At 41.2% G+C, this 57,671-nt stretch carries 38 protein-coding genes and 1 tRNA gene (1 of these 39 running past the window's edge); 8 read left to right on the top strand and 31 right to left on the bottom strand.

Features of this window, described 5'->3' with window-relative positions; genetic code table 11:
- The 5 genes from I2I13_RS17585 to I2I13_RS17565 form a co-directional block, all read right to left on the bottom strand.
- A protein-coding gene (locus I2I13_RS17585; protein WP_148366704.1) for a cell wall metabolism sensor histidine kinase WalK crosses the window boundary here: on the bottom strand, positions 1–274 show its 5' portion. It extends 998 nt beyond the left edge of the window; the window shows 274 of its 1,272 coding nt (coding positions 1–274); it begins with the start codon at positions 272–274; its stop codon lies beyond the left edge, outside the window.
- Between the two features lie 21 nt (positions 275–295).
- Entirely contained in the window at positions 296–973 is a 678-nt protein-coding gene (locus I2I13_RS17580; protein WP_148366705.1) for a response regulator transcription factor, read from the bottom strand.
- A 140-nt stretch (positions 974–1,113) separates the two neighbouring features.
- Positions 1,114–2,607, bottom strand: a complete 1,494-nt coding sequence (gene proS, locus I2I13_RS17575) for a proline--tRNA ligase (RefSeq protein ID WP_195650126.1) — start codon at positions 2,605–2,607, stop codon at positions 1,114–1,116.
- 170 nt (positions 2,608–2,777) lie between these two features.
- On the bottom strand, positions 2,778–3,206 hold the full coding sequence (locus tag I2I13_RS17570; protein ID WP_195650125.1) for a DUF2867 domain-containing protein: 429 nt from the start codon (positions 3,204–3,206) through the stop codon (positions 2,778–2,780).
- Between the two features lie 140 nt (positions 3,207–3,346).
- Positions 3,347–3,419, bottom strand: a tRNA-Gly gene (locus I2I13_RS17565).
- 778 nt (positions 3,420–4,197) lie between these two features.
- Between I2I13_RS17565 and I2I13_RS17560 the strand changes: the two genes are divergently transcribed.
- The 5 genes from I2I13_RS17560 to I2I13_RS17540 all read left to right on the top strand — a co-directional run bounded on the left by I2I13_RS17560 (position 4,198) and on the right by I2I13_RS17540 (position 13,200).
- Positions 4,198–5,610, top strand: coding sequence for a TolC family protein (locus I2I13_RS17560; RefSeq protein WP_195650124.1), 1,413 nt, complete (start codon positions 4,198–4,200; stop codon positions 5,608–5,610).
- Between the two features lie 6 nt (positions 5,611–5,616).
- Positions 5,617–6,603 (top strand): HlyD family secretion protein, encoded by a 987-nt coding sequence (locus I2I13_RS17555; protein WP_148366708.1) that lies wholly within the window; start codon positions 5,617–5,619, stop codon positions 6,601–6,603.
- A 22-nt stretch (positions 6,604–6,625) separates the two neighbouring features.
- Entirely contained in the window at positions 6,626–7,810 is a 1,185-nt protein-coding gene (locus I2I13_RS17550) for an ABC transporter permease (protein WP_148366709.1), read from the top strand.
- Complete coding sequence (locus I2I13_RS17545) at positions 7,794–8,978, top strand: ABC transporter permease (RefSeq protein ID WP_148366710.1); 1,185 nt, start codon at positions 7,794–7,796, stop codon at positions 8,976–8,978. Before I2I13_RS17550 ends, I2I13_RS17545 begins: the two co-directional genes overlap by 17 nt.
- A 229-nt stretch (positions 8,979–9,207) precedes the next feature.
- Positions 9,208–13,200 carry a two-component regulator propeller domain-containing protein gene (locus I2I13_RS17540; protein WP_195650123.1) on the top strand — a complete coding sequence of 1,331 codons (3,993 nt, stop codon included), beginning with the start codon at positions 9,208–9,210 and terminating at the stop codon, positions 13,198–13,200.
- A gap of 131 nt (positions 13,201–13,331) precedes the next feature.
- On the opposite strand, the gene I2I13_RS17535 is transcribed toward I2I13_RS17540, so the two are convergent.
- From I2I13_RS17535 to I2I13_RS17470, 14 genes are all read right to left on the bottom strand, one after another.
- A complete protein-coding gene (locus I2I13_RS17535) occupies positions 13,332–13,844 on the bottom strand; it encodes an ECF transporter S component (RefSeq protein WP_195650122.1) in 513 nt (170 codons plus the stop codon).
- A gap of 13 nt (positions 13,845–13,857) precedes the next feature.
- Positions 13,858–15,747 (bottom strand): TonB-dependent receptor, encoded by a 1,890-nt coding sequence (locus I2I13_RS17530; protein WP_167511857.1) that lies wholly within the window; start codon positions 15,745–15,747, stop codon positions 13,858–13,860.
- A 30-nt stretch (positions 15,748–15,777) separates the two neighbouring features.
- The gene (locus tag I2I13_RS17525) at positions 15,778–16,197 is read right to left on the bottom strand and encodes a DUF1893 domain-containing protein (RefSeq protein WP_148366713.1); all 420 of its coding nucleotides are present in this window, start codon (positions 16,195–16,197) and stop codon (positions 15,778–15,780) included.
- An 8-nt stretch (positions 16,198–16,205) separates the two neighbouring features.
- Positions 16,206–17,609 carry an aldo/keto reductase gene (locus I2I13_RS17520; protein WP_195650121.1) on the bottom strand — a complete coding sequence of 468 codons (1,404 nt, stop codon included), beginning with the start codon at positions 17,607–17,609 and terminating at the stop codon, positions 16,206–16,208.
- A gap of 19 nt (positions 17,610–17,628) precedes the next feature.
- Positions 17,629–19,137 carry a 4Fe-4S binding protein gene (locus I2I13_RS17515; RefSeq protein WP_195650120.1) on the bottom strand — a complete coding sequence of 503 codons (1,509 nt, stop codon included), beginning with the start codon at positions 19,135–19,137 and terminating at the stop codon, positions 17,629–17,631.
- A 259-nt stretch (positions 19,138–19,396) separates the two neighbouring features.
- On the bottom strand, positions 19,397–19,822 hold the full coding sequence (locus I2I13_RS17510; RefSeq protein ID WP_099147469.1) for a hypothetical protein: 426 nt from the start codon (positions 19,820–19,822) through the stop codon (positions 19,397–19,399).
- Positions 19,822–20,556, bottom strand: a complete 735-nt coding sequence (locus tag I2I13_RS17505; protein ID WP_148366715.1) for a hypothetical protein — start codon at positions 20,554–20,556, stop codon at positions 19,822–19,824. The genes I2I13_RS17510 and I2I13_RS17505 overlap by 1 nt, the downstream gene beginning before the upstream one ends.
- A gap of 120 nt (positions 20,557–20,676) precedes the next feature.
- A complete protein-coding gene (locus I2I13_RS17500) occupies positions 20,677–21,777 on the bottom strand; it encodes an MBL fold metallo-hydrolase (RefSeq protein WP_195650119.1) in 1,101 nt (366 codons plus the stop codon).
- Between the two features lie 147 nt (positions 21,778–21,924).
- Positions 21,925–24,546, bottom strand: a complete 2,622-nt coding sequence (locus I2I13_RS17495; RefSeq protein ID WP_195650118.1) for a carboxypeptidase-like regulatory domain-containing protein — start codon at positions 24,544–24,546, stop codon at positions 21,925–21,927.
- Positions 24,547–24,670: 124 nt separating this feature from the next.
- Positions 24,671–25,645, bottom strand: a complete 975-nt coding sequence (locus I2I13_RS17490) for a FecR family protein (RefSeq protein WP_074559033.1) — start codon at positions 25,643–25,645, stop codon at positions 24,671–24,673.
- Between the two features lie 97 nt (positions 25,646–25,742).
- Positions 25,743–26,294 (bottom strand): RNA polymerase sigma-70 factor, encoded by a 552-nt coding sequence (locus I2I13_RS17485; protein ID WP_074559032.1) that lies wholly within the window; start codon positions 26,292–26,294, stop codon positions 25,743–25,745.
- Positions 26,295–26,394: 100 nt separating this feature from the next.
- Positions 26,395–26,640 (bottom strand): DUF3098 domain-containing protein, encoded by a 246-nt coding sequence (locus tag I2I13_RS17480; protein ID WP_074559031.1) that lies wholly within the window; start codon positions 26,638–26,640, stop codon positions 26,395–26,397.
- An 11-nt stretch (positions 26,641–26,651) separates the two neighbouring features.
- Positions 26,652–29,789, bottom strand: a complete 3,138-nt coding sequence (locus I2I13_RS17475; protein ID WP_195650117.1) for a DUF2723 domain-containing protein — start codon at positions 29,787–29,789, stop codon at positions 26,652–26,654.
- 519 nt (positions 29,790–30,308) lie between these two features.
- Positions 30,309–31,412: a tetratricopeptide repeat protein gene (locus I2I13_RS17470; protein ID WP_195650116.1), complete on the bottom strand. Its 1,104-nt coding sequence runs from the start codon at positions 31,410–31,412 to the stop codon at positions 30,309–30,311.
- Positions 31,413–31,667: 255 nt separating this feature from the next.
- Between I2I13_RS17470 and I2I13_RS17465 the strand changes: the two genes are divergently transcribed.
- Both I2I13_RS17465 and I2I13_RS17460 read left to right on the top strand, forming a co-directional pair.
- On the top strand, positions 31,668–32,288 hold the full coding sequence (locus tag I2I13_RS17465) for an HAD family phosphatase (protein ID WP_195650115.1): 621 nt from the start codon (positions 31,668–31,670) through the stop codon (positions 32,286–32,288).
- Positions 32,289–32,350: 62 nt separating this feature from the next.
- Positions 32,351–33,160 (top strand): SDR family oxidoreductase, encoded by an 810-nt coding sequence (locus I2I13_RS17460; RefSeq protein ID WP_195650114.1) that lies wholly within the window; start codon positions 32,351–32,353, stop codon positions 33,158–33,160.
- Between the two features lie 83 nt (positions 33,161–33,243).
- Here the strand turns inward: I2I13_RS17460 and I2I13_RS17455 are convergent, their stop codons facing one another.
- The 3 genes from I2I13_RS17455 to I2I13_RS17445 are packed head-to-tail and all read right to left on the bottom strand — an operon-like array spanning position 33,244 to position 35,238.
- The gene (locus I2I13_RS17455; protein WP_148366723.1) at positions 33,244–33,972 is read right to left on the bottom strand and encodes a DUF6064 family protein; all 729 of its coding nucleotides are present in this window, start codon (positions 33,970–33,972) and stop codon (positions 33,244–33,246) included.
- An 11-nt stretch (positions 33,973–33,983) separates the two neighbouring features.
- Positions 33,984–34,469: a threonine/serine exporter family protein gene (locus I2I13_RS17450; protein ID WP_004318282.1), complete on the bottom strand. Its 486-nt coding sequence runs from the start codon at positions 34,467–34,469 to the stop codon at positions 33,984–33,986.
- A 1-nt stretch (position 34,470) separates the two neighbouring features.
- Entirely contained in the window at positions 34,471–35,238 is a 768-nt protein-coding gene (locus I2I13_RS17445) for a threonine/serine exporter family protein (protein ID WP_195650113.1), read from the bottom strand.
- A 77-nt stretch (positions 35,239–35,315) separates the two neighbouring features.
- On the opposite strand from I2I13_RS17445, the gene I2I13_RS17440 reads away from it, so the two are divergent.
- Positions 35,316–36,572 (top strand): MFS transporter, encoded by a 1,257-nt coding sequence (locus I2I13_RS17440; protein ID WP_195650112.1) that lies wholly within the window; start codon positions 35,316–35,318, stop codon positions 36,570–36,572.
- A gap of 106 nt (positions 36,573–36,678) precedes the next feature.
- On the opposite strand, the gene I2I13_RS17435 is transcribed toward I2I13_RS17440, so the two are convergent.
- From I2I13_RS17435 to I2I13_RS17395, 9 genes are all read right to left on the bottom strand, one after another.
- Positions 36,679–36,930 carry a hypothetical protein gene (locus I2I13_RS17435; protein ID WP_148366726.1) on the bottom strand — a complete coding sequence of 84 codons (252 nt, stop codon included), beginning with the start codon at positions 36,928–36,930 and terminating at the stop codon, positions 36,679–36,681.
- Positions 36,931–37,012: 82 nt separating this feature from the next.
- Entirely contained in the window at positions 37,013–37,564 is a 552-nt protein-coding gene (locus tag I2I13_RS17430) for an RNA polymerase sigma factor (RefSeq protein ID WP_195650111.1), read from the bottom strand.
- A 176-nt stretch (positions 37,565–37,740) separates the two neighbouring features.
- Positions 37,741–40,857: a DUF6298 domain-containing protein gene (locus I2I13_RS17425; protein ID WP_195650137.1), complete on the bottom strand. Its 3,117-nt coding sequence runs from the start codon at positions 40,855–40,857 to the stop codon at positions 37,741–37,743.
- A gap of 30 nt (positions 40,858–40,887) precedes the next feature.
- Positions 40,888–42,570 carry a polysaccharide lyase gene (locus I2I13_RS17420; protein WP_195650110.1) on the bottom strand — a complete coding sequence of 561 codons (1,683 nt, stop codon included), beginning with the start codon at positions 42,568–42,570 and terminating at the stop codon, positions 40,888–40,890.
- A 57-nt stretch (positions 42,571–42,627) separates the two neighbouring features.
- A complete protein-coding gene (locus I2I13_RS17415; protein ID WP_347033233.1) occupies positions 42,628–47,058 on the bottom strand; it encodes a two-component regulator propeller domain-containing protein in 4,431 nt (1,476 codons plus the stop codon).
- A 169-nt stretch (positions 47,059–47,227) separates the two neighbouring features.
- Positions 47,228–49,882 (bottom strand): glycoside hydrolase family 2 protein, encoded by a 2,655-nt coding sequence (locus tag I2I13_RS17410; RefSeq protein ID WP_195650109.1) that lies wholly within the window; start codon positions 49,880–49,882, stop codon positions 47,228–47,230.
- Between the two features lie 180 nt (positions 49,883–50,062).
- The gene (locus I2I13_RS17405; RefSeq protein WP_370540852.1) at positions 50,063–52,423 is read right to left on the bottom strand and encodes a DUF5703 domain-containing protein; all 2,361 of its coding nucleotides are present in this window, start codon (positions 52,421–52,423) and stop codon (positions 50,063–50,065) included.
- A gap of 22 nt (positions 52,424–52,445) precedes the next feature.
- Positions 52,446–53,882 (bottom strand): sialate O-acetylesterase, encoded by a 1,437-nt coding sequence (locus I2I13_RS17400; RefSeq protein ID WP_195650108.1) that lies wholly within the window; start codon positions 53,880–53,882, stop codon positions 52,446–52,448.
- 133 nt (positions 53,883–54,015) lie between these two features.
- The gene (locus I2I13_RS17395; RefSeq protein ID WP_195650107.1) at positions 54,016–57,327 is read right to left on the bottom strand and encodes a glycosyl hydrolase; all 3,312 of its coding nucleotides are present in this window, start codon (positions 57,325–57,327) and stop codon (positions 54,016–54,018) included.
- Positions 57,328–57,671: the final 344 nt, after the last annotated feature.

Below are 57,671 nucleotides of genomic sequence, written 5' to 3'. Positions count from 1 at the left end.
TAGAGTCTTTATACTGAATATCGTCCTGACTTTCCGCATATTCTTTGCTCACTTCCATCATATAATATTGATTGTTGGAACCGTTAGTTTTAGACGGTAGCTCCTCTCCTGCCAATGCCCGGATAATGATGGTTTCCGAATAATCTTCCAAAGCGTCATCCACTTCATCGTTGACTTCATCGATCATCGTAACGTAAAAAAAGATAGCCCAAACCGTCAGTATAAGGGTCAGAGCAAGTGTAATACGAAGAATGATGTAATATATTAATTTCATGGACAATAATCTCTTTCTTTTTTATTCTACCACCATTTTATATCCAAATCCATAGACCGCTTTAATTTCAATCGTTGCACCCGAATCTTTGAGCTTTTTGCGAAGATTCTTGATCTGTGCATATATGAAATCAAAATTATCAACCTGATCGATATGATCTCCCCATACAGATTCGGCTAAGGTATTTTTATTGATTAATCTTCCGGGGCGGTTGATGAAATATAATAGGATATCATACTCTTTTCTATTTAGTTCCACTTCCAGATCATTCACAAAGACACGATACTTATCCGGTTCTATCCGTACATTGCCCTGGCGGATATCAATCTCTCCATCGTGCTGATGACGGCGGATCACGCTTTTAATACGTGCATTTAATTCAACCAGATGAAAGGGTTTCGGCAAATAATCATCTGCTCCGAGTTCTAATCCCAAGACTTTGTCTTCCAGGGAGTCTTTGGCGGAAATAATAATCACATTTTCCCGTTTATGGAGTGCTTTCAATCGTTCGAGAAGATCAAGTCCGCTTCCGTCCGGCAGCATGATGTCCAATAAGATACAATCATAGTTGTAATCTTCAATTTTGCGTAGAGCAGAATTGAAGTCACCGGCTGTTTCTACCACGTAACGTTCTTTTTCAAGTGAACATTGAATCAGTTCTCTCAAAGAGGGTTCGTCTTCTACAATCAATATCTTCATAATTTTGTTCTCCTTTCTTTTTTTACATACTGCAAAGAAAAGGGATATTTCTGAAATAAAACTGAAATGGAAGGAAAAAAGAAAAGGATGAAAACGATTCAATCGCTTTCATCCTTTTTATAATGATATACAATTTCTATTTAATAAGAACGTGCAAATATGACGCGGCAAGCAGATGGTTTACCTGTAACCATACATTTACCCGGTTCTTTGTCGCCCGGAACAAATGAATCGAACGGAATACAACGAATAGTTGCTTTGGTTTCTTCCTTAATCTTTTCTTCTGTTTCAGTGGTTCCGTCCCAATGAGCCAGAATAAATCCGCCTTCTTCGATTTTTTCTTTAAATTCGTCGTAGGTATCTACTGTTGTTATCTTGGAATTACGGTAATCCAATGCTTTTTTGTAGATATTAGCCTGCATTTCTTCAAGCAGGTTCTGAACGTATGTTTCAATGCCTTCACAGGTAACTGTTTCTTTTTCCAGTGTATCACGGCGCATCACTTCCATCGTGTTGTTTTCAAGATCGCGACCACCCATAACCAAACGGACAGGTACACCCTTCAATTCATAATCAGCGAATTTGAAGCCCGGGCGTTTGTTATCCGCATTATCATATTTCACAGAGATACCCAGTGCTTTCAACTTAGCTACAATGCCTTCTACTTTAGCATTAATTTGTTTCAGTTGTTCGTCATTCTTATAGATAGGAACGATTACTACCTGAATCGGAGCCAAATGTGGAGGTAATACCAATCCGTTGTCATCCGAGTGAGTCATAATCAATGCACCCATCAAACGAGTAGAAACACCCCATGAAGTAGCCCAAACATACTCCATCTTGTTTTCCTTGTTAACGAACTGAACATCGAATGCCTTTGCAAAGTTTTGTCCCAGGAAGTGGGAAGTACCACTTTGCAATGCTTTTCCGTCCTGCATCATGGCTTCTATTGTGTAAGTGTCAAGTGCACCTGCGAAACGTTCATTGGCTGATTTCACTCCCTTTACAACAGGAACAGCCATATATTTTTCTGCAAATTCACCATATACATTCAACATTCTGATTGCTTCTTCCTCTGCTTCTTCACGGGTAGCATGAGCGGTATGTCCCTCTTGCCACAGGAATTCGGCAGTACGCAGGAAAAGACGGGTACGCATTTCCCAACGGAAAACGTTCGCCCATTGGTTACAGAGAATAGGCAGGTCACGGTATGACTGAATCCAGTTCTTATAAGTATTCCAGATGATTGTTTCTGATGTTGGACGGATAATTAATTCCTCTTCCAATTTAGCTGCAGGATCTACTACAACTCCTGAACCGTCTTCTGCATTCTTCAAGCGATAATGTGTTACTACGGCACACTCTTTCGCAAACCCTTCTACGTGTTCTGCTTCGCGGCTTAAGAATGATTTCGGGATTAATAGCGGGAAGTATGCATTTACGTGTCCTGTTTCCTTGAACATGTCGTCCAATTGACGTTGCATTTTCTCCCAGATAGCGTATCCGTAAGGCTTGATCACCATACATCCGCGCACAGCAGACTGTTCTGCCAAATCAGCTTTTACCACCAAATCGTTATACCACTGTGAGTAGTTTTCACTACGTTTGGTAAGGTCTTTCAGTTCTTTTGCCATTATATTTTTCTATTTAAAGTTTTCTTAAGTGTTAAAACAGGGTGCAAAAATACGAAAAATGCATGAACTGCCCTATTCTTCATGCATTAATTTTCTAAAGTCATGTGCTTCCATATTACATATCTCATTTTTCATATTCGTTATATGGTTGCATCCCCGACTATGTTTGTTCAGCATAGTGCCTTTTTGAGAACTAAAGGCACTATAACCCGATGAAAAGGTTTTATACAAAAGAAATAAGCTTTTCCTACCCAATTATGGTATTTTACTAATGTGGTAACCTCAATCATTTGTTTTCCTGTTTCCAATGGTGTAATGAGAATATCGACATAAAACAATAAATGTTTATCGTCTTTTCTCATAATTGCTTCTTGCTTGTCTTCCTCTATAATAAGTTCTTCACTTTCAATAGCTTTAGTTTCTATACCGAAAGGTTTGACTAAACAGACCCTTATTGCATACAACATTCGGAGCCAAGCGGGGTTATGAGCAAAGACTTTTAAAATAATATCTTTAGGAGACAGATGGTTTTCTGTAACTTCTATGGAAAAACTGTCACTGTAATCTACGGGGAGATATTTCTCTATTTTCTTAGCCATATTGGTTATTCAATTAGGGTTATTTTACAATATGTTCAGTTTAGGTTTACTCCGATAATAGGTAAAACCATGGAAAAAGGAGGCTTGAAAAATAAAAAAATCAGGCAGTTTATTTAAGATAACCACCTGATTTTCAAAAGAGCGGTAAACGAGGCTCGAACTCGCGACCCCCAGCTTGGGAAGCTAGTGCTCTACCAACTGAGCTATTACCGCATGCTTACTGCATTTCTCGACTCAAAAGCCTTATGAAATGGTGATGCAAAGGTAAACATAATTTTTATATCTCAAATAAAATCGCAGAAATTTTAATGCAAGAAAAAAGTGAAATCAAAGTCTCTTCAACTCTTTTGTGTTGATGAAAAAACAACCGGATATGAAAAAACGCATATTAGTGACCCGCATAATTAAAAATATACAGACTGACGATAGTCCCTATAGGAAAAACTCCAGGATTTCTGGTTAATAAGATTCAGACACAAACTAATTTAGTGGATAATCTATCAATAGGTTCTAACTAGAGAACAAATATTGAATATGTGAGACTAAAGTTGCTTATATTGTTTCAAATGGATAGTTTCAGTCTCTAGTAAAATAAATAAGATTTAGAAACCAACGGGTGCTTTATGAGCTGTTTGGGAGCTTGCTTTTAAAGGGAGAACACGCTTCTCACTGACCAACGACTGGTTCCATTTAAAGGAACGGAGCTTTTCATTTAAAGAAACGACTCCAATATGCATTTATATTTTGTATATTCAAGTAGTTTATATCCATTAATAACACGTATATTGTATATACTTGCATTATTTTATGCATCATTTTTTTCTATCTGATCGAAATGACACAAGCGTGATTCAAAGAGAAGATGAAAAATAGAACATCTTATAAAAAAGCGTTGAAAACTCCTTTTGTTGTATCGCTATATTCTTTCTAATGAACAAACCTCTCTTTTCATCTGTTAGAATATCTCAAATTCAGATATAACCTAACCAGTATGAAAAAAAATAAGCGACTTTTTATACTATTGACTTTGTATTTTTCCATCGGTCAGATAGATGCACAGACACCATTGAGTTTCGAAGAATCACTGCATCTGTTGAATCAAGGAAATCAGAGTCTGAAAATAGCAGATAAGAGTATTGAGATTGCAAAGGCAGAACGTGATAAGCTGAATGCTTTCTGGTATCCCAGTCTTCAGTCTACAGGTGCGTTTGTACACATGTCGGAGAAGATCGAAGTCAAACAGCCTTTGTCGCAGTTTACCGATCCGGCTAAGGACTTTATACATTCCATTATTCCGGATGACCAGATTATTTCATCTATATTGGATCAAATTGGGGCAAATACCCTTATATTTCCTTTGACTCCAAGAAATCTGACAACTGTCGATTTATCAGCCGAGTGGGTACTTTTTTCCGGCGGTAAGCGTTTTCGTGCCACCAACATCGGAAGAACGATGGTCGACTTGGCACGGGAAAGTCGGGCACAGGTATCGGCCAATCAGCAAAGTTTATTGGTTGAAAGTTATTATGGGCTTCGATTGGCACAACAAATTGTGACTGTCCGTGAAGAAACTTACAACGGATTGAAGAAACATTATGAAAATGCCTTGAAATTAGAGGCGGCAGGAATGATTGACAAGGCAGGCAGGCTTTTTGCCCAGGTAAATATGGATGAAGCCAAACGTGCCTTGGAAGCTGCGCGAAAAGAAGAAACAGTAGTGCAAAGTGCCTTAAAAGTCTTGCTGAATAAAAAGGATACAGATGCCAACATCACTCCTACCTCTCCCCTTTTTATGAATGATTCATTGCCACCTAAAATGCTATTCGATCTTTCTGTAAACAGCGGGAACTATACACTCAACCAATTACAGTTGCAGCAGCATATTGCCAAACAAGAAGTGCGGATTGCTCAGAGCGGCTATTTGCCGAATATAGCCCTTTTCGGAAAGCAGACCTTGTATTCGCATGGTATTCAGAGTAATTTATTACCGCGTACCATGGTAGGTATTGGTTTTACATGGAACCTCTTTGACGGGCTGGATCGTGAAAAAAGAGTGCGGCAATCGAAATTAACGGAACAAACTCTGGCTTTAGGACAGATGAAAGCCCGTGATGATCTGGCTGTTGGGGTAGATAAACTTTACACGCAGTTGGAAAAGGCACAGGATAATGTAAAAGCTTTAAATGCAACGATTGCTTTAAGTGAAGAATTGGTACGCATCCGAAAGAAATCATTTACAGAAGGAATGGCAACTTCTACCGAAGTTATTGATGCTGAAACCATGCTTGCCAGTGTAAAAGTGGCTCGTCTGGCAGCATATTATGAATATGATGTGGCACTTATGAATCTACTCTCGCTTTGTGGCACACCGGAACAATTTGCAAACTATCAACCTAAACCGTAACAAACAATGAAACCAACTAGTAGAACCCTATCATGGGCTTTTGTCATCATTCTTCTGGCTGTCGGTATTTTCACCGGCCTGGGAGTTATAATCATGCATAAACAGCCGCTGGTCTTGCAAGGACAAGCTGAAGCAACTGAAATTCGTATCAGTGGGAAACTTCCCGGCCGTATCGACACTTTCTTCGTTCAGGAGGGAGACTGGGTACATCAGGGAGATACTCTTGTTGTCATTAATAGCCCTGAAGTACATGCCAAGTATCAACAAGTGAATGCCTTGGAACAGGTAGCAGTGCAACAGAACAAGAAAATAGATGCCGGAACCCGTCGTCAGATTGTTGCTACTGCACTTCAATTATGGAACAAAACGAAGAGCGATCTTACTCTCGCCCAGACAACCTACAACCGTATTCTTACTTTATATAAGGACAGTGTCGTTACTTCTCAAAGAAAAGATGAAGTAGAAGCTATGTATAAAGCGGCTGTAGCAGCTGAACGCGCTGCCTATGAACAGTATCAGATGGCTGTAGATGGTGCACAAAAGGAAGATAAAGCGTCTGCTGCCAGCATGGTCGATGCTGCCCGAAGCACAGTGGATGAAGTCTCGGCTCTGCTGGTAGACGCCCGGTTGACCGCTCCGGAAAACGGACAGATAGCAACGATCTTCCCTAAACGTGGAGAGTTGGTTGCACCGGGAACTCCCATTATGAATTTGGTGGTGATGGATGATATACATGTTGTTCTTAACGTGCGGGAAGATCTGATGCCGCAATTTAAAATGGACGGAACATTCGTTGCGGACGTGCCTGCTATCGGTAAAGAAAATATTGAATTTAAAATCTATTATATTAGTCCGTTAGGCAGTTTTGCTACCTGGAAATCAACCAAGCAAACCGGAAGCTATGACTTACGTACCTTTGAGATTCATGCCCGTCCAACCCAAAAGGTGGATGACTTGCGTCCCGGTATGTCCGTGTTATTGACTTTAGATTAATAGACATCAAATAAACCAGAGAATGGATGAATCACAAACATATTCCCCTTTTCGTTCCGTACTGCTCAGAGAGTGGCGGCGAATGACTTCGCGGCGCCTTTATTTTGGTGTCTGCATTGTCTTGCCATTGTTCACCCTTTTCTTTATGGCTACGATCTTTGGCAACGGACAGATGGAAAACATTCCTATCGGTATTGTTGATCAGGACAATACTGCTACTTCCCGGACGATAGTCAGGAACATTTCTGCCGTACCAACTTTTAAAGTGACAAAGCATTTTGTAAATGAAGCAGCTGCCCGTGAATCTGTGCAAAAAAAAGAGATTTATGGATATCTTTCCATACCTCCCCAATTTGAACAGAATGCGATTACCGGAAAGAATGCAACACTCTCCTACTATTATCATTATGCATTAATGTCGGTAGGTGGTGAGTTGATGGCGGCATTCGAAACTTCCTTAGCTCCGGTGGCTCTTTCTCCTGTGGTGATGCAAGCGATGGCACTCGGAGTAGAGCAGGATCAGATTACCACCTTTTTATTACCTGTACAGGCTAATAACCATCCGATATATAATCCTAGTCTGGATTATTCGGTATATTTAAGTCAGCCCTTTTTCTTTGTTCTGTTTCAGGTTTTGATTCTGTTGATTACCGTGTATGCGGTTGGCATTGAAATCAAGTTCCGCACAGCAGATGATTGGCTGGCGACTGCCAAAGGCAATATAGTGACAGCTGTTTTAGGTAAATTATTACCTTATACCATTATATATATACTGATAGGATGGCTGGCTAATTACGTCATGTTCGGCATTTTGCATATTCCTTTTCAGGGGAGTTGGTGGCTAATGAATATCATGACTGTGCTTTTCATCATTGCAACACAGGCTTTAGGACTGTTTTTATTCTCGCTGTTTCCGGCAATATCGTTGGTTATAAGTGTAGTTTCTATGGTAGGTTCTCTGGGGGCTACTTTGTCCGGAGTGACCTTTCCGGTTCCCAATATGTATCCGTTGGTGAGGGATGCTTCCCATTTGTTCCCTGTCCGTCATTTTACGGAAATGATGCAAACCATGCTCTATGGAGGCGGTGGGTTTATCCATCTTTGGCCGTCGGCTGTGATACTCTGTATCTTCCCGTTGCTGGCCCTGTCGCTGCTTCCTCATTTAAAACGAGCTATAGAAAGTCATAAGTATGAAAACATTAAGTAAGTTACAACAGTTGTCATTCATCATTCGTCGTGAATTTCTAGCTATCAGTACCAGTTATGCGGTTTTGCTGGTGTTGATGGGAGGAATCTTCGTTTACGGGTTGCTCTACAATTATATGTATGCACCGAATATTGTAACCGATGTACCTGTTGCCGTAGTCGACAATTCGCACAGTGAATTGAGCCGTAATTTTATCCGTTGGCTGGATGCTACTCCCCAGGCAGAGATCTCCAGTCAGGCTATGGATTATCACGAAGCAAAAGAATGGATGAAAGAAGGCAAAGTACAGGGAATACTCTATCTGCCTCATGACTTTGAAGAGCGGGTGTTCCGGGGAGATGAAGCCGTATTTTCCCTTTATGCAACTACTGATGCCTTCCTGTATTTCGAAGCTTTGCAGGGTGCTTCTTCACGTGTCATGCTGGCTATTAATGATAAATACCGGCCAGATGAAGCGGTGTTTCTTCCGCCACAAGGATTGCTTGCCGTAGCTATGGCGAAACCGATCAATGTGGAAGGCACTGCACTCTATAATTATACCGAAGGATATGGTTCCTATCTTATTCCGGCAGTCATGATGATTATAATTTTCCAGACCTTGCTGATGGTTATTGGTATGGTGACCGGAGAAGAATACAGTAGTAAAGGAATCCGCGCATATACTCCTTTTGGGTATGGCTGGGGAGTTGCCATTCGTATAGTAGCAGGAAAAACGTCTGTGTACTGTGCTCTTTATGCCATCTTTGCCTTTTTTCTATTAGGCTTGCTCCCTCATTTTTTCAGCATACCTAATATTGGAAACGGATTATACATTGTGTTATTATTGATTCCATATTTGATGGCAACTTCTTTCCTGGGATTGGCTGCTTCCAGGTATTTTACGGATTCTGAAGCTCCCCTACTTATGATCGCCTTCTTCTCCGTAGGATTAATCTTTCTTTCCGGGGTTTCCTATCCAATGGAACTAATGCCCTGGTATTGGAAGGTGGCCCATTTCATTTTTCCAGCTGCACCAGGTACGCTTGCTTTTGTGAAACTGAATTCTATGGGAGCCAGTATGGCTGATATCAAACTGGAATATATAACTCTCTGGATACAGGCACTTATTTATTTTACAATAAGTATATGGGTCTATAAGAAGAAACTGGAATCACATTTGATTGGTTAAATTAACAAAAACAAAACATGCGCTAATTATAACATATAGCAAAAGAACACTTTCAGATAAATCAACTTCGCAAGGTGAATAATCAACTTTGGAAATAAAAATGTTTCTAAATAGATGTTTTCTAGTAGAATCTCTCTTATTTCTTTGTATTTGTCATTGCTTTTGTCTAGTTTCGTTAACTGTTATGTTTATATGATCGTTAGAAGTAGTTTAAAAAACAATTGTTTATATGAAATACATTGTATATATTCTTCTCTTTTTTCCTGTTTGGGTTACAGCACAGACATACAAATATATAGGAATAGAAGATGGCTTGAGCAATCGCCGGATATTCAATATTCAGAAAGATGCTCAGGGTTATATGTGGTTCCTTACAAATGAAGGGATGGACCGATACAACGGTAAAGATATAAAACACTATAAATTAAATAAGGAAGGTAATACTTTAGATGCTCCCATACGTCTGGGATGGTTGTATACAGAACCGCATATAGGTATCTGGGTGATTGGCAAGCAAGGGAGAATCTTTCAATATGACGCTAATAAAGATGATTTCCGAATGGTATATAGATTACCGGATACTTCTGAAACAATTAGCTGTGGTTATTTGGACCGGAATAATAATATTTGGTTATGTCGCAAGGATACTATATTGCTTTATAATATCAAAGATGCTCGCATATTCCAATTTTCCAATATATTCCATACTAGTATTACGGCAATAGAACAAGTAGATGAACATCATTTCTTTATAGCAACGGAAACAGGTGTACGGTATGTTAAATTGGAGAATGATATTTTAGAGATTATACCTGTTGAAACATTAGACTATTTCCATGCTCAGGTGAGCGAACTGTATTTTCACCAGCAATTAAAAAGACTGTTTATCGGTTCATTTGAAAGAGGAGTTTTTGTATATGATACGAATACGCAGGAAATTATACGGCCGGACGCTGACCTCAGTGACGTAAATATTGCTTGTATCAGTCCTTTGAATGAAATGGAACTGTTGATTGCAACCGAAGGGATGGGAGTATATAAAGTTGATGTGAACACTTGTAAACTGGAACATTACATTGTAGCCAACTATCAGAGTTATAATGAAATGAACGGAAATAACATTAATGATGTCTTTGTAGATGAAGAAAAGCGAATATGGCTCGCCAATTATCCCACCGGAATCACAATAATGGATAATCGCTATGAAAATTATCATTGGATGAAGCATTCCATAGGGAATGATCAGTCGCTAGTCAATGATCAGGTACATGCAGTCATTGAAGATGAGGATGGCGATTTATGGTTCGGAACCAGCAATGGCATTAGTCTTTATCATTCAAAAACAGGTAAATGGCATTCGTTCCTAAGTTCTTTTGACCAACAGATCAAAGATAAAAACCATATCTTTATTACTTTATGTGAAGTATCTCCCGGTATCATATGGGCAGGGGGATTCACTTCCGGCATTTATAAAATAAACAAGAATACATTGTCGGTTGAATACTTCTCTCCTTACCTGCTTTCCCACGTCAATATGCGCCCGGATAAGTATATTCGTGATATAGTTAAGGATTCGAGAGGATATATCTGGTCGGGAGGGTACTATAATCTAAAATGTTTTAATCTGGCAACCAATAGTGTCCGTTTATATCCGGGGTTGAATTCTATCACATCTATTGTTGAAAAAGACAAAGACAATATGTGGATCGGAACCGTTGGAGGATTGTATTTATTAAATCGAAATACCGGTGAATATCAGTTTATTGAAATGGAAATAGGAGCTGCTTATATCAATACGCTTTATCAGGCGGATGATGGATTGCTATATATCGGAACAAATGGTGTAGGAGTATTTGTGTACAATCATCAAAATAAAACATTCGAGCACTATTTTTCTGATAATTCCGCATTGGTTTCAAACAGGATATTTACAATACTGCCGGAAATGAACGGGCGTATAATGATGAGTACAGAGAATGGAATCACCAGTTTTCATACTAAAGAGAAGATATTTAATAATTGGACCAGAGGAGAAGGATTATTACCTGCCTATTTTAATGCATCTGCAGGAACAGTGCGTCAGAATAAAGGCTTTGTATTTGGAAGTACAGATGGAGTTATTGAACTTCCGGAGAATGTGACGTTTCCCAAATATGAATTCACGAGATTGATATTCAGTGACTTTTATCTTTCTTATCAACCTATTTACCCAGGTGACAAAGGTGCTCCCTTACAGAAAAATATTGATGAAACAGATGTACTGGAACTCGGATATGATGAGAATACTTTTTCGTTCGAGGTTTCTACAATCAATTATGATTCTCCCGAGAATGCATTATATTCTTGGAAGCTGGAAGGATTTTATGAGAAATGGACACTACCGGGAGCTAATAATTTGATTCGTTTCACCAATTTACCTCCGGGCAAATACACCCTTCATGTGCGTGCTGTATCCAAAGAAGAACATGATATTGTTTTTCAGGAACGTAGTATGAAAATTATCATCACACGACCTTTCTGGTCGAGTTGGTGGGCCATTTTATGTTATATCTTGTTTGTAATCGGAGGGTTTTATTTCATTCTACGTGTGATAAATCTAAGAAAACAAAAGAAGGTATCGGATGAAAAAACGCAATTCTTCATTAATACAGCTCATGATATACGTACTCCATTAACTTTGATAAAAGCACCTTTGGAGGAATTGCTGGAAGAAGAGAATCTTACCGACAACGGGATAACCCGTACGAACATTGCATTGAGGAATGTGGAAGTTCTTCTACGACTGGTCAGCAATCTGATTAATTTTGAACGAACGGATGTATATTCCTCTAAAATGAGTGTTTCCGAGTATGAGCTGAATACTTATATGAATGAAATATATGATACATTCTCTTCTTATGCAGCCATTAAGCGCATTGAGTATACATACGAGAGTACTTTCAGCTATATGAATGTATCGTTTGATAAGGAGAAGATGGATTCTATTTTGAAGAATATAATATCGAACTCGCTAAAATATACTCCGGAAAGTGGAAAGGTCAGTATTTCCGTATCTGATACGAATGATTCATGGAAAGTGATCATCAAGGATACAGGTATAGGTATTCCTACCAGTGAACAAAGTAAGTTGTTCAAGCTACATTTTCGCGCCAGCAATGCCATTAACTCCAAAGTGACAGGTAGTGGCATAGGATTAATGCTGGTAGGAAAACTGGTCAGCCTTCATGGTGGTAAGATTAGTGTGGAGAGTGTTGAACATCAAGGAACGACAATCAAAATTGTCTTTCCGAAAAGCAATAAAAACTTTCAAAATACCGGGGAGGAAACACACGCTAAGTTTGAAGCGTTGGCTCCTGTACTCCCCACTCCGAATGTACCTGCAAAGACAACTGTCGTTGTGGATAATCCTAATTCACGACGAATTCTGGTTGTAGAAGACAATGATGAGTTACGCTCTTATCTGGTCAGTTCATTATCTTCCATCTATAATGTGCAAGCTTGCGCCAATGGAAAGGAAGCATTGATTATTATAAAAGAATTTTGGCCGGAACTGGTACTTTCTGATATTATGATGCCGGAGATGAGAGGAGATGAATTGTGTGTCGCTATTAAAAGCGATATTGAGACTTCACATATTCCTGTATTGTTGCTCACAGCTTTAGGAGATGAAAACAATGTTCTTGACGGTCTGTCCATTGGTGCGGACGAATACCTCATCAAACCTTTCAGTGTGAAAATTTTGCGGGCGAATATTGCCAACTTACTGGCAAACCGGGAACTGTTGCGTATGAGATATGTCAATCTGGATATAGAAATGAAATCAATGGTTCCTTCAGCAAACGGTACTAACAGTCTTGATTGGAAGTTTATATCAAATGTAAAGAAAATCGTGGACGAGAATATAAATAACCCTGAATTTACTGTTGATGTGCTCTGTGAATCAAGTGGGATGAGCCGTACCAGTTTTTATTGTAAGTTGAAAGCTTTGACGGGACAGTCTCCGACAGAATTTATCCGGATGATGCGTTTGAAACGTGCTACCGAATTACTGAAAGAGGGTGTATATGCTATTAATGAGATTTCAGACATGGTTGGATTCTCTGAAACTAAGTATTTCCGGGAAGTATTCAAAAAACACTATAAGATGAGTCCGAGCAAATATGCTAAAGAAGGAGGTAATTCCACTACTGCTGATCCGGAAGATGACGATGAAGAAGATTGATAAATAAAAAGCAAATAGATACGTTGTATTTAAAAAAGTTCTCCTCTGTTATAGACACACATAACAGAGGAGAACTTTCTTTTTCAAAGCTTATAACTCTTTTCTGGGAAAAGCGGTTATTGATAAGGAAGTTATTTGCGAATCAAATATCTAATGAATAAATAACCTCCGAATACTTGCAGGCACATTCCGGGTATTGCAATACGGAAATCCTGAATGGCATTGTAGAAATTACCTATATACATCCACTCTCCCAATGTTCCTACAACTTGATAAGTAAGTACCACGCCAACCAATACCGGAATAGAAATACGTCCGAAACGTTGTGCGGCCCAGCCGGCAGCAATGGCAAGCAACACGGACTTTAATAAAATAGCAGGTAGTACCGCCGGTATCGGCATGCCAAAAAGTAAGGAATTGATAATGGGGGAAAGAACAGCAGTCAGTAGACCGACTTTCCACCCGTACTTATAAGCTCCGATCAGTGTGAAGAAATAGATAGGCAGCCAGGTTATTCCTCCTTGCGGTATGAGATGAAAAAATTGGGGAAAAAGGATGTTTCCAACGATGAATAACGAGGCTGTCAGATAAGTTCTCACATTGCCGTAATTCAGCGAATAGAGTTTTACAGTAGTTGATTCCATATCATTTTATTATTTAAAAGTTCAAATTAATACCACCCATAAACGTAGCTTTGGGCATGGGATAACCTGCATTTATTTCATAACGCTGTGCCAGCAGGTTTTCTCCCTTTATGAATAGGTTAGCGAAACGGCAGATACGATAATTTCCACGAAGATTCCATAAAACAAAATGGTCTTGTTGCTCGCTACCCTTTACAACAGAAGTATAAAGTCCTTTCACATATTGTACTCCTGTCGATACACTCCAACGCCCGGAAGTATAATCCACCCCTGCATACAATTTATGTTCGGGGGCAGCAAGAACGGGATTCTCCATGTGCAACCAGCTATAATTGGCGTTCACATTCCAGTGTGAATTGATATGGTAGCCCATATTCGTTTCAATTCCCCAGTTCTCTATCTCTCCGGAATTGATATTCAATGGAGGCACGAGTCCGTTTGACATAATCAGATTGTCGCCATTAATATAGTAAAGGCTGACTCCGTAGGACAATGCCCCTTCCAGCAGACGTTGTGAGTAGGAAAGTTCATAGTTGATTAGTTTTTCCGGTTTCAATTCTGGGTTGGCAGGAGGAAACATATACATCTCACGAATGGTCGGATTACGGTATCCTTTGCTGACCATTGCTTTAAGTTCTGCATTCTTGGGTAAATGAAAAGCCAGTCCGCCTTGTGGAATCCATTCTGTACCTACGTGTGAATGGTGGTCTACACGAATACCTGCGTCCAGTGAGAACCAATTGCTGATATCCTGACGGAAATCAATGTATCCGGCAAACTCATCCATTTGCTTGTCTACTCCCGGAGTATGTTCACCCGTAGCCAGTACTTTGTTCCATGATTCACCTCCGAAGTGCTGATAATCAAATCCTACGGTTAAACGATTACCGGTAAAGAAAGTAGCACTCTGATACCATGAAACACCCAGCATTTTGTCTTTAGAATTGAAATGTGATTTTTGCGGTTCTTTTCCTATCTGATAGCCATCGTTGATTTTATGCCGTCCCCAGTTATAGAAAAAGCTCAAACCTCCTGAAGTCTTTTCATAACGATTTTCCAAAGCAAATGATGTCATTCCACGGGTGATACGGGAATCGTTGTCGATCAATGGTACTTGGATAGTTCCCGGATTGGAAGCATTAAAATGAGTCACGTTTACATCTCCCCATACTTTCCAAAAAGAGTTGAGCTCATAGCCTAGCTTTGCATATCCACCATATTGCTCAAATCCCATATCGGGACGATGTCCATCTGTACGATTATATGATCCGGTTACGACGCTGCTGAAACGTCCCTTCTTGACACGGTTGGAAAATTCAGTCTGCAACGTGTTATATGAACCGTACCCAACTTGCACATTTGTTTTCACACCTTCTTCCTGTTGCCGACGGGTAACAATATTAATCACACCACCCATGGCATTCGAACCATAAAGTACAGATGCGGGACCTCGCAAAACTTCCACTTTCTCTGCCATCATAGATTGATAAGCGTCTGCTATCGGATGTCCCATCAAGCCCATATACTGTGGATGACCATCAATCAACACCAATAATCCCGCTGTCGGACTACCACCGATACCGCGCAAGCTCATGCCACCTGCAGCCCCGGTAGATACGCCATATCCCATGATGCCACGACTAGTAGTAAATAATCCCGGCACCTGCTCCGTCAATAACGGCAACAGCGAAGACTCATATCTTTTCTCAATCTGTTGCCTGCCGACTACGGAAATCGTCATTGGAAGATGTCGTACATCTGTTTCATTACGTGTTCCGGTAACTACAACTTCATCAATCATATAATTTCTTCCGGCTTGTATGCTATCCTTTTTAGTCTGTGCCATTCCCGAGATGGAAAGCAAGCTACCGAACAGGAATAAACAAGCTGTATTTCTTCTCATACTTTATTGCGTGTTTCAAGTTTCTTCTTTTTACTTTTTATTTCTGATCTTTTCCAGGAAATCGCGGATCAGTGGTAATATTTCTTCTGCTGATTCCGCTTCGCTACACATTGTTTCTACAGGACATCCTCCTGTATGGTTGCGGTTCCAGATAAAAGGTACTTTCTCTGTAAAATCAACTTTTATATCTGATTTCTGAAGTAACTCCAAAGCTTTGGTACTGATAATATCGGTATATAACTCTTTGATACCTCCCAGAATCATCAGGGCGGCAGCTCCCTTTCCGACTACCTTATCAGCAATCGAAGCTCCTTTAAGAAACTCCGGTTCCAGGGTCAGTAAATCATAGATATCGGCCACACCACGTTGAGTGAAAGTACGGATTTCTCCTTTGTTGGCAATAGTACAGGAATATCCTCCTGTATGTAGTAAATTGATTAATTCTTCCATCTTTTCTTTTATAAAGTACCCTGTTTCAATTGTTCTACGAACTGATCTATCCGATGCAGCTCTTTCGGAATATCAATGTTCTGCGGACAGTGTGCCACACACTGGTTACAACCGATGCAATGGCTTGCCTGACGAAGTTTGGGCACGCTACGGTCATATCCGACTAGAAAAGCACGCCGGGCTTTCGCATAATTCTCATCCTGTCCGTTCCTGGGGACATTCCCTTCATTGACACAACGGTTGTAATGCAACAACACAGCAGGTATATCCAACCCATACGGACATGGCATACAATATTTGCAGTCGTTGCAAGGGATGGTAGGATATTTCAGCATTAATTGTGCCGTTTCCTCAAGAAACTCTTTTTCTTCATCTGTCAACGGTTCCAAAGGAGAATAAGTGCGGAGATTATCTTGCAGATGCTCCATATAAGTCATGCCGCTTAATACAGTCAGAATGTCCGGGAATGAACCGGCAAAACGGAAAGCCCAGGAAGCGACACTGTTTTCCGGACGGCGTTGTTTGAGCCGTGCCACCAGATTGTCGTTCAATTTAGACAAACGACCTCCTAAAAGCGGTTCCATGATGATAGATGGAATTCCTCGTTTATGCAATTCTCCATACAGATATTCAGCATCCGTATTCCGGGTATTGGTTTCTTTTGCATGTTTCCAGTCTACATAGTTCAACTGTATCTGCACAAAATCCCATTTGAATTCATCGTGCCGTGAAAGCAGGTAGTCATATACTTCGATATCCCCATGATAGGAGAATCCCAGATTGCGGATACGGCCTGCCTCCCGCTCCTTCACCAGAAAGTCAAGCATTCCGTTATCCAGGTAGCGTCCTTTAAGGGCTTCCATTCCTCCCATTCCGATGCCATGAAGCAGCATATAATCAATGTAATCTACCTGCAGGTCCGCAAATGATTTGTGGTACATCTTGAGCGATGCTTCACGAGACCATGTATCGGGAGAGAAATTGGATAACTTGGTGGCGATATAATATTTGTCACGGGGATGACGGCTCAATGCAATACCCGTTGCCTTTTCGGAAAAGCCCTGTACGTATGCCGGAGATGTATCGAAATAGTTTACTCCGTGAGCGATTGCATAATCAATCAGTCCATTCACGGCATCCTGGTCGATGACTTCACCATTACCGTTGGGAGCAGGTTTGAGAGGCCAACGCATACAACCATATCCCAAGAGTGAAACACGGTCACCGGTAGTCGGAGACGTGCGGTAAGTCATTTTATCGGTAGGCACCTCTCCTTCTCCTGTTGCGCTGCTTGAAGAGGAAGTACCTTTTGAAGAGCATCCGTATAATAGCCCTGTCGACGTGGCTGCACTAATACCTACAATCTTAATGAAATCTCTTCTATTTATATCTTTCTTATTTTTATCTTCCATACTCTTATACTGATTTAGATCAAATAATTCTATGCATCTGATGTCCGGTCACATAAATAGCGCTGAAAGGACGGGACGGACAAAGGTTCTCACACGCCCCACAACCGATACATTTTTCTACATTTACTACCGGAATCTTTGGAGAATCTGTTTTTTCAGGATCGGAAGCTACCATCTGTATGGCACCTGTCGGACAATGGCGGGCACAGTTGCCACATTCCATTCCATCTGTCAAAGGTACACAGTTCTCTTTAATCCATACGGCATGTCCGATCTGAATAGCTGATTTCTCGGCAAGACTGGTGAGATGAATAGCGCCGGCGGGACAAACTTCCGAACATTTAGTACATTCGGGACGGCAATACCCACGTTCGTATGACATTTCCGGTTGCATCAATGTCAATAGGTTGCCTGACGGACGCAATACCTGATTGGGACAAACAGAGACACATAATTGGCAGGCTGTGCAATGTTGAGTGAAATTGCGTGCGCTTAATGCACCGGGAGGATAGATAGGATTTTCTCTTTGGGGAATCTTTTTATCTTCGATAGTAGCCAATCCTCCGTCTACTTTCTTCTCTTGTGCTTTCAGTACAGAAGTTGTTGCAAAAATGGCCGATGCTGAAAGGAAGCTACGACGGGCGTTGTCTACCTGTTCAGTAGTGACAGACTTTGCTTTCGAATCTTCGCTCGTAGCTGTTTCGTTCTTAGGTTTCCGTCTTGTGTATGTAATGGCTCCATGCTTACACTTTCCGATACAATCCATACAAGTCACACAACGGCTATAATCTATTTCATGGGCTTTCGGATTAATACACGATGCTTTGCAATTGCGGGCACACAAACCGCAACTATTGCATTTGGAAGTATCAATTACCGGTTTGAATATCGCATATTTGGATATAAACCCTAATACAGTACCTACGGGGCAGATCGTATTACAATAGGTTCGTCCGTTGCGCCACGCCAGAATGAAAAGAACAACAAGGGTGGCAATGGCAATCAACATCGTCGAAAGACTCTTCATCCATACATCTACCTCATAAAAAGCATAACTATCCATTCGTCCGGCGAAATACGCCAACAGGTTGTTTCCCCATTGCCAGACTGGTGCAAAAAGACTGGAAGCTATCCGGCCATAAGCACTATACGGTGCCAGCAAGATAGCCAAAGAGTTCAATCCTGCAACCATCATGATAATGAATACTCCTAAAACGCCATACCGCAACCATTTCATTGCTGGTGAATAACGGAACCGGTTTTTCTTTTGTTTGCCGGACACCCACGAAACAATGTCCTGAAACACTCCCAACGGACAAATAACAGAGCAGTAGATACGTCCGAACAGGAATGTAAGTACAACTAAAAACAATACGACACCTATGTTCAAGGCTAATAAAGCCGGCAGAAATTGAATTTTCGCCAACCATCCGAACCATGTGTGCAATGTACCCGTGAAGTCGAGGAACAGAAGGGTAATAAGCGTAAAGCACACAATGGCAGTTGTAAGTCTGATAGTACGTAGCATAAATTTATTAATTTTCAAATTATAGTAGTTATATCTCAATATCCGAAACGTTCCGTCCTAATATACGATATTCCATCAGAATTGATTTTTGTACTTTTTATCGCTGCAAATTTAATCAGATAGATTCGGTTATCAAGTATATATATTACCGAATGTTATACCAAAATTACAGATTCGTGATATTTGATTATAACGCTGCCTGTCAATACAGCGAATTGATATTGGCAGGCAGCGTTATAATGATTATCTTATTGTAGAACTATTTTAAAGGAGTAAGTTCCAAATATTCTCTCGACATATGTATCTGACCATATTCTCCCCATCGGTCATAAACGGCAAACTTTTTTGTAGTAAGTTCTTCTATATCCCAATAGTGGTCATCGCCGAAGTATATCGTTTTGGAACTCGGATCATAGAAACTCCATCGTCCGGTGATACTGTTTTCATTCACTTTCCCATCAGTGTCAATACTTATAAACTTTCTTATATACGTGCCGTTTTTCTCCAATTTATATACGGTATAGTGTGTATTGCCTTCATCATCGACTATTTTCTCACTCGCCCATGTATTATCACATATCAAGGATATGGTATCTTCTTCTCCATTAGAATAATATCCCGTTTTCTCAACGCAACTGGATGCAAGAATCAGAGTTACAAAAACGATAAAAATAGATTTCTTCATTAGTGTAGGAAATTAAGGTTCGCGATATGAGCATCTCCATTTGTGTTTATCACTTCAAAATTCCAGTCTACATCATTTCCTTGATTGGCAGACCACTCAAAACTGGGATTGATATGAAAACCTACACCACAAAATAATACACTGGCTAATTCTTTATTACCATTATATCCCACTCTACAAGTGACAAGAAATGCCCACGCGGCATTTTTATAAGATTGGGGATATAATTCTATTACTGTTTCTATGTAATCGCTCGAATTGATATAAAACTGTTCCTTATAATCCGTTATGTTGCATGTTGCTATTAAAGAACGGCTCATACGGTCATCGGATAGTTTTCTCTTCAAGTGGACAGGTGAGTTACCTTTTGTCTGACTGATATAAATTTCACTTTCAGTAATCATAACAATGTAATCTACTCCATGAGAAGATGACAATTGACCGGACAGACTGTTTATCTGACTAATGCTCTGCTTGAAACTGTTAAGATTAACAGGATTTACAGCGTTAAATTCTTCCGCATCTGTATTCGTTAAATAAGAAAGTGCAGTACTTTTTTTGTTTGGGTTGACATAATACTCATGAGTAGTCTTGTTAATATCCACAAAATCATTTAAAACTGCAATATCCTGTTGATAATTCCGGCTGGCTGGTACTGGAAGGGTCAGATTGTTTTGGCAACTCTGTAGGAACAAGGTTATTAACACTACTAATAAAGAATAGATTTGTTTCATAATAAAAGGATTTAGTAAATTTATGTTGAGAAATATTTCTTCACAAAGTTATCATTTTCCTCTGGAAACAAACCGTTTACAGTGTGAATAATACGTAATGAGTTTAGATTTAACTTCCTTTCATTGCAAGATCACTATTTCACCAATTACAGGCATCCATACATCCAGAGAATCTTTATTCTTCATCTCTTCTGCATTTTTGAGAGGTTCATCCCAACGATGTTTGGCCAACGCATATTTGGAATGATGTACGGTCAGGATTCTTTTTGCTTTTAAGTCTCTGGCCGTCTGCGCCATATACTGGGGCATCAAATGGATCAAACTCCATTCTTCGTCGTATTGTCCGTTTTCAAGGATCGCAAGGTCGATGTCCGGAAATCGATTGCCTATTTCTGCGTAATGCGTATCATATCCTCCGTCTCCGCCGATGTATATCTTTTGTGAAGGAGCTTCTAACAGGAAGGAAGCCCAAAGCGACTGGTTGGCAGTAACTCCGCGACCGGAGAAATGACGGGCAGGCAAACAATGTATCATAAAGCCCGGAGCGAGGTTTGCGTCTTCATTCCAGTCAAGTTCTATCAGACGCTCTTTATCAAATCCCCAATATTCGAAATGTTCGCCGACACCCAACGGACAAATCACTGCTCCAATCCGATCTTTCAGTTTTTTGACCGTGTTGTAATCCAAATGATCCCAATGATCGTGACTAATCACCAGATAATCAATGTCCGGCACATCATCCGGTGTATAAAGTTCCGTACCTTTGAATGGCTTGTTAATAAAAGATACGGGAGAAGCCATACAGAATACCGGGTCAACCAATATTCGCTTTCCTCCCGTTTGAATCAGGTAAGATGAATGTCCGAACCATACCAATATTTCTTCATTACGGTCAATCTTCCGTAAATCCGTTTTGATTGCTTTGACAGCCTGTTCGGGGCGCAAACCGTCTATCTTTTTGAAAATGAACTCCCAGATTCCGATAAAACGTCCCCTGTCGGAAGTCATCAATAGGGTTTCATGCTGATTTTTAAATTCTCCGTTTCTGTAATTAGGAGATTTCATGACTCTTTCCAGCCGTTCCCCACGGGGAGTTCTGCCGAAACTGGCTTGATTGATAAAAACAATGACTGACACCGCCAGCAATGCTATTACAGCTAATATACATCCTACAATCATACGTGCTTTGAATTTCTTGAATATGATACGCATATAATTCATCACTAAATTATTTCACGCAGCAAATATACAGGTATTCAGAGAGCTTGTTAGTATATATATTACAGATTGTTATACCATAATTACTGAAAGCAGTTGTCTGTTGGGTGCCAGTCTATTGTGTGAACAAACCTTTTATTATTCAGTTCTTTAGAAATAAATTTTGTAGCTGATGTTCGGAATCAGACCCGCTCCGTCTTTTTCTTCTACTACGCTCGTTCTTTCATTGTATTGATAGAAATGCATTCCGGTACGTATACCCACATTCAGTATCTTCAGAGAAAACTCGTGGGATACTCTTTTCTTATTGATCCGGAAGCTGATGGAAACATCACCGTTTATAGATGGATTGAATCGTTTAGTATATGCTTTGCTCTCGTCAAAGACAATGTCTTTTTCTTCCTGACTTTTTTCTTCATCCACAGGTGTATAGCGTCCTCCTCCCTGAAAGAACAGGCGACCGTTTACACTTAATACATTCTGTTTGAGTCTGCCAACCATCCATTCTTTTCCGGCGAGCAGGTTCACTAAAAAACTTTTATCCAGTCTCGTATTTCGCCAGATACGGTCTCCTCCCCTATATTTCGATTTGAATAATGAAGCTGTAAGCATATAGTAGAAGCCATTCTTCATGTATTGTTCCAGTGTTATATCTATTCCATAGTTTTTGGCTATTCCGGTGTTTGTCAATATGCGGTCTAAATAGAATTCCTCATAATTGATAATCGAAAAGGAAGAGTTTTCCTCAACCGGTATGTGGAACAAGTATTGATAATAGGGTTCTATTTTCAGATGTAGGCTCTGATTGATATTCCAGTCATAAGTAAATCCGAAATGATGCGCCTTTGAGAAGTCCAGGTACCGGTTTGATTCCTTTTTACCATTGATTATCTGTTCAACAAAGTAATAGTCGAGCCTTTCCCGGCGGCTATGCAAGCCGTAAGCTGCTGCTAAAGAATGTGCAGGATTTATTTTCCATTTAAGGGCAACTCTCGGTTCTATCGACCAGTTCTTGTTTAAAGTAAAATATTGTCCGGTAACCCCTAAACTGGTTGTCAGATTGTTGCTCAAGTTTATTACGGAATTACTATATGCCGAGAGGACTGTACTTTCTCCACTGCCTTTCGATATTTGTTCCATAGGTTTGTTTAATCCCAAATAAGGGCTGACTTTGTAATCAAGATCATATTTAAGTTCCGTAATGGTAATCCCTGTTCTGTTGGTATGCCTCGGACTGAATTTCTTATTCAGATATGAATTGAATACTAAATTCCATCTGCTATTCTGAATATCTGCCACATTAATAATAGCGTCGTCGGTATGTAAGTCCGCCAATGAACGGTCTTTGGAATAGGTAGCGGATAGAGAAGAACGGATATAAGTATTTTCATCCAGTACATATTTGTGCGCTAAGCCACCTGCCAGTTTATCCAGTTTATTATATCCCGACGACCGGTCTCCCATCGTTTCCCATTCGGAACGTTCCAAAACATCTGCTTTATTCCTGTCTATCAATCCTAATCCCCAAATCGAAAAGGTTCCGGCTTTACGTGTGGGAAAATTTAGTTTGAAGGCTAAATCCTGATATTTCAGGTTGATGTCATTACCCGATGCCAGTGAAGTAGTAGAAAAGCGATAATTCACCAGATAGGAACTTCCCCGTTTTTTACTGATAGGACCTTCCGAAGCTAAATCTATGCCCATGAGTCCGACCTGAAAGGCATGTTCGTACTTCTGATTATTACCATTGCGCAAATGCATATCGAAAACACCGGATAAGGCATTACTGTATTCCGCTGGGAAAGCTCCATTGTAGAAATCGGAGTTTCCGATAACTTGCGTACTTAAAGCAGACAGGAATCCCCCTCCCAACCCTGCTAAATCGGCAAAATGAGTCGGATTAGGTATTTCAATTCCCTCCAGTCTCCATTGGGTAAATTGCGGAGCATTTCCCCGGATGGCGACCGCATTGGTACCGACATCTCCTGCCACTCCAGCAAATGCAGAACTTAACCGTGCCGGATCATCGAACCCATTGGCAAATCGGGACGCTTCTTCAATACTAATCATACGCCCTCCCGTAATAGCCATCGGGTTGACTGTCCGGTCTTTTTTTATTTCCGGTTTGACAAGCACTTCAGCCAAATCCTGCACATTTTCATCCATAGGGATTTCTACAAATACTTCTTTGGATGATGTGACAGACACTTCGCTAATGATACTTGGGCGATACCCCATAAAAGATGCCTGAATATTATAACGTCCTATCGGGACGTTATTAATCCGGAAATTTCCCCGGTTGTCAGTTGAGCCTCCCAGTGAAGGTTTCTCTGCTATACAGACGGAGGCATATTCTATTGGCGTATTGGTTTTGGAATCAACAACGATTCCTCTTATCGTTTGAGTCAGTTTTTGTGTATCGTCATTGGCAGGCTTTTGCCGGTTATCTTGCAAAGAAATAATAATATGATATCCTTTTATTTTATATACATATCCGGTTTCTTTTAAGAGTTGAGTCATCGCTTTGTCGACAGCTACATTTTTAAGAGATAAAGACTGCTTCTTTTCTAAATCCAGATTCGATTGTTCGTAAGCGATGCTATATCCGGTTTGTGATTCAATTTGGGCAAAGGCCTCTTTTAATGAGATTCTTTTATTTTGTATGGTAATCTTTTTTTCTTTATTCTGTGCGACAGTTGTAAGAGAGAGAAAAGTAAAAAATAAAAAAATGGCGAGCTTAGCTGCCCGTTTATTCGTATTAATTCGATTCATTATTCTATATTTGTATGTTGATACTTCATTTTACGTCACTTGTTGAATGAGGATAGACATTTCAGAACTGGGAAGAGGGTCTCAAGCTGCTTCCCGGTTCTTTTTGTTCATAGGCTGTTTCTTTTTATGGTTGGGTTAATACTATTTTATTTTCATGTTGTTGATAATCAAAGCCGATGATATCTTTCAAGATATTCAGTATTTCATCCAGATCTTCATCTTTCAGAAATTTGACAGTATATCGTTTGGACACAGGGATATTTGCCTCATTATCAATCGTGGTGTTATAGTGTCTTTCGAGGGTTCGGAATATTTCTCCGGCAGTAGCATTGGTAAAGATCAATTTTCCCACCACCCAACTGTTGGTATCATTAGTATCTATCACTGATATATGGATGTCTGACGACTTCTTATCGTATGTAAGCTGTTCATTGGGTTTAAGTATGCGGGGAGGTTGGGACTGGACGCTCACTTCTACCTTGCCGCTCGTCAGTGTAGTCGTTATTTTTTCATCATTAGGATAGGCTTTCACGTTGAATTTGGTTCCAAGAACCTTCACGGAAAGTTGGGAAGTTTCCACGATGAAAGGACTTGCAGTATCTTTTTGGACAGAGAAATAAGCTTCACCGTTAAGAATGACCAAACGTTTATCTTTAGCAAAAGTTTCCGGATATACAATGGTGCTTCCCGCATTCAACCAAACTTCTGAACTGTCCGGCAAGATTAGACGCTTCTGTTCTCCGTAGGCAACGGATACCTCTATCATCTCGTTTTGGGGAGAAAGATAGCAGAACATTCCTCCTGCCAATAAAAGCAATGGAACAACAACAGCAGCAACACGGGCAAACCTCTGATAAGAAGCGATACTCGCCAGATGTTCCTTGTTGTATCCGGTTCTTAAATTTACCCGTTCCAGTGAGGCATAAGTGCTCGAATCGGCTTCTACGTCCAATTCATTCCAATAATCCAATGAAGCTTTTGCTTTCGCCTGTTGGTTTTTATCTTTAATGATCCATTTCTGCACTTTCTCTTCCGTTTCAGATGGAAAGCGGGCGGAAAGGAACATTCTGATGATTTTGGTGATATTACTTTTCTTCATTTTTGCTGCACTTTACTATATATACAGTTTGGTGGCAAAAAGCTCAATAAGAAAATGAATATTTTTTATGAAAAAATAAGTAAAGAAGAAAATAAAGTTACAATAATGATAACAGAAAACATGAAATGACCTTCCGTATCTCTTTCAAAGCGAGGCTTAGCTGGCTTTCAACATTTCTTTTGGTAGTGTTCAGTCGTTCGGCAATCTCGGCATTGGATAATCCTTCATTGCGACTTAATGTATAGATCATTCTCCGTTGTTCGGGCATTCCTCCGACAAGTTTGTCAATCAACATTTCCAATTCCTTGGCAATAAGGTCTTCTTCGGAAGTAGAGCTATATCCTGTTTCTTGATTATGGTTCAGGTAGGCATCGGACACATATTTATGTTTCAGAAAGTTGATTGCTGCATTTCTTGCAATGGTGTGCAAATAAGAATTGAATGATTTAGACATATCAATCGAATGACGGTTGATCCAAAGATTGACAAATAAATCCTCTGTCAGCTCTTCTGCATCAGGCTCCGATTTTATATATCCGTCAATAAATGCTTTGGTTTTGTTGTAGTATGCAATAAAAATAGTCTCAAAGGCCTTGTGATTCCCATCCTGAAAGGCCTCCAACGTTTTTATATCAATATTGTTATTCATACTATTTCCCAACTTTCATTTCATTGGGACAAAAGAAGCAATAATTTATTTTATAAAGATGGTCTTTTTTGAAATATTAATGATATTAGAAAGATTTATTCTATTTTAATGACCGATAGAGAATACCGAATACATTCAGCAGATACCCCAATAAACACAATAACGGGGCAATGCGTATACGTGTTCCACTAAATATATCGGGATTATAGGCGGCAGAGGTACTCCCCTCGCCGCTCATTAATATATATCCTATGATAATCAATATAGAGCCGATAATTAAGATGACGTAATTTCTTTTGCCCAATACTGTTTTTATTTCTTCTTCTCTTATTCTTTTCGATTTCATATTCTTTGAGTTTAGTTGTGATCATTCATTAGTTGAGTAAAGCGCATATATTTCTTTTCAAATTGCTGATTACTTTGTTCATATCTCTTTTTATCCATATTCTTCAGTAATTCATTGCACTGATTCCATTGCCAGAACCTATACAAACAATCCCGTTGAACCATCCCTATCCGGTTATCTCCCAATGAGAAAGCCCAGTCGATATAATTTTCCAATTCTGCTATCAGATGATTCAATAGATCGGTCGCTCTCTGCGTTTCTCCTATGGAAGCATAAGCGGTGGCTATATCATACGAACCACTCTCGAATACTTCGGGAACATTATATGCCGGAATAGCTTGCCTAGCATATTCCAATACTTTTCTGGCACGGATGTCGTCTCCTTGTTTCACCAGTTCTTTAGCCAATTGTGCAAAAAGCCTTCGATGAGAATAACAGATGCGCAGGGTTGTTTCGTCCAGATAAAGTCCGGGAGTATCCAATCCTCCGTATTTATATCTGTTCATCACATTCTCGTAGAGTTTCTCCGTATCTATGGCATATCCATTGCCTTCTTCTACGTCTCCCCATTCTTTATAGTTGAAAGGAGTAAACCGGAATGCTAACCCTTCCTGAACAAAGTAGTCATCAAACTTCAGTTTACTGGAGTTGCCTACCGAGATAGCCATGTACAGGGGACGTTCCCAGTTACAGTTAGCCAAGATCTCGAGCATGAGTAAGTCTACTTTAGTCAGCAGACGTATATCTTTTAGAGAAATAGACAGTTTATCCGGTATTGCATCTCTTAGTTCTTCCCCTTTTAAATGACGAATGGCTTCAGGCAACATCATTCCCGAGCGGAGTACTGCATCCTTATCGATATGGATATTTATTGTATCGGTAGGTATCACATGGAATTCCTGTTTCTCCGCAAACACCCAATATTTCAGGATATTCTTTATTTCATACGGATCATCTCCAAAACTATCACGGGCTTCTTCGGGATGTTTCTGATACAATGCTTCTATCTGTTTCTTCAATTCCGGACGAACAGCCACATATTCGTTCTTCCCTTCCTGGTATTGATTTTGATCCCAACTGATCGGTAGTCCGGGAGCATCGTATAGAGGACATTGTTGCTGATAAATGTACCAGTCGGTCTGCGCATAACTTAAATTGCAGATACGTACATCTCTGCGTACTTCTTCCGTATCCTGATTATACCACAAGGGGAACGTATCATTATCCCCGTTACAGAATATAATTGGATTTCCTTTGTCGGGAAGTGTCATCAGATAGTTAGCTCCAAAGTCACGACAGGTATACCGGTTGCTTCGATCGTGGTCATTCCATGTTTGACTTGCCATTTGTATGGGGACAAACAGGCAAAGCAGCATGAGTAAGTTGACCGGGAGGATTTTTGCCTGTTTTCTGCGAAACATGTCACAGCATCCGGCGGCTCCCATTCCAATCCAGATAGCGAACGCATAAAACGAACCTGCATACGCATAATCCCGTTCACGAGGTTGTCCGGGAGTCTGATTCAGATAGAGCACAATAGCCAATCCCGTCATGAAGAAAAGGAAAAATAAGACACTGAATTGCTGCTTGCCTTTTTTCCCGCGTGTCCATTGCCAATAGATACCGAGTAATCCTAATAATAATGGTAAGCCATAGAACACATTGTGACCTTTGTTCTCACGCAAAGATTCCGGCAAAAGTTTTTGATCCCCCAGCCGCAGATTATCGAGCCAGGAAATTCCTGTAATCCAGTTACCATGTTCCGGTTCACCGCTTCCTTGAATATCATTCTGTCGTCCGACAAAATTCCATAGAAAATAGCGCCAGTACATGTAGTTGAGTTGGTATGTGATAAAATAAGTCAGGTTCTCTTTTTGTGTGGGAGCCTCATTTGCACCTCCTCCGGACCATCCTTTGTAAGAAGCGGCCGAACGATCATTCCACATTCGTGGAAACAACATATTTTGAGTGTAGCACACGTCTTCTTTATAGCGGATAATTTTATACTTGCCTTCCTTCTTATCCGGCCGATAGATGGCAGTCCCTTTTTCGGTCTTTACCTTGTAATAGTCTCCTTCGGGCACATACTCCGGTTCGGATGCATAGGTTCTCCCATAAAGTAAAGGAGCACTTTCATACTGTTCGCGATTCAGGTAGCTTTTGAGCGTGAAAATATTATCCGGTGCATTCTCGTTGAGTGGCGTATTAGCATTGGCACGAATGAGTATGACCGCATAAGTGGTATATCCTATGGTGAGCATGAGTAAACACCACAAACCGGTATTCACAATGCGTTTTCTAAACCGATAAATGGCTCCTATCAGTAAAAACAGGACCAAACCCAGAAAGACGATCAATCCTGACTGGAAGGGTAATCCCATCACATTGACAAAGAATAATTCGAACCATCCTCCTACATCAGCCATTCCGGGTATATAAATAAAAAGAATCAATACAATAAGAATACCGGATAATGCAATGGCCCCAATAACTCCCTTGAGTGATAGAGTCTGATATTTTTGGTAATAGAACACTAATACAATGGCAGGAATACAAAGCAGATTAAGCAAATGCACTCCGATTGAAAGACCTATAATATAGGCTATCAGGATAATCCAGCGGTCACCGGACACAGAATCTGCTTCATCCTGCCAGCGAAGAATCATCCAAAATACCAAGGCTGTAAGGAAAGAAGAGAAAGCATATACCTCCCCCTCTACCGCACTAAACCAGAATGTATCACTGAAAGTATAAGCTAAAGCTCCCACAAAACCTGCTCCCAGAATGATAATAACATCCATGACAGATAATTTCCGTTCATCGCCCACAAGCAAGGCTCTCACTAATCGGGTAATGCTCCAGAAAAGAAACAAGATACAACCGGCACTCAATAGTGCATTTAAAAAGTTAACCATTCCCGATACTTGCGAAGCATCGGAAGCAAACTGGGTAAACAGGTTTCCGACAAGCATATAGAAAGGTGCTCCCGGTGGATGCCCTATCTGTAATTTTTCAGCACAAGAAATAAATTCGGGACAATCCCAAAAACTTGCGGTTGGTTCGATGGTCATTCCATACACAAACGCTGCTATCAGAAAGACCAGCCACCCACCGAAATCATTCCATCTTTTAAATAATAAGTTGCTCATTGTTCTGTACTTTTTTGTTTGCAAAGTTACAGGACATACTGCTAAAACAGGTATTTTTTACCGGACGGTTACGGACGGGAGTTAACGATAAGATATTGATAATCAACAATAACAAAGATGAAAGAATAGACGAAAACAGACAGAAGATAAATCAGGTACAAATAAAGCAATGGCATAGGATAGTAAATGGCATGAGAATGCCAAGGTGTCACATATAGATTCATTAGGATATTAGGAAAAACAAGTGTCACTCTTGCTTTTTACTATTTAATTTCGTATCTTTAGTGATTTCAATCTTTTTGAAGACAGATAATCATATTACAGAATGACAAATATCACCTTATAAAGTGACATTTGTCACCCTATAGGATGACCATCGTCCCGTTATAACGGGACAACTACCCGACTGCATAAAAGATGACTAATTTCTGTACTAAAAACCATTAATCTCTGCAACGAAAATCCTTAAATGTAGTAAGGAGATAATGAATCATTACCAGATAATAATTAATTGCTGTACTAAAATGAAGGAGCCCCCAATGATTTCACAATATCTTCCAGTGACTCTTTAGAATTTGCCAACATCAGTTTCTCCGTTTTTATTCTGGAGATTCTCCGGGTCAGCGTTTCTGTAGTCAGTTTCATTAAATCAGAAAAGCAAGCAGGTTGGACTCCCTCCCGCAGAAAAGCACATACCCTTAAATCCTCTTCCGTGAGCTTCGGACCTATTTCTTTTAATTTAGATACAAGTCCATAAACATTTTCCTGAAGTCGCAATAACTCTGTCCAGTCTTTCTCGGAGAAAGAAGGGATCTTAGAAGACAAAACATTCCGTTCTTTAAACTGTCGTACTTTTGAGATAACGGGAGAACTTTCATAGATATGTAGTTGAAGAGACTGATACTTCTCTTCAAGGTGGTTACATTGCAACATCAGCTTATCCGATTCAACATCTTTCTTCAGTATTTCTTCTTTGAAAAGATCCAGTTGGGAAAGTACGTGCCGGTTTTTCTTCCAGAGTAGTCCAAGCAATAAAGACATCACACCAAACATTCCTAAAGCAGAAGAAAGAATCACTGAGGAATCGTTTTTACCGTCATTCAACATCAACTGACTGGCGTATGCCTTTCTTTCCATTTCCAGTGCTTCATCAAAGTTACCGTATTTCTGATAATAAAGACTACATCGTTTGCAGATTTTTGCCAGATGATCGTATTCCTCGGTTTCTTTGGCAAGTTGGATTGCCTCCTTAAAGTGGATTTCTGCCTCCTCTTGCTGTTCCAGATCACTTTCTACACAGGCAAGATAATAATATGCTTTTGATTTTTGATATTCATTGCCATTCTTCTCATAATAAGATGCCGCCTGCCTGATCTGCTTATCAGAAGAATGAGGAATACTTTTGTCCTCGTTGAGTTGGGTACACAATAAATTATATTCTGCCAGTTGAGCTTCATTCATTTGACTTGTCTGAATAGTCTCAAGAATAATAGATGCCGTATCCGGGTCCTGCGCCATGAGCTGTGCGGCTTTGTCTAACCCTTGCTTCACACTCGTTCCTTCCGGATGGCATGCAGCCAATGAAAGGAGCATCATATACAATAAAATTCGAAGGTTATTCATAACTCTATTTCTGTCTTTACAAAGGATTGATTGGATTTGCAAATATAAAAAATAATCGGTATTTATCCTTCCCTAAGTCATACAAAAAGTATAGTGACGCTATCCGCTCCTTATAGCTACGCTATCCGGGTGTGATAGTGACACTATTTGGCAAGGATAGCGTCACTATGTTTTTTTGACAAATATCAAGCCATTGTGCACTGCTAATTAAGAAGATAAGCCGTATCTTTGTAGCAAACAAAAAAATTATATATCATGATTAAAAACATTGTATTTGATTTTGGAGGGGTGATTGTAGATATTGACCGCGACAAAGCTGTTCAGGCATTTATCAAACTGGGACTGGCAGATGCCGACACTCGTCTGGATAAATATCACCAGACCGGCATCTTTCAAGAACTGGAAGAAGGTAAGCTAAGTGCGGATGAGTTTCGGAAACAACTGGGGGATTTATGTGGCCGTCCATTGACGATGGAGGAAACTAAACAGGCATGGCTGGGCTTTTTCAATGAAGTGAATCTAAATAAACTCGATTATATATTGGAATTGAGAAAATCATATCATGTGTATATTTTAAGTAATACCAATCCTTTCGTTATGTCATGGGCATGCAGCCCTGATTTCTCGTTGAGGAAAAAGCCGTTGAATGATTACTGTGACAAACTATATCTGTCTTATCAGGTCGGTCATACAAAACCTGCACCGGAAATATTCGATTATATGGTGAACGATTGCAATATCATTCCTTCTGAAACTTTATTTGTGGATGACGGCGCCTCGAATATCCAAATCGGCAAAGAACTGGGATTTGAAACTTTCCAGCCGAAAAATGGTGAAGATTGGCGGGAGAAAATGACTGCTATTTTAGAGAAATAACCTTATTGGTTAAAACAAAACATTCGGTTATTCTCTTTATATTTGTCGGAAATACAAGTTATATGCAACCACAAGTTATACTTATAACCGGAGCATCTTCCGGATTTGGAAAGATTACCGCTCAAATGTTATCAGAACAAGGGCACATTGTTTATGGAACAAGTCGGAAACTTTCCGAAGACATGAATGAGGTGAAAATGCTGGTTGTCGATGTTACCAATTCACTTTCTATCCGCCAAGCTGTTGATAGGATTCTATCGGAACAGGGACGGATTGACGTACTGATTAATAATGCCGGGATGGGTATTGGCGGTGCATTAGAACTTGCTACGGAAGAGGAAGTAAACATACAGATGAATACCAATTTCTTTGGTGTAGTGAATATGTGCCGGGAGGTATTGCCTGTCATGCGTAAAAACCGAAAAGGGAAAATCATCAATATCAGCTCTATTGGTGGTGTAATGGGCATCCCTTATCAGGGATTTTATTCTGCTTCCAAATTTGCGGTGGAAGGATATAGCGAAGCATTGGCTTTAGAGGTTCATCCGTTCAATATAAAGGTTTGCGTGGTAGAACCGGGAGACTTCAACACCGGATTTACTGATAACCGGAATATTTCCGAACAGACAAGACTGGATGCCGATTATGGAGAAAGCTTCCGGAAATCATTGGAGATCATAGAAAAAGAGGAACGTAATGGATGCCATCCATGGAAGTTGGCTGCTGCAATCTGTAAAATAGTGGAGCGTACAAATCCTCCTTTCCGAACGAAAGTAGGTCCCTGGATACAGGTGTTGTTTGCAAAGAGTAAAAAGTGGTTGCCTGATGCGGTGATGCAGTATGCTCTGCGGATATTTTACGCAATTAAGTAAATGTGATATAATGCAAAAAGTCTTTCATAGCCATTAAAGCTAGAAAGACTTTTTTGATTTGAATATCTTCTATGTGTTCCGGATCAATTCTTCGGAACTAATTCTAAAAACATGGTAGTAGTCAGCAGCACAGCCAGTCCGACGCAAACGCTTATCAATAGCCAATTGATATATTTGGCTTTCGGCTTGGTGTCGGCATGCAGATTGTTCAGGAAATATTCTCTGAAGAAAAGATACAATCCGGGAATTGTGGCACTTGCCAACAGGAAATCTTCCGGAATCTGGAAGAAATAAGTTTTGGATAATCCGATCAATGACCAGTGGCAAAGGAACAATACCAGAAACATATTGACTTTTTGCGCAAACAGCAGTAATAATCCGATGGTAAACACAACTACCGAACAAGGCATTACCGGAGAAGTCATTTCCGGGAACGAGAGTCCGCGTGCCAGTGAAACCAGAGGATATATAAAAGGCATTGCCAACAGGACGTAAGACAATAGATCATATTTGTGGGTACGTTCGAAGGTCGTATATCCCGTGATTGCATCCCATACCCAAATGACAGCCATAACGCCCCAGAACATTGCCATCACCCCATTATAACTGCGCTCTTCACAATAGATATAATAGTAGACCACAGAAATCCATGTATAAAGACCTATCATATAGAACTTCATCGCCATTTTCACCCACGGGCGTGGTTTACCGATAAGCAATCCGGTCAATGCAATACCAATCAGGATAATAACTATCTGTAAAAGCCAGGTAGCTGAATTATAATATGCAATTGTTCTCCAAAAAATCTCCATAAAAGTAGTTTTTAATGTCTTGTTAATGAAAAGGCCCTATGTGGGAACAGGAACATCGGGAAAGTAGCTCCTACTGCCAACATGAAAATCACTGTACTTGCTATCAGAGTGTTAGAGAAGAACATTGACATGAACTTGTCCAGCTTATCCGGATCATTCACATTCTGCAGGCACATGATGAGTGAAAATACCATGTTGTAGGCAAACTTACCCGGAATCATGGGAAGCAATGCCGGAATGTAAAGTACTGTCATCGGGCAATATACTTTTTTCCCCAGCCACAAACTGCCGAAGCCGATAACTAATCCGGCAAACAAAGAACCTGTGGCAATATCCACACCTAAATAAGTCATTAAGCAAAAACGACAAGCGTGCCCCAATGCTGCCAGTATAGCAATCATCTTGAATGCACGCAAAGGAGGATCGGAAATCGCACCAAATCCTATACCTGCTACTGCTGCAAAAAATCCATCAGTAAGAATGTCAAGTGCTATCATATCAAATTAAACTGTTTTTTACCATTAATAATGTGAAGGAAAGTCCGATAGCGATGCTGACAATTAACAAAGAAGCTTCTGTCAGACGGGCAAATCCTGTTAACACGTATCCTTCTACTACATCAATCACGCCATTAATCAAAGGAACACCGGGCACAAGATAAAGTACGCTGGTTGCCATTGCGATCTCCGAGGTTGTATCGAAAATCAGCGCGGTGGAAGCACACAGGGAAGCAACAAAAGCCGAGACAATAAATACGACGTAATGGTTGATCTTCTTCATCTGCATTTGTTGTTTCAGGTAGAATCCTGTAATAGTAGCAGAAAATACAATTCCCATGGAAATTAAATTACCACCAAACAATTTACAGAAAGACGCATTGGCAAATCCTACTAATAATAAAACGAAAAGAGGGTGTATCCGCGGAGCAGAAATAATCTTTTTATATCTATCTTTCAATTCCTCCAATGACAAATGATGGTCTACTGCTTCCCAGCTCAAGGCACTTAACTCTGAATTATGCTCAAAACTGATCGGGTGTGCAGGAATGTCTATAACCTCATTACAAGCCTCGTTTGTGTCTTTGTCTATAATAGTCAGAATGATATTTCTATGAAATACGCTTAATTTTACATCTAACCCGAAAGCCTCTCCGATACGCTTTGTATTGCGTACTACTCGCGAGGTGTGTACTCCGGCTCCCATTAAATGGGCTGAATATTCTGCAATAAATTTACCTATGGATAATAAAGATTCGCCTGTCTTCATGAATATGATATTTTTTAATCGGGCGCAAAAGTACAAAAAAAATAGATACCTTTGCCGCGATTAAAAATAAAAAATGCATGAATAACCAATTTACGCATCCCAAAGAGAGAATACGTTTTGCCATATTGACTTTTTTCTTTGCTCAAGGACTTTGTATGGCAAGTTGGGCTAGCCGGATTCCTGATTTCAAAGATGTTTTTGCTGCAAATTATGCCTTTTATTGGGGATTGATCTTGTTTATGATTCCTGTAGGAAAATTTGTGGCGATACCTTTGGCGGGCTATCTTGTTTCGAAGTTGGGAAGCCGGAGTATGGTACAGGTCAGTATTCTGGGATATGCTTCTTCCTTGCTTTGCATCGGACTGGCTCATGAAGTCTATCTGCTGGGCTTTTTACTATTTTGCTTCGGTGTGTTTTGGAATTTGTGCGATATATCATTCAATACACAAGGGATTGAAGTGGAACGCCTGTATGGTAAAACCATTATGGCAACTTTTCATGGAGGATGGAGCTTAGGAGCATGTGCCGGGGCACTTATCGGTTTTGTGATGATTCTGGCAGGAGTCTCCCCTATCTGGCACTATACACTTATATTCATTGTCATCTTTATAATAGTGCTTTCCGGACGAAACTATTTGCAGGAGAGCGCACCGCAGCAAGTGGAGGTTTTTGAAACGAAGGAAAGAAGTATGGCCAAAGCCCCCAATGGCTTCCGGTTATTGTTTCAAAAACCGGAAATGTTGCTTTTGCAGCTAGGACTTGTCGGGCTGTTTGCACTGATTGTAGAAAGTGCGATGTTTGATTGGAGTGCCGTTTATTTCGAATCAGTAGTTCACGTACCTAAATCGTTGCAGATCGGTTTTCTTGTGTTCATGATTATGATGGCAACAGGGCGTTTTTTGACTAACTACGCTTATCAGCTTTGGGGAAAGAAGAAAGTCTTGCAACTGGCGGGTAGCTTTATTTGTATCGGCTTTTTTATCTCTGCCTTGTTAGGAGGTGTTTTTGAATCTATGGTTATGAAAGTCATCATCAATTCATTGGGTTTTATGCTGGTCGGTTTGGGAATATCTTGCATTGTACCTACTTTGTATAGCTTCGTAGGAGCCAAATCGAAAACACCGGTCAGCATTGCACTTACCATTCTGTCAAGTATCAGTTTTATAGGTTCGCTGATTGCTCCTCTCCTTATCGGTGCCATTTCACAAGCATTCGATATTCGTATTGCTTATATGATTATTGGCATATTGGGTGGATGCATTGTATTAATTGTCAGCTTCAGCAGCGCTTTCGATATTCAGGAATCCACAGGAAAGCCTGAACAGGATAAATAAAAAACACAGTCTTTCACAGTGTTTAAAATTAAACTTCCTGTGAAAGACTGCGTCAATCTTTTAATGCCTTAACTAACCTAACACTTTATCTAACTATCTAACCTATCTACAAAATACCCGAAAAATCTTTTATACTACTAATAATCCTATCTTTTAATTCGTTATTTTCAACTATTGAGAAGTCGCAGACTACATTTGCCGGAGCCAATAACACGGCTTTAGCTTCTTCTGCATCTGCCATCTCTTCCGGGTGCTCTCTGAAATAAGTTTCCCATTGGGAAGCTGATTGTGGAGTTACACCCAGCACATAGTTGATAAAATCATCATCCGTCAAAAAATCTTTTACCTTTGAGCACATATCGCATCCTTTTTAAGCGTTTACATAAATAGGACGACGTTATCCTGTATATGTACTCAACCAGTTTATCTTTTTACTAAAATTAACTTGCCAGAGTACGCAACTTTGTCAGTCCGCGATGCATCAAGTTGCGTACAGACTGATAATTCATATTCATAATCTCACAAATATCCTCGTATTTCTTTTCTTCTATATAATATAAGGTAAGCGCTTCACGCTGGCGGGGAGATAATTGATCCAGCAGACGTCTAACCAATGAAAATTCATTCTTGCGCTGTTCTTCTTCCATATAATCATCTTCTACATCTGTAGGAGTAGCCACGCTAACTTCCTCTACTGCCGTATCAGACATATACATACGTTTGCGAAGTTCATCACAAAGTTTATTCTTTAATGAGATGAATAAGTATGATCTCAAATTATCAATGATGCCTAATTCATCTTTCTTTGTATAGAGTTTCACGAAAATGTCATGAATACAATCTTTCAGCAACTCTTTATCAGTGGTCAACTTCAATCCGTAATTAAAAAGGACATTGATGTGCAAATTATACAGCTGTGAAAAAGCTGCCATGTTTCCCGCTTGAAAAGAAGCGAGTAAAGTTTCGGTTGAATGATTAGTCTGTTCCATCATAGCATTAATTCGATTGATTTGATGTTGCAAAACTAAGCAGTATCGACCGCAACCTTAGGTAAAATCTGGTTTGTGGATTGAAAAAACAAGTATCATGTTTTATAACACTCTTTTACTAGAATTTACCTATAAAAACCAAAAATCCCGCTGAAGACTCTTCAACGGGATTTTCTGTTTTATAGCTTATGGAACCAATAAATACCTTCTTTTTTATCAGGTACCTTTAGATTGTATAATCCATTTGTTTTCAATGATTTATTTATTGTTTCAATCTTTCCGGAAGCAGGGTGTATGTACTTTAATGCATACTTTCCGGACGATAATTGAACAGGAATTTCTGTTCCGGACTTGGAATAAATGATACTTCCAATATCAGATTTTACCATTTTCTTGTACTCATCCGTATTCGTTTTTTCCACTTCCATGGCTGCTGCATCCTTCAGGAATGCCTTATCTGTGCATGGAATTACAGGACATGAACCACCAGCCATGAATACAGCCCATCCCATAGCCGGATAATTCTGTGCGTAGAATGTCACTGCCTTCTGAGGAAATTTCTGTCGATACTCATAGACAGCTTTATATGCTTCATTGAAAGTGACCTTTCCTACTTTCATCTTACGCATGTGCTGACGCGGTGCCATATTCTTTCCACCTTCCGGTGCAAAGATCCCATCCGTCTTATAATGCCAGTAACGGATATCAATGATATCTACTATGGCAGCGCGTTTGGGGTCTGCAAGGATAGCATCCTGCACATCTTTCGTGGTACTTAATGCCACTTTGGCTTTCTTTCCGGTTTCAGTCTCCCATTCGGCTATCACATCCAACCAGAACTGTACGAAGTGCAACGGTCCTGTAAATTCAGCACTTGTCAACTGAATTACATTCGAATTGTCTGCGAAGTTATTCAGGCATTGACGTATATATTGCCTGTGCAATTCACGACGAACAGGATGGCTGACGTCATAGAACATATCCGCTACAAAGATTCGTTTGTCACCGGCAAATGGAGCAGGTTCAGGAAATCCGGTCTGATTGATGTTATTGCTGCTTCTCCATGGAGAATCTACCCAATGTGCACCGGCTTCCAGAATGTTGTGCTGGAAATAGTTCTCATGAAACAAAAGCAGTCCGTCTTTATTTCCTTTTTCCGCAAACTCTTTTAAACGACTCCAGTACCATGTATTGGGACGTTTCAAATCATATTTGCTCAATCCTTCCCACGCTGTTTCCTGACCGCTGCGTCCGAATGGCTGCTCATAGAAAGGTCCCCATACATCACCATCGCGACGGCGAATCCGTTCGTGGTCATCGCGACGGCGGTCATACCAAAGACCATAGTTCTGATCGAAAACAAGTATGTTTTTCTGTTTCATAAAATTGATAACAGAATCAATGCGGTCTGTCAATCCCAGTCCCTCGCGTCCCGGAACAAAGCGGGTAATGGCCGGACTTGCCTTTTTTAGATAATTGGTTTTGAGCTTTCCATTCCACCAAGGGGTGGTATGACTGTTTCCAACCAATAAAATACCATCCATTTGGATACGTCCGTTAGTTATAGTTACTTCCGGTTGAGTGTGTGATTGGATAGTAGAAGAATTTGCAGCTAATGAGGCTCCCCTCTTCTCTTTAATGTCATCAACTGATTTTACTCCGGCTGACTCCACCGAAGGAGCAAACTTATGATCGTCTATCCAATGTTCCAACGTTAACCGTGGATGATAAGCCTCTTTAGCCAGTTCCATAGCCACTTCAACTGTAGGGCTACTGGTTGCACTTGTATTTCTAGGCAAGATACGTGCACGTTCTGCACATTCTTTATTCAATCGTTCTTCCAATTGGGCATAAAAGATACTGCGAGGTTGTACGTGATTGTTGGATTGTTCCCATTCACCGTCACCGGAGAACTGCGCCCAACAGCCGTATGCACGGTTCATCGCATCCTTTGCCGGAGCATAACATTCGATTTCTGCTGCGGTACATTGCCAGAACAAGCTGTTTGCCGTATTCCAACCGGCTCCATTTTTATCTTGTCCCAAATTCTTAAAAGTCAGGTTATGACCGTCGATATTTACTACATCGAACAACAGTCCACATGCCCATGCATCGATAGAGCCGCTGAATCCTAAAGATTCGTATGAATCACATTGTACAAAAGCGTTGGGGCCGGCTGCACAATATCCGGCAGCAAAGTCATGAATACCTCGTTCCGAGTAACAACGTTGAAATAAAGTTTGTTGTCCCAGTGTGTGGAAAGTGCAACGACGCATTCCTCCGATTTCTGAAACAGGTTCTCTTGAGATACAGTCTTCGACAGTGATTTTGGAACCTGTACGCTGAACAATCACGGCACTTCCTGCAAAATGTTTGAAATTGAGTTGTCTTACCCAACAGTTTTCCGCATTCTCAATGGAAATACCTGTCCAGCAATGATCTTCATCTTTAGGATAACGCTTGTCGTAATCAGAGATCAGTGTCATATTCTCTACTCCACAATCGTAGATACGTCCGTTCCATTGATAAGTCAATAGAGAAGAAGCACCATATTTAGCATCCAGAGCTACGGTCAGCGGAGCATCCAATGTTATCCGGTTGCCATTTACTTCACTGACTGTTCTGTCCCAGGTCAGATCCATATCTCCTTCTTTCCATCCTAACGCACTGATACCTCCTCCAAAGATGTCACAACCCAAAGAGGCAATCCACTCCTTGCCGGAGGGACGGGCAACCATTACACGATCTCCTTTTTTCAAAGAAATGCCTGAAGCCACTTCCAATGTTCGTGTGTTTACCGGAACATAGTTGGAAAGTACCTGCAAAGTGTCTTGTACATTCAGGTCATCTATTCCTTCCATATAAATAAGGGCACCTCTGTCTACGCCTTTCTTCAGCAGTATTGTTTTTTCTTTATTCGTTCCCCGCAATACAATTCCGGAGGTGGAGATACGAATACTGCCGGACAGGGCAAATTCCCCCTGATCGAGCAAAACCGCTCCACGAAAACCGGAAGCATCAAGAGACAGCGAGGCTACATAATCAATGGCACGTTGAATACGTGCAGTGTTATCTCCTGCTTTCCAAGGGACAAACACAACATTGCGGACAGAAGGAATATCCTGTTCGGAGGATTTATATCCGCATGTAGAGAAATCGAGAATACGGTTTCCCCGATCATCATTCAGGTAAGTGATTTGGTCATTCTTAACCTGTAAAGCAAAGGTTTGCGCATAACTTTGCACAAACCCAATGCTCAATAATCCCAGAAGGATCGTTCTTACTTGTATATTCAGTCCAATCATCTTTAATCTTTTTTCATCTGCTTATAACAGACTTTTCCGTTTAGACAATGTATCGTAATTGTTCTTCAAATCTGTCCAGTCCACTTTCTTTTTAGTGTCTATACCATTGATATATTTTTCAATATTGGTATATCCGTCACCATTGCAGTCCATAGTTGCGTCGGTCGGGTCATTCGGATTCAGACCGTTAGCTATTTCCCAGGCATCCGGCATGCCGTCACCGTCCGAGTCTACTACTGCTTCTCCTTTATATTCGGGAAGTCCGCCTACCTGACGAATGTCTGTAATGATACCCTGCTTATAAGAATCAGCCGGTAACCGTCTTTTCACATAAGGAGAGACAAACTCCGGTGCATCTTTCACATAAATGGCTTTTCCTGTTTGCACAGTCTTTATAACACGGGCATCCACAGCGTCCCGTTTGGGGAAAGTAGCTCCTACATTATCCAATACAAAGTTATAAGCTTTTTTGGTATCCATCACAGTAACCGGAGGCATTTTGAAAGCTTCGTCCGATTTAATTAAGGGCAGGAACTTTGTGGCATCCACATCTTCTTTCAGTTGTACGCCTCCGTCCCAGTTATCTTTTGTGACCTTGGCATTGCCATGAATAATATTCCCGTTTACATAAGCTTTTCCGAATGAGAGAGGTCTGCTTTTGTTACGTCCCGCTTCCGGTTTGAGAATACGATAAGAGATCGGTTTACCTAGCGGAGTGATGGGGCCGGGTTTAAAATAATTGTTTATCATGTTGTAGAAGCTGTTGTGGTCACCTCCGTCTACAGAACGATTCCACCAGTTGAATACAACATTATTGACGAAGTTAAAATCACCGTCCATACCCACCGAACTGTTCCGGCTGATGTTGGAAGCAAAGAGATTCCGGCAGAACATACTGTTATGACCACCGATGGTTGCACCAAAAGCATGGTTGTATGTATCCAGTGCTTCAGAGAAAATAGAATTTTGAATGGTAATGTTTACTGTCGGAAGTTTCAGACCGTGTCCGTCTGCCCCTCTGTTATATACATGACGGTAGATAGACATATTTTCATCCAATCCCCAACTGGCGGAGCAATGGTCTACCATGATATTTCCTACTGCATTCCCTCCTACCGCATCATCGCGGAAAGCCACGTCCTGCGCACCGCGACGGAAGCGCATATGACGAATCACGACATCGTGTGTATCGATCAGGAAAGATTGTCCGGTGATACAGATACCATCTCCGGGAGCTGTTTGTCCGGCAATGGTTACATAAGGGGCGCGTACACTGATCGGGCTTTTCAGACGGATCACTCCCGAAACATTAAATACAATAATACGTGCACCTCCTGTTTCACAGGCTTCGCGGAATGTTCCGGGACCGGAGTCTTCCAGAGAAGTGACAACAATCACTTTTCCTCCACGTCCACCGGGAGTATACATACCTCCGCCTTCCGCACCGGGGAAGGCTGGGATATTGCTCTTTATCAAATCTTCGGGTTTGGAGGCCCATGGCTTATAAGGGCGTCCTTTCTTTGCTTCTTCTAAAACTGTCGGCAAAGCTTTTTCCCATGCCGCATCGGATTTCCGTTCGAACTCCGCTTCTTGTTTTGCTCCTCTTTCTTTTACCGAGTCCGGAATTACAGGATACTGGGCTGCCACAGGTAGTACACAGGCAACCAGCATCCACGCTGATAATACTTTCTTCATGTTATTCATTCTTTCGAATCTTAATAGGTTTCTAAAAGGACGATTAAGAAAGCATTTTGTAATCGGTTATCTCTCTCCTTTCCGCCATTCATTCATGTATTCGCGAGGGGTTTGATTATATTTCTTCCGGAAACACTTGCTGTAGTATCCCGAATCCTTGAATCCGACAGCAAAAGCAATCTCGGAAACACTTAAATCCGTGTTCTTAATCAGCTCGACTGATTTATTCAAGCGAATCTCTTTTACCAGATCTACAGGGGCCAGACCGGTAAGACTCTTTAGTTTCTTGAAGAATGCCGAACGACTCAATCCGATACCGGATGCTATGGTGTCAATATTAAAATCACTGTCGTCCATATTTTCTTCAATGACCTGATGTATCTTTTCTAGGAACTGTACGTCTTTCTTTACCAAATATTGTTCGTAGCTGTCTTCTTCGGTCGTTGTCTGGTTTTCCATTTGCTGGCGGATTCGTTCACGGAACAATTTCCGTTCGGCAAGCAGTTGGTCGATACGTGCCAACAGGTATTCCTTGCTGAAAGGTTTGGTGATATAGGCATTTGCTCCTAAAGTAATAGCTTTGGTCTTGGCGCCTTCATCATTTTTCGCGGTCAGGATAATAACAGGAATATGGCTGATCTGGAAATCTTTGCGGATAGATTGCAACATTTCAAGGCCGTCCATTTCAGGCATCATTTGATCGGTCACTACGATATCAGGATGATACAGGTGCACTTTCTTTAAACCTTCTACTCCGTTATTGGCAATATGGATATTGAACTTATCTTCCAACTGAAGTTTTATCAACTGGCAAAGGTCCTTATTATCCTCAACCAACAAAAGGGTCGGTAATGAAGCATCAATTTCCGGTTCTTCTTCTGTATCTTCTTCGGATATGGCATTGGCAACAGGTTCCTGTTCCACAGAAACGGGAACTGTTTCCGTACCTCCCACATAAAAGTCAACTTCCGACGGACGATAATGCTCCTTATCCATCAGGAGTTCCACAATAAACACTGCCCCCTGTCCTTCAGGACTTTCAGCACGAATCTGTCCGTGATGAAGATTAACGATTTCCCTTGAAAGTGCCAATCCGATACCTGTGCCCTGATAATAGGAGTTTTTCGCATTCTCTCCTTGTGAGAAGCGTTCAAAAATCTCGGTCAGTTTATTTTGTGGAATACCTACCCCGTTATCTTCCACCCGTACATAACAACATTTTCCGTCGTCTGTCAATCCGGTAGTTATATAAATGCTTCCACCGGAATGAGTGAATTTGAATGCATTGGATATGATATTACGGATCACAATGCTCAATTTCTCCTTGTCCGCCCATACCATAATCGGTTCATCCGGTAACTGGAAAGTGAAACTGATTTCATTTTCTTCGGAAAGCACGCGGAACTCTTTCTGGAAAGAGGCTATCATCTCATTAAAATCAATCAATGACACATGCAAACGCATTTTCCCGTTTTGAATCTTCCGGAAATCAAGTATCTGATTCACTAATTGCAGCATCTGATTGGTGTTCTTCTCCATCAAATCCACATATTGCAATCCTTTCGGAGACAGCTTTTCACGTTCCCTTAATTCTTGTATCGGACCTTTTATCAATGTCAAAGGAGTGCGCAATTCGTGGGATATATTGGTAAAGAACTTGATTTTCATCTCCGAAACTTTTTGTTCGATATAAATATCGTTCTTCATTTTAATCATGAAGAAAGCCAGACGCAAACTAAAATAGAGGGCTGCCAGACCCAAGATCACATAGATAAGAGTTGCCCACCAGCTTAACCACCAGGGGGGAAGAATGGTGACGGCCAGCGTGCAGTTGGAAACAAGTTCCGGATTGGCTTCATCCATTGTTTCTACACGGAATGTATAATCTCCGGGAGGCACATTGGTGTAGGAAGCGATGCGATTCTTCCCGTTATAATGCCACTCTTTTTCATAACCTTCAAGTATATAACGGTATGACACCCGGTTCTGATTATAGAAATTCAATGCCGCAAATTCAATCGTGAACATGGATTGATTATAGTTCAGCCGGATTGTTTTAGCGTATGTGATGGATTCTTTTAAGATCGGACATTCGCGGAAACTACGCAAATCGCGATTGGATACTTTAAAATCGACAATACGTGTGTCATAATTTGTATGCAGTGTTTCCAGTTTGTCAGGAGAGAATGTCAGGATTCCCTGACGAGTGCCAATCCACAAGTCTCCATTCAATGTTCGGAGTGCACTGCCCTCTTCCAACTCCACGTTCAGGAAACCGTCGTATTTGTCGTAATTGCGGAACTGCTCGGTAGCTTTGTTGAAGCAAGACAAACCTATTTCCGTTGTAAACCACAAGTTGCCGTTTTTATCTTCTACGATGGACTTGACTACATCGTTATTCATTCCTTCACGGATACCATAAGATTTGAAAATAGGTTCCCTCTTTTCCTTGTCATAACGAACCAGTTTATTCAAACCGCCTCCGAACACACTCACCCAGATTTGAGAATCAGTATCTTTGTAGAGTACATAAATATCGTTATCCGCTACATTCGAGTTTTCACTGACTTGACGGTACGTTTCAAACTGAATCTGTTCGGGCGTGGAAAAATGCCCGTCGAAAGACATCAAACCATCCATAGTTCCTACCCAGATACGTCCGTCTTCATCTTCCGTCATGGTACGTACCTCCATATAAAGGCCGTATGCAGGATATTGTTTCAGTCCATTGTATTTATGGATGAAGGTGATGGCTCCATTTTCTTCGGAAATCAAATTCAGTCCTCCACCTAATAGTCCTACCCAGATGCGTCCCCGGCTGTCCTGATAAGTAAAGTATACATCATTGTTACTGATAGAATTTGGATTCTTAGGATCATTGATATAACGGGTAAAACGCAATCCGTGAGGAGAATTCATATCCGGTTCAGCTTTGACAAGCCCATTTCCTTTGGTAGAAAACCAAAGATTACCGTCTTTGTCTTCCATAATATGATATACAGTTCCCAATAGATAGTTCTTATCCGAGAAGATCTGTTTCACTTGTCCGTTACGATCCAGACGGTACAACGCCTGCCAACGGGTTCCTACCCAGATATCGCCATTTTGTGCCTGGAAGAGGGCACGTATCCCCTGATTCCAGGAGTTTGATCTCTCGGGTATTAGCGGAGAAGGAGAAACTTCCGTCAACAGTTGGAATTGCTTTTTGGGGAAATTAAGTCTGTATACTCCGCTGCTTGTAGATGCTAACCAGAGGATTCCATCTTTGTCCAACAGAAGATGGAAAAAAAGCTGGTTGGGAAGATCATCCGAGAAAGGTTTTAATTGGTTAATACGGGTCATTTCCAGTTTTTCTCTGTCGAATAGAAGAATTTCTCCTCCCGGGGTCATGAAGAACATACCTTGTTCACCGGCATCCTGCATTTCAAAATTGCCGATGGCATTCTGATTGGGGAATGTAAATCGGTGGTGGCTTCTATTCAGAGGATCATAATAGGTCAATGCCTGATTACCCTCCTGAAACCATACCTTATCATATTTATCATAAAATATGATTCCGCCGTCCTTTTCGGGGATGGTGAATGGAAGTTTGGTCAATTGTTTGTAACCGATATTATACTCGTACGTTCCTTCGTTAGTAGTGATGTACATCAGACCGGACTCTGTTATCAGCAGATTAGAAATCGGGCGTTTGATTTCCGGTATCTCATAACGGTTGACAACTCCATTTTGAGGATCAATACTATAAATGTGTCCTTTCTTATCTCCCAACCATAAGAATTTAGAATTATAGGAGGCACAAGTAAACTGATCCGGATTGGCAGATACCTTTTTCTGTATAAAGTCAGCGGGCTTGTCTTTCAGAGCCGCCCCTTTCCGGAGGGACAAAATCTGATAATCCATACCAATCCAATTGATAAATTCTGCAGTTTCGCAGAATACGTTATGTTTCAGACGCATATCATACACATTCACGTTGGGACGCGAATCGTGCAACTGCTTCATCGTTATTTTACCTTCCTTGTCGGTATATGCACGCAAAAGACTTTTATCTTTTGTCAACAACAATACATCCCCGTCTTCGGTTGTCTGAATCTTAATAATCTGGATGTTCTCCGAATATTCTTTTACATCATCATAGACAGTATGGAAACTCTCGTGTCTTTTATCGAACAGGTAGAGTTTGCGGTCGATGGTCTTAATCCACAGAAAACCATTTTTATCTTCCACGATACGCTGAATCTTACGTGGTGGAATGTCGGTGGAATAAAAACCGTCATGATTATCATAGGAGCGGAACTTGCTTCCATCGAAACTACATAATCCATACCATGTGCCAAACCAGATAAACCCATCCTGTCCCTTTAAAGTGCAGTTGACGATATTATTGGGCAACCCGCGTTCGGCTGTGTAGTGTTCTACAATCATATTCGGATAGGCAAAAGCATAAATGCCTATCATGGATAGTAATAGTATTAGAATATTTCGTTTTCTCATTGGTGGCTATAATTGGAATTAAAACGTACCCCAAAGGTAATCTTTTTTTTGATATAAGCTTATCATCATCATTCGTTTATACCATAAAGTTAGGCACAGATTACACGGATCTCACAGTTTTTGGAAATATTAATGTATAAAGCAACCATGAAATCCGTGTAATCCGTGCCTAATTCTCTGTCCCAAATTCAGTTTGCTGGCGTTCCACCTCATCCAATACCCGTTGACGTTCTTCTTCTGTCAGTTGTATTTTTCCTTCTGATGATTCTTTAAAAGAATTTACTTCCGGAACGGACGATGCAGTTCTGCGTTCTTCGTAAGTGGATTCCTCATAACAGAAAGGCAGTTCTGCCGGAATGCTTTCCAGTTCTATTTCAGTCGCTGTTGGAGCTTGGGTTCCCTCAAACTGTACACGGGCTTTCACTTTCATCTTTCCGGCTTTCCGGGTGGAACGGATCAACACGGGAGCAGAACCAAATTCCACTGTACGGGGATTGGCGCCGATAGTAGCATCTCCGATGATTTCTCCTTCACCTTCTATGGTGAAAACAATGTTCTCTTTTGCCAGACGGCGTACATTTCCACTATCATCGGTTACTTCGGCAACAACAACGATAAAGTCGGAGCCGTCAGCTATCAGGTTCACTTTTTGAGTATCTACATAGAGGCGTAGTTTCGTGGAACGCCGGGAAGGCATTTTCTTTTGCGTGCATACTACTTTTCCGTTGATGATCCCTTCGGCCACCATATTTACTTTTTGCCAGTTTTTTTGAGTATAGCTATATCCGCGTGCTTCCCAAAAATCCCAGACATTTTCGAATACAACCGGTGCATTCGGCATATGTCCTTTGGCATGGACTACCGGTTTCGTCCAGGTTTTCGTTCCATCATAAATAGAAAGACGCACAGAATCACAGTTGGTAAATATAACCACGTCTTTATCGGAAAACTGAGACATTTCATGAGCAATGAATATCATCGGACCACATTCTGCCAATGGATGCTGAAGACCGGCAAGCGACTGGCTACGGAACATTTCGTATGCATATTTCTTCTGACGGAAAGCATCGTAGATGCCACCCCAGTAAGGGTCAGGATGATAACCGCGCTGATGATCGAACGGATGCCATTGCGCACCACCGATAAATAAACCGGTAGTACGATACATCTCGTCATAACTCTTTGCCAGTGAAAGTGCCTGTACCAATAACGGGCGTTCTCCCCAACTGCGGCTGGCACGGTTGTTATTATTGTGAGCATACCAATCATCCACATTCTCTCCAAATTCACGGGTGAAAATACATTGTTCCGGCCTGTCTTCTTTTTCGTCATCACCCGGCCAGCCATAAACAACATCGTAATGTTCTTTCACTCCTGCAGAATGAACATCGGCAGCGGTTACCGGACGTCCCGGATAAGGATATTCCTCTTTGGTGATTTCAAGAGCCTTTAATGCAAAATCAAGTGGATAGCGAGTCTCATTCAATATGGGTTCCCACATTAGTACGGAAGGATGGTTACGGTCGCGACGAATCATTTCACGGGTATTCTGATGAACCAACTCACCGAATTTCGGATCTTTGTTCCAGTACTGCCATCCCGGAGTAGCGACAATCACAAACAGACCGAGTTCATCACAAGCATCCATAAAGGCAGGATCTTGCGGATAATGCGCCACACGAATAATGGTGCATCCGGCATCACGCAGACGTTTGGCATCACGCCATTGCTGTGAGTTCGGTAAAGCATTGCCTACATAGGCAAAATCCTGATGGCGATTTGCTCCTACCAGTTGACCGAAAGGTTTTCCATTCAGCCAGAAACCGTCTTTTCCACGAAATTCTGCCAAGCGAATACCGACACGGGTAATGCCGCCATCCATAGATTTATTTCCTTTTTTAATACGGGATTGTACTCTATATAAATAAGGTGTATCCGGTGACCAGAGTTTTGGATTCTTCACTTCCATCTGTTGCTGGATGGATTTCTTCTCTCCCGGTTTTAAAGACAGCTTTCCGGAACAGTGTTTGATTACTTTTCCGTCAGCATCTGTCAAAGTCGTTTCTACAGTGACCGATTCAGTACGTACATCCTCATTCTGAATTTCCGTATTTACATATACTTGTGCACTCTTTTCACTGATCTTATCAAAATGCACGAATACGCCTCCACCGCCAACGGCTTGTGAATCAATGGCATCGGTGATAGCTACCGGAGATTTGGCAATCATCCATACATCACGATAGATGCCGCCATGATAGGCGAAGTCTAGTGTATATTGGCGTTTTCCGGGGGGATAGGATTTGTCATCACTGTTGTCTGTGAAAACAGCAAGCAGGCAGGAGTCTCCGGCTTGTACGCCATTGGCTGTCAAATCCAGAGTGAAAGGTAGATAACCTCCCAAATGTTCCTGGATGCGTTTGCCATTCAGATAAAGAATCTGTTTACCCATGGCTGCTTCAAAATGAAGAACAACCCGTTGGCCTTTTGTTTCGGCAGGGAGAACAAAATGTTTACGATACCAGGCTGGTCCCTGATAATTACGGCATCCACTTCCTTCGGCAGGCATTAATTCTACCGTATGGGGAGTGGAAACTACTTTCCAGGAACGGTCATCAAAGTTTACTGCTTCTGCTCCCCGGACATCGCCTTTGAAAAATAGCCATCCCGGATTGAAATTATAAACTTGTCGCCCACTACCGGGAAGCTGGATAAATCCGGCAACCGATGTTTCAGGACGGTAAGTTTCTGTCGCCTGTCCTTTTTCGATTCCTAAGAACAGTAACAGAAAAGATGATAAGATGATAAACGGTCTTTTATTCATAGTTCTTTATTTATATATTTCATTCGAGTTTTCACCACAGAGGACGCAGAGGACACAGAGTTTTTTTGTAATATATTGTTAGTTCTGTCATTCTGCTTGTCTAAGAATCTCCTCTCTATATGTACACAAAGGGAGTAAATTCTTAGACTATACGTTCCCTTAGACAGATAGATTTACTGTTTAAAAAGCCTCTGTGTCCTCTGCGTCCTCTGTGGTGAAAAAAATCTCATTTTCAATCATTATAATGATATCTTTCTTTCTACTTTCAGGTAGAACTTTCAAGTTTGTTACTTTCCCGTCTTTCAGAGTAGCTTCTACTGCTGTTTCACCAGGAGCATGCAGTTTGAAATGTACATTCCATTCTTTCGGCCATGCGGGGAAAAGAAGTATTTGTTCTCCGTTTGTTTGCAATAACATTTCCTGAAGTCCTATCATGCCGCTGCCTCCCCAATTATGGTCGGGTGTCCAGTCATAGCCCGGTCCCCAAAAGGCTGGGAAGCGGTGCGGTCCGTTGGAGAGTTTGGCAAGGGATAACCTTTTCGCTTCTTGGGTCACTCCCAGGCAAGCCGCCCAAATATTGTCCTGTTTCCATCCGATATGCGAACGGAATTTGATGGCATCCGAATCATAAAAATAGGTATTGCGTGCTATGTCCAGATTCTCCTTTCCTACTCCATAAATACGCCATGGAAATACCGGATAAAGTTGTGGCGTTTCGACATTGTTAATTCGTTCCCAACTTACAGCAGGCGAAATTGTTCGCTTCAAAACCGGAGCAAGAGTAGGATTCAACGTATCTTTTATTTCTATGTACCGCAATGGAATCGGAGGAATTGTCTTTAGCATCTCTTCTTTCTTTCCATAAGTTTCCAATACTGTTTTTAGAGCTGCGATGGTGCTGCTGGCATTATTGGTCATTTTATATGTCTCACAGGCAGAACCCGGAAAAAGAATCAGATGTCCGTTGCCATCCAGCGCCTTCCGTCCCCGACGGGAAGCAAGTTGCCGATAATGTTCGTCGAAGAATGTCAGTGAACTTTCAATCAAAGGCAAATAAGGGGTGATATCAGCATTCGCATAGTTCTTTGTTTCCAGTATCATCTGGCAGAATTCGAGAATCGTATCCCATTCATATTCCAGCCAGGCATTATATTCCAGCCCTTTGTCGAACCAGTCCGGCCGTTTGAAACCATACTCTGCGGGATTGGGCAGACCGAAATTTTCTATTTGTTCGCAGAAGCAAGCTCCGTCATGTTGCCAATATACACGACTCCTCCATTCAGCATTCTTCAACATACGGTTATAGAAATCAAACTGGGAAGGCATCATATCGAAGTCCCCGCTTTTCAGCATCGGCCAATAAACCAGGCGTTGATTCTGTGCTGTCATTGTACCACCTCCCCATTTCCGGTAGTCGGGAGTAAAGGATTGTTTTTCGTCGATGTAACAAGGATCAAAAGTGAACAGTCCGCCATTGAATTTAGTTGGTACGCTACCGTAGGCATTACAACCCAGCATGTAACGGAAAAGAGTGTAGTTTCTGGTTATTTCTTTTGCTTCTCCCTCCGCTTCAATGAAGCTGCGTTGCCAGAAAGCATTCCACCACGAACGGGTTTGCTTTTTATCCTGTATGAGAATCTTCGATGAGATTTTGCCTTGCGGGGCTATTCTTTGCAAAGCAGTTTGCAGTCCCTGCTCCCACTGTTCTATTGTTTCTGTTTGGGCTGTATGCAATACAATACAAAAATGTTCTTTTCTGGACGCTTTGGAAGAACGGAATTTCCAGGCGCGGTAGTCTGTTCCGGCATACACGCCATCCGTGGTGCCTATAAATTCAAGGTTTTCTCCGAACAGGGTTCCTCCGAAAGTTTGATTTTTCAAGGGATTCATCATTTCGGATTTTACCTCGTCCATTCCCTGTTGAGCCACAACAGCATCAAAAACAGTCTGTTCCGGATTGCGATGGTAGAACAGGAGTTGATTGGCAGAATGATTGGTTTTGCCTAAAGAAATAAAGTCAGCCGCTGTCACAGAACCTTTCGGAGGAGCCCATTTGTAAGAACATTGTTGTCCCTCTCCTTTCCTGACAGGTCGTTCCTGATAGCGCCAATTCTCATAAAAAACTTCAGTTTGTAACGCTTGTGTATTGGTTACCTCCACGTGTATAACCGGATGAAAAACATCTACCCAGAATTGTATCTGCGTGTTTCCTGCTGCAACTTCTACATATCCGTCCTTCAGTTTCAATTCTTGACGAAAATCTTTCGTATCTTTAAAAGGATTGGGTGACAGACGGAGACGTATGCGTCCTTGTTTTAGCAGACAGTTGTTTTCGTCGAATGTGCCGCTACGGCTCACATAGAACATAATGTCACCCTCTTCTACCCATATATTCATCCCGATATCTCCGCCACCACAGGGCATGGATTCTGAAGAATTGCGGCTAGGAGTATTCCAAATGACATTGGCATGTTGGCTCCATAGAGCCGACACGCCAACAAATATGAATAAGAGAACAAAAACTCTACGCAAATGATTCATAATTTATAATTTCATTAGCAGTTTACCAATCATCCGAACGAAAAGAACCTAAAGGCAATCCGTCACCATATACATCTCCCTCCACATAGTTTTCAAAACAATATCGAACAGCTACCGGGTGCGGCACTTTATCGCTTTTCACCAGCATCTTGCTACGTTCTATCCATGCTTTAGCCGGATAAAATACTTTATCTTCACCGGCTACCTGAAAGTTTTTCGACTCAAAACAGTTCTTGCCGCTAATCCACATATTTGCACGTTCAAAGCTAACGACTACTGTATCATTCTTTATTTCAATGCTTTTATAGTATGGACTTTCGCCATTCACGCCTTCCACTCCGTAAGTTTTAGTCAGGGCGAGAAGTGCCAAACGTTCTCCGGCAACTTGCTTTTTTGCCGGGTGGATTCCTTTTTCCATTCCTGCATCCAGTAATACGACCATGCCACTGTTGGGTACACGATGTTCTACTTTTGCCTGTGCCTCCCGAAGATAGGCGGAGTTTATCACTTCTTTACCTTTTTCTGTGATAATCCCATAATCATACGGAGCTATTTGGCAATAGTAAAAAGGAAAATCTCCCTGTTTCCATTCAGCGCGCCAGCCATTTATCAATGCAGTAAACATATCCGCATACGTGTGCGCCCGATTCCAATTATCTTCGCCCTGATACCAAATCACTCCTTTCATCGTCATGCCGATAAGGGGATGCAACATACCGTTGTACAGTACGGTCGGAGTACGGTTCTTTGATTTTATATCGGCTTCCGATTGAGGAATTTTTGCGTCAGGAAAAGCTTTCAACCAGTCAGCGGTCATCCATGCTTCGCACGCCGATCCACCCCAGGCTGCAACTACCAATCCTACCGGAACCTCTACTATTTCATTGATTAACCTCCCGAAATAATAAGCCGTAGCACTGAAATCACGAACGTTGGCCGGAGTTGCTTCTTTCCATGAACCGATAACATCGGTCTGCGGAGTCAATGTAGAAGTACGTTTTACGGTAAACAAGCGAATTTTCGGATTCTTGCTGTGAAGAATATCCATATTGGCATTCTCCACTGGCTGATTCTTGAATCCTTTCATTGGCATTTCCATGTTACTCTGTCCGGAACATAGCCACAATTCACCTATCAATATGTTATTCAGTGTTTTTTTACTTCCATCATCAAAGGTGACAGTGTAAGGACCTCCTGCTTTGGGAGTAGAAACCGAAAGTTTCCATGCCCCGTTCTTATCGGCAGCTGCCACGTATTGCTTTCCATTCCAGCTAGTAGTTATGGTCACTTTCTTGTTGGGAGTGGCAGTTCCCCAAAGATTTGCATTTGTCTGTTGCTGCATCACCATGCCATCAGAAAAAACAGCCGGCAGTTTTACTTCTGCGTGTGTTGACAGGCAGGCGGCCGCAAGCAGAAAGCTAGCCAACATTGTACCTGTTTTAATAATTGAACTTTTCATTATAAGTATATCTTTATCATTTAAGTACTACATTATGATGAATTAGGCACGGATTACGCGGATTACACGGTTTATAAGAATCGTATTACATAAAGTAACAGCGTAATCCGCGTAATCCGTGCCTAAAAAACTTTCACTCTATGGCAGAAAAACTCAAAGGGCCGAGTAATCCTGCCGGAAGTAGTTTATTTTCCTGTTTCCGGTATTTTGCATTGGTCCAAATGCCTTCAAATGGTGCTTTTCCTTCATCAGCTCCTTTCAAGGCATTCGCCCAAGTGTTCGTAACCTCTATTTCAAGTATATTGATTCCTTTTTTCAGAGCAGTTGTAATATCAGCACGATAAGGAGCTGTCCAAATGGTACCACAGTCTACGCTATTCACACGGACAGTTGCTAAATTACAAACCGTACCCAAATTCAGGTAAATCTGTTGGCCTTTTTTCAGTTTATTCTTCCAGCGGAAAGTCGTCTTATAAGTAGCTGTCCCCGAATAATAACGTATCTGTTCGTCCGGCTCTTTGCTCCAGTCGAAAAGTTCTTTCCGTGTGAGCGTTTTCTTGTTAGCTGCAAAAGTTATCATATATTCCTCTGCTTCCAGAGCTATATTTAAAGGCTCTTTGGCTACCTCCTTTTTCTCTTTCTGTAGTCTTGAGGAGTCCTCTCCATAACCTTCATGTGCTCCCTCCATAGGATATACGATGAATACGGACTCATAAGGAGCCAATGTGAGAGTAACTTCCGTCCGATTTCCATTGATACGGTAAGAAGGACGGCTGTTTATTTCACCCGTCACCGGATTCCAACATTCCGGTTTTCTATCGTTGATACGCATACTTGCGGTAAATGTGCGTGTTTCTTCTCTTTGATTGGCGATAAAGTAAAGTTCGCCAAGTTCACCACGACGATGTGTCCAGGCAATATCTTCCGGTACAATCATGTCACGTTCCAACCCATATACGGAGAAATCATCCGCTGTATAAGGCAAAGAAGGTATCAATACACCCGCTTCTTTTAATTCATTGATCTTCTTCTGCACTTCCGAAGATAATACAGGTTCGGGATTCATCGGACGTGCAAGAGGAATTACCAATGCTTTATAGCTGGCTCCACCCGGCAGTGTCATTCTGCCGTCTTCCACTTTGGCCAGACGTAGTAACGCATCTTTATTAAAACTATCATAAGCGTATCCGCGAAGTGGATTCACCCATTTTTCGGGATCAGCCATATTGGCTGAATGTGTGACACCTACCGGACGCACACGCAAAGGTTGTCCCTCATTCGCCAAACGAATGCGTTCGCTTTCCACACGTTCCGCACCGAAAATTCCCGGAAGGGACGGAACCAATCGTTCCGGCAATATCGAACGTCTTGGCATTTCTTCACCTGTAAATACTGCAATATCTGTCACCGGATGTCCATATTGCAATAATGCCTGACAACGGGTAGCATATTCGGAAAATGCTTTTGCACCTTTATCCCACCAAGTCTGATCGCGTTGGAAGAAAAGTCCGATACCATCCAATGTCATGCCGGGTTTGCAATCCAGCCAGGGATTATGTACATATACGTGATAGAAAAGACGATTGATTCCTAATGCGTAATTACGATCCAGCAAGGCTTTCAACATAGCAGGATATTCGTCCCACGTGCCGCGTACTTCGGTGAATCCTTCAGCCTGAATGATGTTCTTTCCGTAGATATGTGCCCCGCTAATAGCATCCAGCATATCATTCGGTTTATCATGGGTAGGGCTGTTCAGCCAAAATTCTCCCATAGGAAGATCTACCTTTTGGTAATGCAGCAGGCCATCGCTTACCATGGTCGGTGCTACACACTCCGCTGAAAACTGACAATCATATTCTTTGGCACAATCTGCCAATACCTGATAGAATACATCCACCACCAATTCGGCAATCGTTGTACGGACATCTCGCAGAATCTTTTCGCTTCGTTCTGCACTTTCCATAGGAATACCTGCCAATAGTGGTAAATAAGGCATCAGGTCATAACCACGACGTTTCTGAAATTCTGCAGCGAAATTTGGATTCCAGTTCTGGCTTCCACATTCCCAACTATCTACATGCATATATTTCAATACACGACGTGCTACTTCCGGATTCGTCTTTGCAAATGCTTGTGCAAACCAGTTATCAAATTGTTTTCGCACCGTTTTCGGATCGAACTTATCACATTCCAAGCCCTTTCCGCCACCGGCTGTTGCATTGGTATGTCCGGTAGCTGTATGTCCCATGCGGAGCAATTTCCATTTACCTTTAGGGAGAACAGCTGTGATTGTTTTTTCTTTAGAATGACTAGCCGGGGCATTCTTATATTGTTCCGTCAGATTAATAACCTGTGAAAGTGAATAGCAGTCCTCCTTTCCTATCTCCTCTTCTTTGGTAGATTCAGCAACACGCCATACCAGTCCGGTTTTTCCTTCCCACTGATTCAAACGGGCTTCCTGATGCAGGTGCAGTTGTTTGATCTTCAGATTAGGTTTCCATTTTGCGGCATCCATATCTTCACTTCCCGGTTCGCTCCCCTCGGGTGTCCAGTAGAAACGGAAATAACGGGCTGTAGTTGCAGGAATACTATGAGTAGAATTTTCATCTGTATTTTGCCATCCCTGACGGGCAGGGACTAGCTGTTTCACGAAACGATAATTTACGCCATCGTCACTTGCCATTACTTTCAAGCGATGTGCCTGATAATTATTGCCATTTAAAACGATTTCTATATTCCGGCAGGTAAAAGGCTGTTTATATTCATATTGAATATAGCATGGATACGAAGAACGGATAACGCCTGCCGCATCCATATTCACTGTTTGAGCAGATTTTACATTGTTCGCTGTTGCTAAGTTTACGCAAGTGATCTTTGCGGGCATTTCGTCTGCCGCATCCTCTACCGGCAAAGCAAATAGCGCAATATCTTCATAATAGTTTTCATAAGCTTCCGGCTGTGGCAGACGTAATGCATTGAGCTTTCCACCATCAATGATTGTATCGCTCCAAACAACTTTCTGCATTGATTCTTTCGGAGTAATCCAGGGACCTCCTGCCAATGCAAAACCATCACAAATATGCATTCCCAGTTTCAACCCTAAACGGTCGGCTTCCTCCATGCTGAAACGCACCATTTCCCACCATTCAGGAGTCAACTGCTGTGCCTTGCCGTTATATTGTGTACCTTCACTAACCCCTTTGATCGGCATCAGATAAGTACCTCCGAGTCCTGCATGTTTCATCGCTTCCAAATCGGCAGTTATTCCTTCTTTGGACACAGCACCATACATCCAGTACCAAAAGGTCCAAGGCTTCGCTTCGTCAGACGGATTCTGAAATTGGTCGTGAAGTGAGCGTGTTTGTTGTGCATCGACAGGACATACAGCTGTCCATGCCAATAAAGAGAATGCAAATATTTGTTGCTTCAGTCGGCTTTTCATTCCAATACTATATTTTTTCTATAATGAAGACGAAAAAAGGACTGTTTTGTACTCACTATTTGTAGTTGAGATTAGAAAAGATGTAGAAAATGAAAGATGTAGAAGAATGGTTGTTTGTTTTTACATATATCATTCAGCACATCAACCATCAATATTGAAAGATCAGAATATTACTACCAGTTTTGTCTCTGGATTTTAGGGAATCATCCGTTTCTTTAAAAGAAACATGTTGTTCCTCGGTGAGAAACGGGTCGTTCCTTTTAAAGGAACGAAATAGGGCTTCGTGTGCCCCTTAGGGCATATGGAGCCTTTGTTGTACGTTTTCTATTTTTTATGGGGGTTAC

This window comes from Bacteroides sp. D55t1_190419_B8 (assembly GCF_015558905.1).
In the GTDB taxonomy this organism is placed as follows: domain Bacteria; phylum Bacteroidota; class Bacteroidia; order Bacteroidales; family Bacteroidaceae; genus Bacteroides; species Bacteroides vicugnae.
This window is presented reverse-complemented; position numbering and strand designations above follow the sequence as displayed.

Excerpts from the sequence above, each read along its gene's own strand:
- I2I13_RS17580 (WP_148366705.1), bottom strand. The coding sequence starts at position 973 with ATGAAGATATTGATTGTAGAAGACGAACCCTCTTTGAGAGAACTGATT.
- proS (WP_195650126.1), bottom strand. The coding sequence starts at position 2,607 with ATGGCAAAAGAACTGAAAGACCTTACCAAACGTAGTGAAAACTACTCA.
- I2I13_RS17570 (WP_195650125.1), bottom strand. The coding sequence starts at position 3,206 with ATGGCTAAGAAAATAGAGAAATATCTCCCCGTAGATTACAGTGACAGT.
- I2I13_RS17560 (WP_195650124.1), top strand. The coding sequence starts at position 4,198 with ATGAAAAAAAATAAGCGACTTTTTATACTATTGACTTTGTATTTTTCC.
- I2I13_RS17555 (WP_148366708.1), top strand. The coding sequence starts at position 5,617 with ATGAAACCAACTAGTAGAACCCTATCATGGGCTTTTGTCATCATTCTT.
- I2I13_RS17550 (WP_148366709.1), top strand. The coding sequence starts at position 6,626 with ATGGATGAATCACAAACATATTCCCCTTTTCGTTCCGTACTGCTCAGA.
- I2I13_RS17545 (WP_148366710.1), top strand. The coding sequence starts at position 7,794 with ATGAAAACATTAAGTAAGTTACAACAGTTGTCATTCATCATTCGTCGT.
- I2I13_RS17540 (WP_195650123.1), top strand. The coding sequence starts at position 9,208 with ATGAAATACATTGTATATATTCTTCTCTTTTTTCCTGTTTGGGTTACA.
- I2I13_RS17535 (WP_195650122.1), bottom strand. The coding sequence starts at position 13,844 with ATGGAATCAACTACTGTAAAACTCTATTCGCTGAATTACGGCAATGTG.
- I2I13_RS17530 (WP_167511857.1), bottom strand. The coding sequence starts at position 15,747 with ATGAGAAGAAATACAGCTTGTTTATTCCTGTTCGGTAGCTTGCTTTCC.
- I2I13_RS17525 (WP_148366713.1), bottom strand. The coding sequence starts at position 16,197 with ATGGAAGAATTAATCAATTTACTACATACAGGAGGATATTCCTGTACT.
- I2I13_RS17520 (WP_195650121.1), bottom strand. The coding sequence starts at position 17,609 with ATGGAAGATAAAAATAAGAAAGATATAAATAGAAGAGATTTCATTAAG.
- I2I13_RS17515 (WP_195650120.1), bottom strand. The coding sequence starts at position 19,137 with ATGCTACGTACTATCAGACTTACAACTGCCATTGTGTGCTTTACGCTT.
- I2I13_RS17510 (WP_099147469.1), bottom strand. The coding sequence starts at position 19,822 with ATGAAGAAATCTATTTTTATCGTTTTTGTAACTCTGATTCTTGCATCC.
- I2I13_RS17505 (WP_148366715.1), bottom strand. The coding sequence starts at position 20,556 with ATGAAACAAATCTATTCTTTATTAGTAGTGTTAATAACCTTGTTCCTA.
- I2I13_RS17500 (WP_195650119.1), bottom strand. The coding sequence starts at position 21,777 with ATGAATTATATGCGTATCATATTCAAGAAATTCAAAGCACGTATGATT.
- I2I13_RS17495 (WP_195650118.1), bottom strand. The coding sequence starts at position 24,546 with ATGAATCGAATTAATACGAATAAACGGGCAGCTAAGCTCGCCATTTTT.
- I2I13_RS17490 (WP_074559033.1), bottom strand. The coding sequence starts at position 25,645 with ATGAAGAAAAGTAATATCACCAAAATCATCAGAATGTTCCTTTCCGCC.
- I2I13_RS17485 (WP_074559032.1), bottom strand. The coding sequence starts at position 26,294 with ATGAATAACAATATTGATATAAAAACGTTGGAGGCCTTTCAGGATGGG.
- I2I13_RS17480 (WP_074559031.1), bottom strand. The coding sequence starts at position 26,640 with ATGAAATCGAAAAGAATAAGAGAAGAAGAAATAAAAACAGTATTGGGC.
- I2I13_RS17475 (WP_195650117.1), bottom strand. The coding sequence starts at position 29,789 with ATGAGCAACTTATTATTTAAAAGATGGAATGATTTCGGTGGGTGGCTG.
- I2I13_RS17470 (WP_195650116.1), bottom strand. The coding sequence starts at position 31,412 with ATGAATAACCTTCGAATTTTATTGTATATGATGCTCCTTTCATTGGCT.
- I2I13_RS17465 (WP_195650115.1), top strand. The coding sequence starts at position 31,668 with ATGATTAAAAACATTGTATTTGATTTTGGAGGGGTGATTGTAGATATT.
- I2I13_RS17460 (WP_195650114.1), top strand. The coding sequence starts at position 32,351 with ATGCAACCACAAGTTATACTTATAACCGGAGCATCTTCCGGATTTGGA.
- I2I13_RS17455 (WP_148366723.1), bottom strand. The coding sequence starts at position 33,972 with ATGGAGATTTTTTGGAGAACAATTGCATATTATAATTCAGCTACCTGG.
- I2I13_RS17450 (WP_004318282.1), bottom strand. The coding sequence starts at position 34,469 with ATGATAGCACTTGACATTCTTACTGATGGATTTTTTGCAGCAGTAGCA.
- I2I13_RS17445 (WP_195650113.1), bottom strand. The coding sequence starts at position 35,238 with ATGAAGACAGGCGAATCTTTATTATCCATAGGTAAATTTATTGCAGAA.
- I2I13_RS17440 (WP_195650112.1), top strand. The coding sequence starts at position 35,316 with ATGAATAACCAATTTACGCATCCCAAAGAGAGAATACGTTTTGCCATA.
- I2I13_RS17435 (WP_148366726.1), bottom strand. The coding sequence starts at position 36,930 with ATGTGCTCAAAGGTAAAAGATTTTTTGACGGATGATGATTTTATCAAC.
- I2I13_RS17430 (WP_195650111.1), bottom strand. The coding sequence starts at position 37,564 with ATGATGGAACAGACTAATCATTCAACCGAAACTTTACTCGCTTCTTTT.
- I2I13_RS17420 (WP_195650110.1), bottom strand. The coding sequence starts at position 42,570 with ATGAATAACATGAAGAAAGTATTATCAGCGTGGATGCTGGTTGCCTGT.
- I2I13_RS17415 (WP_347033233.1), bottom strand. The coding sequence starts at position 47,058 with ATGAGAAAACGAAATATTCTAATACTATTACTATCCATGATAGGCATT.
- I2I13_RS17410 (WP_195650109.1), bottom strand. The coding sequence starts at position 49,882 with ATGAATAAAAGACCGTTTATCATCTTATCATCTTTTCTGTTACTGTTC.
- I2I13_RS17405 (WP_370540852.1), bottom strand. The coding sequence starts at position 52,423 with ATGAATCATTTGCGTAGAGTTTTTGTTCTCTTATTCATATTTGTTGGC.
- I2I13_RS17400 (WP_195650108.1), bottom strand. The coding sequence starts at position 53,882 with ATGAAAAGTTCAATTATTAAAACAGGTACAATGTTGGCTAGCTTTCTG.
- I2I13_RS17395 (WP_195650107.1), bottom strand. The coding sequence starts at position 57,327 with ATGAAAAGCCGACTGAAGCAACAAATATTTGCATTCTCTTTATTGGCA.